A 57671-nucleotide genomic window follows, 5' to 3' on the forward strand; every position below is an offset into this window, starting at 1 on the left:
CTGGCTAGCTGCCTGACTGACAGCTTTGCTAAGTACCGCTGGTGTCCAAACATCATTGGCCCACAGAGCGGTGGTGCAGTCAGCGATCTGCCCGTTCACCTGTATGAAGCAATGGGGCAGATTCAGGCGAAGATCCCAACAGAAGTTTTAGTCACTGACCGTCGTGAATTCGAACTGGCAGAAGAAGGCTTTATTACCCTGACCATGCGTAAGGGTAGCGATAACGCGGCATTCTTCTCGGCAAACTCAGTTCAGAAACCAAAAGTGTTCCCAAATACCCGCGAAGGGAAAATTGCGGAAACCAACTACAAGTTGGGTACCCAGCTTCCATACATGTTCATCATCAACCGTCTGGCTCACTACATCAAAGTGTTGCAGCGCGAACAGATCGGCTCCTGGAAAGAGCGTCAGGATCTGGAACGCGAACTGAACATGTGGCTGAAACAGTACATTGCTGATCAGGAAAACCCACCCACTGACGTTCGTAGCCGTCGTCCTCTGCGTGCTGCTGAGATCAAGGTTCTGGATGTTGAAGGCGATCCAGGCTGGTATCAGGTGGCGATGCAAGTTCGCCCGCACTTCAAATACATGGGTGCAAGCTTCGAACTGTCTCTGGTTGGACGTTTGGATAAGGAATAATCATGGCTGCGCTGTACAGTTGGAACAGAGGCAGCTCTGCCAGTCTGTTCGAGCGCATTCAAGGGAAGAGCTCCGGCTCTTCCCGTCAATCAAGGATGCGTGCACTACTTGATTCTATCAAGAAGCATTTGAATGAAGTGCTGAATTCCCGTCCAGGTGCTTGCCAAAGTACCGTTGATTTAGGTGTCATTGACCTCAATGACGCGACCGCGACATCGGTGGATTTCAAGCGAAGTATCGAATGGGCGATTGAAGAGTGCATCAGAAATTATGAGCCAAGAATATCAGCGGTTTCTGTCAGTGCCATCAATGATGATTCAGATCCGTTGCTGTTGAGCTTTCATATTAGCGCTGAAATCTCTCTGGATGATATCAACGACCTTGTGGAATTTAGCATCCAGTTGGATAACAACCGACGCTATTGCCTGGAGCGAACTCAATAAATGTCATTTGAAAAATATTTCAGAGATGAGTTGAACTATCTGCGACAACTGGGGAAAGAAGCCGCAGTTGAGCGTCCTCATCTTGCCGCATTTCTATCAGAACAGGGTTCTGACCCCGATGTTGAGCGTTTGCTTGAAGGTTTTGCCTTCCTGACGGGCAACCTGCGGGCAAAGATTGATGATCAATTCCCTGAATTGACCCACGGCCTGCTTAATATGCTGTGGCCAAACTATCTGCGTCCAACGCCCAGTATGACCATCATTGAGTATACTCCGGATGAGAGCGTGGTAACGAAAGCGACACAGGTCAAGCGTGGCACGCAGATTATGAGCCATTCGTTGTCAACTCAAGATGATATTTATTCGAACGAAAAATCGGACGACAAAAAAGACGATCATGATCGCTGTACGTTTACGCTCTGCCGTGATGTCTGGCTTTTTCCGCTTTCTATCCGTGACATTACTGTCAATAACAGTAATGAAACCGGAATTATTGGTCTGGATTTTACATCGAAAACAGAACTGAATCTGCATGAGTTGGAGCTGGACAAACTGCGTTTTTATTTGAGCGGTGATAACTATACCACCTCCCAGCTCTATTTCTGGCTTTGTTACTATTTCAAAAAAGCAGAGTTAGTGGCAGGCGATACCGTGATCCCTCTGCCAAGTTTTGATTTTGTGCCGGTGGGATTTGAGCGAGAAGATGCGTTACTGCCTTACCCGAAAAACGCCTATATGGGATATCGCATCTTGCAGGAATATTTCTGTTTCGCGGAAAGTTTTCTGTTTTTTGATGTGAAAGGCTTCCCGAAACTGCCGGAAGATCTCAAGACCAAAGATTTCAAACTGAATTTACATTTTTCTCAGGCATTGCCACCTGAAGTCAAGATTCGCCATGACACCTTTCGTTTGCACTGCACACCGGCAATCAACCTGTTCCCTATGGACAGTGAAGCAATTGAACTTAATGGTAGCCAGACTGAATACCCATTGAAAGCCAGTTACAGTTTTCCAGATAACTACGACATTTTCTCTGTTGATGGCGTAGAAAGCTGGCTGACAGGGGAAAATGGTGAACGCAGTCGTGCCCGTATTGGTGAGCGAGTGTATACCCCGTTTGAAAGTTTCAATCACCAAATTGATAACGAAGATGAACGCTCGATGCGTTATTACCGTATTCGGGTAAAAGAGTCTCCTTTCCGTCGGGGGTTGGAACATTTTATCTCATTGGTACGGGGAGATGAGGCCGACTTGCTCAGGCTCAAGCTGAAAGAAAATGTTTCTGTTAGTTTGACCTGTACCAACCGTGAATTGCCTTTAGAGTTGCGGGTTGGCGACATTAATTACCCTTCAATCGGTAGTCCGTCATTTGCGACATTCCGCAATATTACGCGGCCATCAGTGCCTCTCTATCCCTTGTTGGATGGGGGCTTGCACTGGTCACTACTGTCAAATATGTCGCTCAACTATATGTCATTGTTGGATAAGGACGCACTGAAGCAGGTGCTGCGTACCTACGATTTCCCAAGTATTCATAACCGACAGTCCAAGCGTTCATCGCAAAAACGGCTTGATGCTATTGAAAAAATTGAAACAGAGCCGACAGATCGTCTGTTCCGTGGTCAGCCTGTCCGTGGATTGCGCTCAACGCTGTATATCCGGCAACAGGCATTCAGCTCAGAAGGCGAGCTTTATCTGTTCAGTACGATTCTGTCACGGTTTTTCTCACTGTATGCCAGCGTCAATGCGTTTCATATGTTGAAGGTAATCAATTTAGATAATCAGGAATGTTATGAATGGCCGGTACAGATAGGTCAACACTCGTTGATGTAATCACTGAACAGGATCCTGCCACGCCACTGGCATTGGATATCTCACAGTACAATTTTTACCAGCTGGTTGAACTGCTTAACCAGCTGGCGATAGCGTGGGATAAAACCGGAGAGACAGATCGTCCCGATCTGGAATCTATCCGTTTCCGTTCCAGCGCCAGTCTGGCATTTCCGACTCGGGATGTAATCTCGCTTAAGCAAGCCAAAAAGGGATACTTCGAACTGGAAGTTTCCTTTATGGGATTGCATGGCAGCCAGTCCCCGATGCCAGGCTATTATCTGGATTCACTGGCATGGGAAGATGCTCACGGGGAAAACCGTCTGACGGATTTTCTCAACATTTTCAACCACCGTTTAATTACGATCCTGCATCAGATTTGGCGGAAATACCGTTATTACATCTGTTTCAAGAAGGGCGGGGAAGATTATTTTTCTCAACGTATGTTCTCACTCGTTGGGTTAGGCAGTGATGTCAACCGTCGGATGCTGAACATCAACCACAGCAAAATGCTGGCGTATGCAGGATTGCTGGCAAGCCCCGGACGCTCGCCAGAAGTCATATGCAGCCTTGTTTCCCACTGTTTTGATTTGCAGGACGTCACGCTGCACGGCTGGCAATTCAGAAAAGTCATCATCCCGAAGTATCAGCAGAACCGTTTGGGGGGGATCAATAAGGGCCTGAAAACGATTGATAACGAGTTATCGGTATTGGGAAAAAACTTCACCATTGGTTCTTGGGTTGGGGATTACAGCGGTAAATTTTTACTGAGTATCAATAACTTGCCTCGTGATCGGTTCCTCTCATTCTTGCCTGATGGCAAAAACTATCTGCCGTTGGTGATGTTCATCTCTTTTATCATGCGCAGCCAGTTTGCTTGGGAACTGCGTCTTAGTCTGGCTGAAAATCAGGTCAGAGGCATGGTATTGGGGGCAAAACAGAATAACCACTTGGGGTGGACCAGTTTTCTCGGCGAACCGGAAAAGAAACCCTCTGTCATCATTTCAGTTATGGAATAACGACCATGGAAAAATATCAACCAATCCTTTCATTGCGGGTTCTTAACAGTGAACAGCTAGAAAGTGGTAAAGCCGCCAACTGCCAGTTCTCGACACAGGGTGGTACGGTCGGTAGTAGTGAAAGCCACCTTTGGTCTGTGCAGGATCAGCAGGGCAATGTCTGCCCGTCACAATTTGCCATTAAATGGCAAGATGGGGCATTTTGCCTGCAAGTCTTTGCTGAATCAGTACAAATCAACGATGCGACTTTGACGCCTGAGTCGGGTTTGATTCTGCTACAACAAGGCGATCAAATCAAAGTAGGTAATTTGTCGATCAAGAGCCATATCAGTTTTTCTGAAGCGGATCGTGTTGATCCTTCAATGATATCCCCTGAATCGTTGGTTTCCAGCTATAGCAATCCGCTGGATGCCATGATGGAAGGTGCACCCCTACAAAAATCTGCGTTTGCCTACGATGAAGGTATTGCTCCAACGGTTATGCATCGTTTCAGTGATGATCCGCTGCGGGTGCTTGATAGCGAGAGCTTGACCACATTGAAACCCAAGGTTGAGGCTGATGATACGGAACAACTTTTGCCGCCGGATCATTACCAAAATCCCCCATTTGCTAACCCTATTTCTGATAACCGAGGCAGTGTTATGGATCAGGAGTTCCTTGATTTACCGGACATCGATTCCGACAGACAGTACGAAAGTATGGATGTTGATCATGTCGCCATTACTCCGCTTATGCGTGGGCTGGAAGCTCGTTTGCCTTTGCATGACAGCCAGCAGGCGAATGATTTTCTGCAAGAGATGGGCAAGACCATGAAAGCGGCCATTGAGGGGTTATTGGCCCTCCAGCGTGAACAACATGGGTTGCGTGATAAACAGCTCCGGCCTATCGAAGATAACCCGCTGCGCCTGAATATGGATTATGACACGACCATGCAGGTGATGTTCTCTGATCAGAAAAGTCCGGTTCATCTCTCCGCACCGGCCGCAGTAGCGGAAAGCCTGCAAAACCTGCAATTACACTATCAGGCTAACCGAATTGCCATCTCGGCTGCACTGGACACCATGCTGGAAGCTTTTGCTCCAGAGCAATTGCTTCGTCGTTTCTCACACTATCGTCGTAGCAACGAAGTCAGGAATAAAGACGCATCCTGGGCTTGGGAAATGTACACCAACTATTACCGCGAACTATCTTCCAGTCGCCAGCAAGGATTCGAAAAATTATTCCGCGAGGTATATGAGCAGGCTTATGACCGCGCATTGCGTCAGGGCTTGGAGGAATCCAGCAATGACACATTCCGCTAGTCGCCGTGTATGGGCTGTAGGGATTTTATTGCTGTCAGTGATGTTGCTAAACGGCTGTAGCAGTGCATGGAACGCAACAAAAAAAGTGGGCCAGGTCATTTGGGACCCTTCCACACCGGTAGGTAAACCTGATGAGCAGGCTTCTGTTGCCAATATTACATTGCTGGCCGAACCCGACATCAACCCCAATGAAAGTGGTGAAGCGGCCCCTGTTGAAATGAATTTGGTTTATCTCAGTGAAGATTCGCGCTTTCTGGCTGCCGACTATGACCAGCTTGATAGCGACAAGCTCGAAAAAGCACTGGGGAAAAACTACATCGATCATCAGGATTACACCTTGTTGCCAGGGCAATACAAGCCTCTGGAACAAATCGCATTGGAAAAGAAAAACCGTTACATCGGTGTCATCGTTCACTATGCAGATGCAAATCAATCTGAATGGAAAAAGATCATCCGGGTAAAAGACATCGGCCGCCATTACCACATCTTGGTGCATGTCAGAAATAACGACGTCGAACTTAGAAAAGAGGAGGAGTAATCATGCCAGGCAAAAATCGGGTGATTTGGCACGAAGGGTTATTCATCAGACCACAACATTTTCAGCAACAACAAAAACATATTGATTATCTGGCACATAGCCTTGTTTCAGTATTGACACCATATGCTCACGGTTTTAGCGCCCTGAGTATTAATGATGATTTGCTCAAACTGGGACGTATCGGCATTACCGAAGCCAGTGGCATTATGCCTGATGGCACCGTTTTTTCTGCGCCTAGCCAAGACTTACTGCCAAAACCGTTGGATATCGAAAATGTCAATGACCTGAAAAGCAAGGAAGTGTATCTGGCCTTGCCTATGTCCAGCGATACCATTCGGGAAGTGGCTGATCAGGGAGCAGAAACACAAAGTGCGGTACGTTATCGGGAACTTCCTACGGATGTCCGTGACCTCCATACCAAAGGCGGTGATTCCTTTTCTCTTAACCTTGCTCAACTGACACCCGTTCTGATGCAAGGTTCTGAGGATATGAGTGCTTACACTGCTATTCCACTATGCCGCATCAAAGAAAAGCAAAAAGATGGCAACATTGTTCTGGATAACGATTTTATCCCGACCTGTTTGTCGATCTTCGTGGCGGACAAACTCAGGCGTTTCATGGTGGAAATTGATGGCTTGCTGACCGAGCGCTCAAGAACACTGGCTAAACGCATTGGTTCGCCAGGTCAGCAAGGGGTAGCGGATGTCGCAGAATTTATGATGTTGCAATTGCTCAACCGCGTTCAGCCGTTGTTCAGCCATTATGCTAAACAAACCGTTTTGCACCCACTGCATTTATATACCGAGTTACTCCAGACTTGTGGCGAGTTGAGGACATTCACCGATTCTAGCCGCCTGCCAGGGAATATAATGGGGTATGACCATAATAACCTGACCGATACCTTCCAGTCTGTGATGGTCGCGATCCGTGATGCGTTGAATGTGGTTCTGACTCCACGTGCAACTTCGATTGCGCTGAAACAAAACGAAGGTGGCATTCGTGTGGCAACGCTTCACGACAACGATCTGTTGCGCAAGGCCGAATTCGTACTGGCAATCAGCGCCAGCACACCGCAAGAGCAGTTGCGTCGCCAGTTCGTCCAGCAAACCAAAGTCACATCGATGGAAAAGATCCGCGATCTGGTCAGCGTCCAGTTGCCGGGCGTGCCATTGATTGCCCTGTCTGCTGCACCTCGTCAATTACCGTATCACTCTGGATATACCTACTTCCGTCTGGATCAGAAAAGTCCGTCTTGGAAAGAGATCCAGCAAGGAAATTCCATCGCGTTCCACGTATCAGGGGATTTCCCTGACTTAGATATGCAGCTCTGGGCTATCAGGGGCGGTAAGGAATAATCATGAGTGATATCAATGTTGACAGTCCGTCACTGGAAAAGTCTGAAACGTTGCAAACGTTTCAGCGCCAGTACCAGCTACCGTTGCGTGGTGAAAGCCTCAACCCAATGATCGATGCCGCCACCCCTTTATTGGGGATGGTCTTGCGTTTGCAGGATATGACTGATCAGGCACTGCCAGACAAGCTTTACCAACAAGTTGTTACTGACATTCGCGCCATTGAGCAGTATCTGCAAACCAAGGGTTATGAGCCTGGCGCGATTGTTTCATTCCGTTACGTACTGTGCACCTTCATTGATGAAACTGCGTTGGGGCACGGCTGGAACAGCCAAAATGGCTGGTTGAAGCAATCACTGTTGGTGCACTTCCACAATGAAACTTGGGGAGGGGAGAAGGTTTTCGTATTGCTTGAGCGTTTGATGGGAGAGGCACAGCGCTACCAGCATCTGCTGGAGTTCATTTACCTCTGTCTCTGTCTGGGGTATCGCGGGCGCTACAAAGTCAGCACACAGAAAAACGATGACTTTGAGCGCTTGTTCCGTCGGTTGCAGCAACAGCTTCACTCACTGCGCGGGGATACTCCGCCGACCACGTTGTATGTCAACGTCAACGAGAGTAATGCGCGTTATCGCTTAAGCAGACGATGGACTATCAAGCACCTGTTTGTGATTAGCGTGGGCGTACTGGTGGCTGTTTACAGCTTTTATGCCATTCGCCTCGGTGATCAGACCCAAGACATATTAAAGCAGCTAAGTAACTTATTAAGATAGGAAGTCGCCATGATCCAGATTGATCTGCCTACCCTTGTAAATCGTTTAAACCCGATGACCCGCCATGCACTGGAAGCTGCGGCGGCATCCTGCGTCAGCCAGCAACAACCTGAAATTACGGTTGCGCAGCTGCTGCTCCAAATGATCGATACGCCACTCAGTGATGTGCGACTCATCCTCAGTAAAGCCGACATCGATAAAGATCTGCTGAAAGAACAGCTCGATCAGGTAATGACGCACCATCAATCGCTTGTGCAGACCTACCCCAATTTTTCCCCAATGTTGGTGGAGTGGTTACAGGATAGCTGGCTGTTGGCTTCCACAGAGATGCAACACGGCGAACTGCGCAGCGGCGTTATGCTGATTGCGTTGCTATTTAGCCCGCTGCGTTACTTGGCACCACAAACTGCGCGTTTGCTGGCCGGTATCAACCGTGAATTATTGCGCCAAAACTTTGCAGAATGGACGAATGGTTCGGCTGAGCAGCCTTTTGCGGACAACAGCAATCAAGATGGGCAGGGCGTACATCCGGCAAACAGTGACAGTTTGCTGGTACGCTTTACCCAGAACATGACCGAACAGGCACGTCAGGGCAAGCTTGATCCGGTTTTATGCCGTGATAACGAGATCGATCTGATGATCGACATCCTTTGTCGCCGCCGCAAAAACAACCCTATCGTAGTAGGTGAAGCGGGAGTCGGCAAAAGTGCCCTGATTGAAGGTTTGGCATTGCGCATTATTAACGATCGCGTACCGGAAAAATTGCGCAACAGTGAACTGATGACATTGGATCTGGGGGCATTGCAGGCAGGGGCAGCGGTTAAGGGTGAATTTGAAAAACGCTTCAAAGGCATCATGGCTGAAATTAGCCAATCGGCAAAACCCATCATCCTGTTTATTGATGAAGCTCATACCCTGATCGGTGCGGGCAATCAAGCGGGGGGATTGGATATCTCCAACCTGCTGAAACCGGCTTTGGCACGTGGTGAGCTGAAAACTATCGCAGCCACCACATGGAGCGAATACAAGAAATATTTTGAAAAAGATGCCGCGTTGTCCCGTCGTTTCCAACTGGTGAAAGTTTCTGAGCCAACAGCGGATGAAGCAACCGTCATCATGCGCGGCTTGCGTGCTATTTACGAACAGGCGCATGGCGTGCTGATTGATGATGAAGCCCTGAAAGCCTCTGCGGTATTGAGTGACCGTTATCTTTCCGGTCGCCAATTGCCGGACAAAGCCATTGACGTGCTGGATACGGCCTGTGCCCGTGTTGCTATAAATCTGACTTCACCACCGCGTCAGATCTCCTCGCTGACGACTGAACTGCACCAGATGCAAATGGAAATCGATGTGCTGGAGAGGGAGCAACGCATGGGATTGAACATCCACGCTGAGCGGCTGGAAGCGTTGCAAAATCAGCAGAAAGACGTTCAGCAGAAACTCACCGCGTTAGAAATTAGCTGGCAACAGCAGCAAGAGTTGGTGAAACAAATCATCGAACTGCGCCACCAGTTACTGGCTAATGATACTTTCGTTGAAAATGCGGTTGAAGAAATTGCCGGCGATGAGGATACACATGAAGCAACTAAACCAGGCGAAACCGCAGAAGAAGCCGAGGTAGTAGAGGTAGTAATAGAAGAAGTTGCCGACGAACAATCCTTGATCGAAAAACTGGCGACGCTCAACACCCGATTGGCAGAACTACAGCAGAAGCAAACACTGGTTTCCCCACATGTGGATAAAACCCAGATTGCGGCAGTGATTGCCGAGTGGACGGGCGTGCCATTGAACCGCTTGTCACAAAGCGAACTGTCCATCGTCACTGAATTGCCTGTTCACTTGGGACAAAGCATCAAGGGGCAGGAAATTGCGATCCAGTGCTTGCACAAACACTTGCTGACTGCCAGGGCAGATTTGCGTCGTCCGGGGCGTCCTCTTGGGGCATTCCTGTTGGTAGGACCAAGTGGTGTCGGTAAGACAGAAACCGTCTTGCAAATTGCGGAACTGATGTTTGGTGGCCGTCAATACCTCACCACCATCAACATGTCCGAGTTTCAGGAGAAACATACGGTTTCCCGTCTGATCGGTTCACCTCCGGGTTACGTAGGATATGGCGAAGGTGGTGTACTGACCGAAGCCATTCGCCAGAAACCGTATTCAGTTGTCTTGTTGGATGAAGTGGAAAAAGCCCACCCTGACGTATTGAACCTGTTCTATCAGGCTTTCGACAAAGGGGAACTGGCGGATGGAGAAGGACGCATTATCGATTGTAAAAACGTCGTGTTCTTCCTGACATCAAACCTGGGCTATCAAACCATCGTAGACAATGCCGAACAGCCAGCGCAGATCAACGACCTGCTTTACCCTGAATTAGCGGCATTCTTCAAACCCGCCTTGTTGGCGCGTATGGAAGTGATCCCATACTTGCCGTTGGGCCATGAGACGCTGAAAACCATTATTCAGGGCAAACTGGCTCGACTGGATACCCTGCTGACTCAACGTTTCAACGCTGAAGTCACCATCAGCGATGAGGTGTCTGAAGAGATCCTGCAACGTGCTACCCGCGCGGAAAACGGTGCCCGTATGCTGGAGTCCATCATTGATGGCGCACTGCTACCGCCAGTGTCACTACTGCTGTTGCAGAAAATGGCAGCGGGTACACCAATCAAGGCGATTCACTTAACCGTGGTTGAACACGAATTCCGTGCAGAGGTTGAGGAGGCAGAATAATGAAACAGCGGCTGAAAAGCGCGTTAGCGTTATTGGAAAATGACACTGTAGAACAATTGGTTGACCATTTTTTGCAGGTCAGCCATAGCTCGCGTTTTGATGCCCTGTTGGTTTTCCTGCTCAACATCAACGAAAACAGGTTGGAATGCTACAACCTGCCGGAGACTCAGCAAACCAGTTCGCGTCGATTACAGGTGGACATTGATGACGTCAATAACCCGTTGATACAGGTACTACGCAAGGGAACCCCGACTATTTGGGATTCCCTTAATCACGGGGTACGCATTGACGAGTCTTATTTCCGCACGTTTATTGCAGAACTCCCGCATAACTGTGGGTTGTACGGCATTCCCCTGTTTGACTGCAACGGGCAGGCTTGTGGTGTGATCGCTATCTTTGCCGAAAATGTCCGCCATTTCACCAACAATGAAAACATGTTCGGCATCTATTGCCATGTCATGCAACATCGCCTGAAAAAATTGCAGGAACTCGAACAACTGCGCGGACAGTTACGCCAAATCCGCCAGGTATTTCAGGTTCAACGCCAAAAAGAAAAACAATTGGATGAATTGCTTGCTTCCCTGAGTGAATCGAAAAACCCGGCGGCAGTTAGCAGTATCTCCGTGGATTACAGTCACATCGATAATCTGCCAAAGGCCATAGAAGAATTTGAAAGTGCCGTGTTGATTCAACGTCAGCGTCAGTTTGGTAACGACACCAGATTGATCGCACAAAGCCTGGGACTTGCCCAGCGGACGTTGGTTTACAAACTGGCTAAGTACGGGTGTAGATTATGAATATTGTTTTAATTATCAGTTCATTGCTCGCTTCATTGACAGGGAACCCCAAGCTTGCAGAGGTGGCAGAACCAAAGGAAGTGGTTGCGGTAAAGGAAGAGCAAAATTTAGATGAGTTGCATAAATGCCGCTTTGAGCCGTCTCCTCTTATTCGGCTGGCATGTTATGACAAAGCGTTAAATAACCTCAAGTTCAAAACGGTGCAAATCCCTATCGAAAATATGGGACCTCTATGGCGGCAAGCGATGGAACAGGAGATGAAACGTACCGATTACTCGACCAGCTTCATTGTGACGCAGGGAGAGAATGGTGCGACACCGATTATCTTGACCACGCCCGCGATTGGGGTACCGCCCCCACGTCCTGTATTAATGCTGAGTTGCATTGACAGTATCACCCGCTTGCAGGTGGCACTGCCTAAGCCCGTAGAGTCAGGGGTTGTCACGGTGGCAACAGACAGAACCGAATACCGTACTGAATGGTTCGTGCGGGAACAGGGTTACTTATGGGAATCCAGTCGTGGCTTACCGGGTATTGAAGAAATCAAGCGCCTGATGAACAGCGATCGGATGAGTATTACAGGCAGTAATGGTAGCCAGATAACCTTTAACATTTCTCAGTTGGAGCAGGCAGCGAAGCCATTACGTGCTGCTTGCCGTTGGTAATCGACATGGACATCAGAACACAATTCGATTGGTTCGGCTCCCTGCTGGCCCCCCTGTCCGACGAACAGATTGGTAAGGCACTGGGAGATAACGAACCCGCATGGGAATACATTGACGGCGAAATGATCAAATTTGGTTCGCTGTCACATGGCTCGTTGGATGTTGAAGAGATTCAGCGTCAGGCACTGCAATTATTGAGTGAAAACAGCAAAGATTTTCGGTTGATGGTTCATCTGCTACGTACCCTGCAACATGCTGGCAACGCAGCAGAACTGATCCTCGCAATGGAGCTGCTGACCGAATATGTCAAAAACTACTGGGAAAAAGCCTGGCCAACCAAGCCACAGTTAAAACGTCGGCTGGCACAGCAAGTTCTCAAGCGTTTCGACTCCGCCCAGGGCAGTTTTATTGAACAAGCAAGCAAAAGTGAACGGGATGATGCGCAAGGCGCGTTAGCACATCTCGCGCAATGCTGGCATACCTATGAACCTGAGCTTGCTAAAGACATCGATCAACTGCGCGTTCGTTATAACCGTCAGCCAGAAGCCGTCCCTGTGGAGACAAAGCCTGCACCTGCTGTGGTGCCAGCGTCCTCTTTTGCTGAACCCATGGCGCAAACGCCACCGATGCCAGACGTTGACGTTAACAGTTCGAGCGAAAAAGCGTGGAAGCAGACTTTGATGACCGTCGCAGATCTGCTGTGCGAACGGCATCCCGAATTACCTGTTGGTTATTCCCTGCGTCGTCACGCGGTATGGCACACCATCACCACGGCACCGATGGCGAATGCAACAGGCAAAACCCCTTTGGCACCCACTTCCGCCGATCGTACAGCTGATTATTTGGCGAGATTACCGCAGGCGGACAACAAATTGCTCCAGCAAATTGAGCAAAGTTTGACGCTTGCTCCTTACTGGCTGGATGGTCATGTCATTGCCGCACAAGCCGCATTGCAATTGGGGTACGGGAATGTCGCTCAGGCTATTCGTGATGAGCTGAATGCCTTTCTGGAACGGTTGCCCGTGCTGAAAACCTTAAGTTTTTCTGACATGAGCCCGTTTATTTCCCCTGAAACCCTCGACTGGCTCACGCCTGAGCCTGTGGCTACGGGTAAGGGTTCCGTTTCTGCTGATCAGGAAGCTATCTGGCAATGTTTCCAGCAACAGGGATTGGAAGCAGCCTTGAAAAGGCTGGAAGAACATCAGCAACAGTTAACGGAGCCACGGGATCAATTCTATGGTCAATGGCTCAACGCCCAATTGCTTGAAGAAGCCGGCATGACCGCACTGGCTCAACAGCATTACCGGAATTTGTTACACACGGGACAACACATGCAACTTACTCAATGGGAACCCAGCCTGCTGGCTTTATTGGCTGAAAAACTCCCTTCTCCTCTCAAGGATACGGCTTCAAACAGGAGTGTTAACCCATGAAATGGCCCTCTTTGTCATCTTTGGCTCCATTGAAATCCGCCTTGCCAACATTGGCAAAGTTCAAATCTCTGCCACGCCTCAAGGCATTGATGGCACTGATTCTGGCGCTTATCCCCTGCTTGCTGTTAATTGCGGTCTGGTGGTGGGGGCCGGAATGGAAACTGCGCAACGATTATCCACTGGAAAGCCTCGCGGCACGCTGGCTGGCAACAATTATCATTGTCATGATGGTCGTGTTCTGGGTTGGTATAAAAGCTTGGCGTCGCTTGCGGACACTGGAAAAACTGAATCTTGACGTTGAACTGAAAGTGGTTGATCCGGTACGGGTGGATATTGAACATCAGGATCGCTATCTCGATCACTGGAAATCCCAGCTACAACGCCATCTGGACTCGTACAATTACCTGTATGAACGGCCGTGGTACATCATCATCGGGAGTCAAAAAAGTGGTAAATCCTCGCTGATCAAGGAGGGTTATAAACTCTCCGAAATCGCAGCACCGGAATATTTGCGTCAGGATGGCGAGGTGCCTCTGATGCTGCGTTGCTGGTTAGGGGAAAAAGCGGTCATCATCGATCCGAAAGGCCAGTTAATTGACCAGCCCGTCCCGCTTAACAGCGACAAACCGCAAATCAATAGCCGTCTGTGGGAAGCCTTGCTGAATTGGTTGGCTGAAAACCGTCAGCGCCAGCCCCTCAACGGCATTATCCTGACCGTGGATACTTTGCGTCTGATGTCTGATAGCCGTGAACAGCGCGAACGCTATGTGAGGGAGATCCACCAGCGCCTGCAAGATATTCGCCTGACCTTCCACAGTCAGTTACCGCTTTATCTGGTGATGACCAAAATTGATTTATTGCACGGCTTTGAGGCGATGTACCAGTCCCTGGATCGCAAACTGCGTGACCAGATTTTGGGGGTGACCTTCAGCCTGAATAACCGCGATGAAAAAGCGTGGCGCAGTGAACTGGAAGCATTCTGGAAACAGTGGATGAACAACCTGAATGTGGCAATGCCGGACATGATGCTGAACAATGTGGACGCCAACCAGCGCCGCGCCCTGTTCAGTTTTACCCGTCAGATTCAGGGGCTGTACAGCTATATCACTCAGATGCTGGAAGATATTCTGTATAACGATGAACACCATCGCCCCACTTTGCGTGGTGTCTATTTGACATCAGCTCATCAGCGGGGACAGATGGATGACCTGTTCACCCAGTCCGCTTCGGCCCAGTATCACCTGGGATCGCAGGCGTACCCGACCTGGCCGGCGGGCGATACCCTGCCGTACTTCACCCATTCGCTGTTCGACAATGTCTTGCTGGCCGAGCCGAACCTGGCGGCGGAAAACCGCATCTGGCTGAGCCGCAATCGGCGCCAGTTGTATACCTTCTCCGTGATTAGTGCAGCGGTCATTCTGGCGATGTGGGGAGGCTGGCATTACTTCTACCAGAAAAATTACCGGGCCGGTGAAGAAGTGTTAGCGCAGGCGAAAAATTTCTTGTCCGTCCCGCCACCGAAAGGGGATGACCGCTACGGTAACCTCCAGTTGCCGCTGCTTAACCCCATTCGGGATGCTACCTTGGCTTACGGTAACTATCACGACAACAAATCCTTCCTGACTGACATGGCGTTATACCAGGGGGACGGAGTCGGGCCGTATGTGGAAGGCACCTACCTGAAACTGCTGGAGCAGCGTTTCCTGCCGGCACTGATGCTGGGATTACTGGATGATTTAAATCAGGCTCCGGCTGGCAGTGAAGCGAAGCTTGAGATCTTGCGTGTGATGCGCATGATGGAAGACGCCAGCAAGCGTAACAGTGGCCTGGTGGCGCAATACATGCGTGAACGCTGGAGCAAGGCGTTCCACGGTCAGCGTGATGTGCAGGACGCATTGCTGACTCACCTGAACTACGCGCTGGAGCGGACGGATTGGAAGGAAAAACGGGATAACGGTGAACAGGATGCAATAGATCGCTTCGCCCCGTTTGTCAAACCGATCCGGCAGGCGCAACAGGAGTTGAAAGCGCTTTCCGTCAACCAGCGGGTGTACCAGAACCTGCGTATCAAGGCTCAGGACGCTTTGCCTGCGCCGATCAACTTGCGCGACCAGATTGGTCCGAGCTTTGACAGTGTGTTTGTAGCCAGCAACGAAAAACGGCTGGTGGTGCCGCAATTCCTGACTCGCCACGGCTTGATGGATTATTTCGTCCAGCAGGGCAATGAGCTGGTGGAGCTGACGGCAATGGATAGCTGGGTGCTGAACATCAAGAATAACAGCTCGGAAAAATACGGCGAACAGACGCCGTCACCGGTGAATGATAAGTACAGTGACACCGATCAGTCGCGGATCCAGCGTGAAATCACCGAACTGTACGTGGCTGAATACACCGCGACCTGGCGGGCCGCGATGAACAACCTGGAAGTGCGTGACTTTGATGACCTGCCGCAAGCCATCAGTGCCATCGAACAGGTGATCAGTGGTGAGCAGCCCCTCAAGCGGGCGCTGCAAATCCTGAGCGACAACACCACGCCGCCGTTGATAAACAACTCGCTGAGTGACAAGGAAAAACAGGCGTTGACGTTAAAAGAAGACTACCGCCTGTTAAACCGCATTAGCCGCGACTTTGCCCCGGAAACGGGGGTGCTGGTGGAGCAGGGGGATAAGGGCAGCACGTTGCACAGTGTTTACCAAAAACTGATGGCCCTGCACCGTTACCTGCTGGCGATCCAGAACTCACCGGTCCCGGGTAAGGCCGCCTTGCAGGCCGTTCAGATGCGTCTGGACAAGAACAACAGTGACGCCATTTTTGAAGTGCAGCAGATGGCGAAAAACCTGCCGGAGCCGCTGAACCGCTGGGTGGGCGAACTGGCTGAACAGGCGTGGCGCGTGGTGATGATGGAAGCGGTCCGCTCGCTGGAAGTGGAATGGAACGACACGGTGGTCAGGCAGTACAAGACCTATCTGGCGGGGCGCTATCCGTTCAACCCGCATGCCCGTGAAGAAGTGCCGTTGAGCGAGTTTGACCGTTTCTTCCGGCCGGGCGGGACGCTGGACGCGTTCTATCAGCAAAGCCTGAAACCGTTTGTGGAAAACAACCTGACCACGGGCACCGACGGCAAGATGCTGATCCGTCCCGATGTCATGAAACAGCTGGCGGTGGCGAACCGGATCCGCACCACCTTCTTTACCCCTCAAAACGGCCTCGGTACTCAGTTTGCCGTGGAGCCGATAAGCCTGAGTGGCAACAAACGCCGGGCCTTGCTGAATCTGGACGGCCAGCTGGTGGATTATGCCCATGGGCGCAGCAATGTGGCCCGTCTGGTCTGGCCCAACTCGATGCGCGCCGGCACGGAAAGCCAGCTGACGTTGATGCCGGCGAAAAGTAATCAGGCGCCGCGCGCGGTCAGCTTTAGCGGCCCGTGGGCCCAGCTGCGGCTGATTAACAGCGGCAAGCTGACTAACGTCCAGCCCGGTTTCTTTGATGTGCGCTTCAGTGTCGATAATGGCGAGATGACCTACCGCATCTATGTGGATGAATCGGATAACCCGTTTGCCGGCGGGCTATTCAGCCAGTTCACACTGCCGGACACCCTGTATTAGGGGCAGGCCGCGCATCAGTTTTAAGAGCCACCCCGCCCCCTGCCTTCGGGCAGGGGTTTTTGTAAGGAGAAAAGCGAGAAGATGAGCGAACAGCCTGAAAACCTTATCATCCGGGCCGGCGGCAGTCCGCTGAATTTGCCGGAATTTGCCGTTATCCGTGATGAAATCAATAAAACCAGTCATCCGGCGCAGCCAGAAGTGAACTGGCCGTTGGTGGAATCCCTGTCCCTGACGCTGTTTAAAACCAACGGGGTCGATTTACAGACCGCGATTTACTACACCCTGGCGCGGATGCAACTCAACGGGCTGTCGGGGTTCACCGAGGGCTGTGAACTGCTGGCGGGGGTTATCGTCAGTGAATGGGACACCCTGTGGCCGGCCCAGCCGCAGGTGCGCACCGACCTGCTGGAGTGGTTCCATGCCCGTAGCAGCAGTGTGCTGCGCCAACTGGATTTTGCCGCCAGCGACCTGCGGATGATTTACCGCGCCGAACGGGCCCTTCAGCTGATTATCGACCGGTTGCAGCAGTCCGACCTGAAACGCCTGCCGCGGGTGGAAAACCTGTTGTGGTTCTTCCAGAACGCGGCGAAAAAACTGGAAAAACCCCGGCAGGCGGCGAAACCGGTGTCACCGCCGGTGCAGATGCCGCCGCTGGTCTACCTGTCCCCGTCGGACGCCGAGCCGGAAACGCCCCCGCCGCCCCGGCGCCATGAGCCGCAGCCTGTCCCCGATAATCAACCGCGGGTGCGGGTTCAGTTTCCCGAACACCCGCCGCAGGGACTCACGGCGTGGCAGGGCTTTGGTCTGGGCGCCCTGTTGGGGTTATTGGTCCTGGTGGGCGGCGGGTTGCTGTGCTACAAGCCCCTGCAACACCAACTCCAGGCCATCACCGAGCACCCCGCGGGGGCCCGACTGGCGTGGCTGTATCAGCCGGAACTGACAAGCTATGCCCGCCAGCTGGAGCAGTTGGCAGAAACCTCGCCCCGGGCGACCTGGGAGGCGGCCCGCCGCCTGACGGCGACCGCGGAACAGCAGTGGCCGCAATCCCCCGTCCAGCAGCAGGCGACGCGCCAGTGGCAGCAGCAGATGGCGGCCCAAATTGACAGCGTACCGCTCACCGGCAGCTGGCATACCACCCGCGACCAGCTTCAGCAACTGGCGGACAAAATCCTGTTGCAGGAGCGTACCCGCGGCAGCTTCACCCTGTCCTACCTGAAAACCGCTATCTATGACATCCAGCGCAGCCACGGCAGTGACGTGCCGCTGGAAGAACAGTTGCGCCAGCTGAGCGTCTATGCGGCCAAAGGGGAACGGGCGCCACCGGTTCTGCTGAAAGGCATTGATGACCGTTTTAACGCCCTGCTCGGCCGCTATGACCGGCTGCGTCAGGCGACCGAGCAACGGGAAAGTCATCACACTCAGGCGGCCGACCATCCGGCCAAAGACCAGACGCCTGCCGTAACACGGGACGGCGGGCATTAATCCGGGAGACCTCTGATGTCATTGAAAAAGCACATAACGAAACTACAGCCAGGGCAGTCACGGCTTCAGCAGGGCGCGTCCGCCGCCCGCGTGGTCTTGCCGACGACGGGGATTGCGGGGCCGGTCGGGGCCGCGACCAGCGGTGGGCCGGGACTGGCCGAACGGGCGGCCAGCGGCCAGCCTGCCGCTATCAGCGCGCTGCAAAAAGCCAGCCAGGGGCGGCTTGGCGGGGGGGACAGTAATCCGAGCGGCCTGCAATTTACCCTGACGGCGGGCGGCTTGCCGCCGGAAACCTTTGTTGTCACCGATTTTACCCTGAATGAACATTTTTCCCAGCCGTTCACGCTGGACGTGGGATTGGCGAGTGCCGATCCGGCCATCGACTTTCCGGCGGTACTCGACCGCGCCGCCACCCTGACCATCAGCCAGGAGGGGGTAGAAATCCGCAGTATCACCGGGATGGTCGCCCACTTTGAACAGGGGAATACCGGGTTGCACCAGACCACCTACCAGATGGGTATTCGGCCTGACCTGTGGCGCACCACGCTGCGGCAAAACTCGCGCATCTTCCAGCAGCTGAACATTGTGACAATTATCACCACGCTGTTGAAAGAGCACGGTATCCGCGATGTCGTGTTCAGTCTGCGCCACGCCCACCCGGCGCGGGAATTCTGTGTGCAATATCAGGAAAGTGATTTTGCCTTCCTGCAACGGCTGACGGCGGAAGAGGGGATTTTCTACTTCTTTGAATGTGGCAACGGGCGTAACACCCTGGTGTTTGCCGATGATGCCGGCTCGGTGCCGCCGGGCCCGGTGTTTCCTTATCAGCCGGGGGACGCAAGTACCGTGGGGGAACCCGCCATCAGCAGCCTGACCTGTCGCGCCCAGGTGCGGCCGGCCCAGGTGCAACTGAAAGATTACACCTTCAAAAACCCGGCCTGGCCGGCTGAGTTCCGGGCGCAGATGAAAGAAGAAACATGGCAGGAAAGCTACTACGAGCACTACGACTACCCGGGGCGTTTTAAGGATGAGGCACACGGGAAAGATTTTACCCGTTACCGGCTGGAAGCCCTGCGTAACAACGCCCTGACCGGTCAAGGCAGCGGTCACGCCATGGCCATTCAGCCGGGCAAATTATTCACCCTGAGCAACCACCCGCGCGCCGAGCTGAATCAGCCGTGGCAGGTGGTGAGCGCCCATCATGCCGGCAGCCAGCCCCAGGCGCTGGAAACCGCCAATAGCGGTACGGGCACTACCCTGCACAGCCACTTCCACTTTATCCGCCATAACCAGCACTGGCGCCCGACGCCCCTGCCCAAACCGGTCATAGACGGCCCGCAAATCGCCAAGGTAGTGGGGCCGGCCGGCGAAGAGATTTTCTGCGACGCGTACGGGCGGGTGCGCCTGCAGTTCCCGTGGGATCGCTACGGCAAGAGTGATGACCAGAGTTCCTGCTGGATACGCGTCACCCAACCGTGGGCCGGTCAGGGCTGGGGGATGCTGGCGATCCCGCGTATCGGTCAGGAAGTGGTGGTGGATTTTCTGCACGGTGATCCGGATCAACCGATTGTTACTGGCCGCACCTACCATGCCAGCAATATCCCGCCGGGCGGGCTGCCGGGCAGCAAAACCCAGATGGCCTTCCGCTCCAAAACCCACAAAGGCGAGGGCTATAACGAGTTGCTGTTCGAAGACGCGAAAGGCAGCGAGCGGCTGGCATTGCATGCGCAGCGGGACATGGAGACCACCGTACTGAATGACCGCAGTACCCGCGTGATGCACGACCATACCGAAAGTGTCGGACACAATCAGGTGCTCAGCGTGCGGGCTGACCGGCATAAAGAAGTCGTTGGCCTGGAAGTGAGCAGCATCGGGACCCGGCAGGTCACCGTGGAAAAAACCAGTGTGCTCAGTGCCAAAGGGGCCATCACGCTTCAGTCTACCGAAGACGGTATCTATATCGGCAATGGCAAAGGCAGCATTTCGATCGACAAGGACGGCAATATCCACATTACCGGCGACACCGTGATTATCAACGGCCAGAAAGTGATCACCCTGAACTGATGCCGGGCTGGCCAATAACAGACTGAAACCCGCTCCGCCCGATTTTTGCAGCGGATTGAATAGCAAATTAGGTAAAAAAAGTAAAAAGGACAATCATGAGCACACCCCTCTACCAAATGAACGAAGGCACCCTGACTCTTCCTGCCGGCTGGCGTGATGAATCGATGCACGTGTTTGTGCTACCGGATGACAGCGGTGTCAATCTGGTGATTAACCGCACTCCGGTGCCGGCAGGCGCCGACAGTCAGGCGTATTATGAACAGACACTGGCACAGTTTGTCACCCACCTGCCGGGGTATCAGGAGCATCAGCGGCAGCAAATAGAACTCAGCGGTGACACCGCGTGGCGGCTGGATTACCAGTGGCAAAGCCCGGAGGGGGAAATGCACCAGACGGTGGTGCTGCAAATCCGGGGCAGCCAGTTGCTGGCGTTTAACCTGACGTCACCGCAACCGTTTGAGGACGGGCAGCGAACCGCGTTACTGGCGGTTATCACCAGTTTTCAGGCGGCGTGACAGGAGGTCATCATGGGACTGGGTGACGATATTGTCACACGGATTGCCCGTGTGGGGGCCACCCACGCGACAGGCAGGGTCATGCCACCGTCACCGCCCCGCGGCCCGGCGGCGGCGCGTGAGGGCGATATTATTCAGCATTCGAGTTTTCTGGGGGCGCTGGCGGGGGTTGTCGTCGGGGCCTTGATTGGGGCGGCCGTGTTTGCCGCCGCGTCTGCCGTGATTGTCGGGACTGGCGGGCTGGCTACCGCGGCGGTACTGGCACTCGGCACGGCGGGGACGATGGCACTGGGCGGGTTTATCAGCGATGTCAGTGCGGCGGTCACCAATATGATAGACAGCATCGGGCCACCGGATGGCGCAATCAGCCAGGGTTCACCGAATGTTATCATTGAGGGTCAGCCGGCGGCCCGGACCACCGTGGATTTAGCCGCCTGCAGCAAACATCCGCCCCCGCTGATCGCCCAGGGCAGTGAATCCGTCTTTATCAATGGTCAGCCGGCGGCTCGTCAGGGTGACAAGCTGGCCTGTGGCGCGACCATCAAGAGTGGCGCCAGTAAAGTCTTTATCGGCAGCGGTCAGGGCACCTATCTGGACATCGCGGAAGAATTTTCTGGCTGGCAACGGGCGTTACTGGTGGCGGTGGAATTTTTAGTGCCGCCAACGCGGGGCATGGGCAAAGGGCTGGGTAAGCTGCTGACCCAAACTGGCCGGCAGGCGGTGCTGACGGGCGCAAAACTGGGGGCTAAAAAAGTGGGCCCTGCCCTGAAGGGCCGGCTGATTTGTGTCAAAACCGCGTTTACCACCCATAAAGGGGTTAAACGTTTCACGCAGGCCGCCAAAAAATTCTTCACAGGCGACCCGATAGACGTGACCACCGGCAGCCTGTTTGACCAGCGCACCGAGTTTGAACTGGGGCAAACGCTACCGCTGCACTTTACCCGCAGCTGGTCGCCGGGGCAGTGGGGCCTGCTGGGGGAGAACTGGTTCGATAATTTCTCGGAATGCGTGCTGGTGACAGGCGACCGGATAGAAATCCTGACCCCCGAAGGGGCTGCCCTGCATTTTGCGCTGCCCGCCAGCGTGGACCACAGTATCAATCCGGAGCACCCGGAATTTACGCTGAGCCGGCAAAAACAGGGCTTTGTCCTGAGCGAGCGCAATCATCCGGTGCGTAAATACTTCACCCGGTTAGCCCGCACCGAAGCGAAGACGGAACAACGCTGGTTACTCACGGAACACCGTGATCGCAATGGCAATGCCGTGCGTTTTCACTATAACGACACCCATCAACTGGAAACAGTCACCCACAGCGATGGGCCGGCACTGCGGTTGTACTACCGTGAAGATGGCCGGCTAACCGATATTCGCCGCACGGATAACGGTCTGGATGCCGTGATGGCGCATTATGATTATCACGCCGATTGCCGGCTGGCTGAGGCCGACAGTACCCAGCATTTTCATCTGTTTTATGAATACAACGATCAGGGACTGATCAGTCGCTGGTCGGATGGCGACCAGACGGCGGTCGATTATACCTATGATACGCAGGGCCGTTGTATTCACAGTGTGGGCAGCGGCGGGTTCTATCCGGTGCAACTGACCTATGAGCCGGGCATCACCCGTTCCACCACGCCACAAGGTCACACCACCACCTGGCATTACACTGACCAACAACAGGTCACCCAGGTCGAAACTCCGTGTGGTCATGTCACGCGTTATCAATACGATGAATGGGGCAACCTGCGCCAGCAGATTTTACCGGAAGGACACACCCTGACGTTAGATTATCTGGCGGATAGCGGGCTGGTCACCGCCTTGACGGATGCGACCGGCGCAACCTGGCAATACCACTACGATGAGGCTGACCGGCTGATCAGCATGACCGATCCGCTTGGGCGGGTCTGGTGGCAGCAATACGATGACAGGGGCAATGCGGTCTGCTTTATTGCCCCCGATGGCCGCAAAACCACGCTGACGCGTAATGAATTTGGCCTGGTTATCGCGGCGGAAGAGGATGAAGGGCATAAACGCACCTGGGAATATGACCGCCATCATCGCCTGAGCAGACTGTTTGATGAAGAGCACCGCAGCCTGCGATTGGGTTACGACAGCCATGACCGGTTGCAGCGGCTGGCCTCGGGAGGCGGGGCCTTATGGCGGTGGGAATACGATCGCCATCATCGGGTGGCGCTCAGCGATCGGCCGAACAACAGCCTGGAGCGTTTTCGTCATGACCGGCACGGTAACCTGACCGAATGGACGGATGCGCGCGGCGTGTCATGGCATATCGAATACGGGCCGTTTGACTTACCGGTGGCGCGGGTGGATGGGGAAGGCCATCGCTGGCAGTATCGTTATGACCCGGACAGCCTGCAACTGCTTGAGGTCATCAATCCGCAAGGGGAAAGTTACCGCTATACGCTGGATGCGGACGGGCGGGTGGTTACCGAAACCGACTATGCCGGCACGCAATGGCGCTATGCCTATGACGGTAACGGCAACTGCAGGGAAAAACGGGATGCGCTGGGGAATATCACGCGCTTTGAGTACGATGCGGCCGGCCGCCTGACGGCGATGCACACCCCGGAAGGCACCACGGCCTACCAATACGATATACTGGGGCGTTTACTGGCTGTCACGGCACCTGACAGCGCACCGCTGACGTTTGAATACGATGAGAAAGACCGCATCGTGAAAGAAACGCAGCCCCACGGTGAAATCCGGCGTGCTTACCCGGACAGTGCGCGCGTCGAAAGCACCTATCATCCGGTGGACGGGCCGCACTGGTCGGTCACCGTTGAAACGAATGCGGTCGGGGAACTGAAACAGGTCCGCCTGAAGGGGGAACATGTTCTCCGTATAGAACGGGATGAAGACGGGCACGAGTGGCATCGCCAGTCGGATAAAGGGTTTATCCTGCGTCAGGAACATGCCCTGATGGGGCAACTGACCGCGCAGCGTGCCGGGCGCAATACGGCGTTTTTTGAGGCCCACGAGGTAGCTGATATTCCGTCGCCCACGTTGGCGGGGCTGGACAGGGAATACCGTTACGATGCGGCGCTCAATCTGGTGGCGGCCAATGATGAGCGGCAGTGGCTGCGCTATGTGGTGAACGGTAACGGGCAGGTCACCTCAGTCAGTGACGGCGAGCGGTTGCGGGAACATTATCAGTACGATGCCTGCGGTTACCCTGCCCGCCGTTTTGATGGTTTGCACGACATTGACGGGGAGCGGCTCTACCAACAAGGCCACCGGCTACGCCAAGTCGGTCAACACCTGTTTGAATATGATGAAGCTGGTCGGATGACGGCCATGCAGCTTTGGCAGGAAGGCCACCGCCCGCAACTGACCAAGTTCCGCTGGAACAGCCAGAACCAGTTGATTGGGGTGCAGACCCCGGGCGGCCAGCAGTGGGCCTATCGCTACGATGCTTTCGGGCGACGCACCGAAAAAGTGTGTGACTCATCGGGCGAGCGCACGACTTATCTGTGGGATGGGGATGTGCCGACGGAAATTCGGGAGTACCGGCATAACCGGTTGCACTGTATCCGCCATCTGGTGTTCGACGGCTGGCAGTTACTGGCGCAGCAGGTGCAGTTTTTCACCCCGAATCCGGAAAACCGCCATGAATTGCTGGCCGGAAAAATCCAGACGCAGTATGCGGTGTGTGCCCCAACAGGGGAACCGCTGGCCTTGTTCGATGAAGCCGGTCATCGGGTTTGGCGCCAGCCAAAGCAAAGTCTGTATGGGCTACAGCTTGATTTTTCCGGTGAAAATGCGGCACTGAATCCGGGCTTACAATTTGCCGGTCAGTGGCTGGATGACGAGAGCGGGTTAGTCTACAATCGGTTCAGGTATTACTCGCCGGTGGCAGGGCAGTATCTGACACCCGACCCTATCGGTTTAGCCGGAGGGGAGAATCCGTATGCTTACGTTGGAAATCCGACGATTTGGATCGATCCACTAGGGCTGGCTGGATGTTGGACGGCTAAAAATGTCGTTGGAAGAAAAGTTTATCAGCGAAATGATTTATTTGACCCGCATCATATTGATGAATATGGAAGAACAAATATTCAACGAATGAAGAAAGGGCAGGCGCCCATCGGTAAAGACGGATTAGAAGTAAACCTCCATCACGTCACTCAAGATGAACCCGGTCCAATGGCTGAAATTTTGAGTAGTACTCATAGTAAGCATGATCGTAAGTTGCATATGTTCTCTAATCAGTGGGATAAAACGTGGGTTGGCCCTGATGGCGTAAGGCGTAGATATAATAGTGCACCACCATCAATGAACAGGCGTCCATTTAACCGCTGGAAGAAAAAATATTGGAAAGCAAGAGCGTTGGACTTTTTAATTCCTTAAGAGGAAGGAAGCGATGAGTTATATAGATTTAATTGAAAAGGAAATGATAGCAAGCGGGGAAGAAATTCTTTCTAGTGGCGGAGCTGATATAGATACCATTAGTAAGTTTGAGTCATTACTTGGTGTTACCTTTCCTGAGTCATATAAAATTTTCTTACAGAAATATGGAACGCTTGCTTTTGGCGGGGATAATTATTACGGAGTAACTAAAAAAGGTATAAATGGAGATCAAGCCCCATGTGTTCTGTATGTTACAAAGCAGGCTAGAGATGCAGGTGATATAGATGAAGGGATGATTAAAATAAAATCATCAGGATATGGACCTTCTTATTCTATTGATACTAATACTATAGGAAAGACAGGAGAGGCTGTTATTGTCGAAACTGAATTATCTTTCAAAAGAGATGGTGTCAAAAATATCATTGCAGATAGCTATGCTGAGTTTCTTTTAACAGAAATAAGAGAAGCTATAGAGGATTTATAATCGCTATTTATATTAATAAGCAACAAGCCAGAAAAATCTGGCTTGTTTTTTTGAAATAAAATCTTTTATTCCGCCTGATAATCCCCAATTAGCTCCCGCATCCGTAGCTTAATCTCACTGAGCTGGTCTTGCTGGTACTGTTGCTTAATGGTGCGGGTGTCGTCGCTGTCAGGAATAAGCACCAGACAGCCGTCCATAATCTTGACGGTGAGAGTGCCACCAATCTCAAACCCAACCTGCTTAAGCCATTGGCCTTTCAGGTGGATCGCAGGCGGGGCATTGGCCTTGTCATTTTGCGGCACGTATCCCACGGTGTAATAACGTTCTGTTTTGGCGGCTTTATTTACCGCGCGGTTTTGCTTAGAATACCTACCAAAACCCCGCCAAACCAAAACACCGTGTGCCCCCGTTCGGCTAAGACCGAGTCTTCTTTAGCTGCCTTGTGTTGCTCAGGCCAACAACCCTGTAGGCAGGTCGGCCTGCGGCCTCCGCTAAGTGACCTCCCCCGCCCCAACCCCGCTGCACTGGCTGCGCCCGGCTCGCAGTCGCTGCGCTCCTCGCTCGTTACCGTGCTCGCCATCTTCGCCCCATGCAGCCCCCCGCAGGGGGCTTCCCTTGAATAAAGCGGTCATGCAAAGCCGTGCTCAATTTGAAACGCCGGTGATCCAGAGCGTCGCAGGGCGCCGCTTGCGGGCTCTGTGCCGCCCGCCCCCGCAGAACGGCCGCCCGCCGCCCGGCAAGCCGGGCAGCGTTCGCCCGTTGCCGAAAATGAAAAACCGCACAAAATCAGGTTGCTCAGCGCATCAAAAGGCAAACCGGAAGCTATACTGCACAACAGCTTGCGGCGGTAGCGTGGCAAACAATCCCAAAAGGTGCGTCGGGGGTAAAAAAGTGATCGGGGCAAAACCGACTCAATCGGCTGCTTCGGAAGCCTTGCCCTGCGCGGGCTGGCGCTGCCCTACGGGTATGACTGCCTCGGAGATGATGGCTCTTTGCCGGCCAGTGGCTGGATGACGAGAGCGGGTTAGTCTACAATCGGTTCAGGTATTATTTGCCGGTGGCGGGACAGTATCTGACGCCGGATCCGATTGGGTTAGCTGGAGGCGTAAATTCGTATGCTTACGTGCCTAATCCTACAAATTGGATCGATCCACTAGGTCTAAATTCTAAAAAATGTCAGTATGTTTACCGAGAATTAAGCGTTGAAGATCGAATTAGATTCGATGCAGGATTAAGCATACAGCCTAAAGGAACAGGGGGATCAATCGCCGCTCATGTTGATGGAAAACCTACAGGGTTTGTTTCGGTTGCTGAAGTGCGGGACGCAACTGAAAGATTTTCTTCTGGCAGTGGATTAGTGCGTATTGATGTTAAAAAAGCGACCCAAAATGGAGCAACATATATTCCTCATAAAAATGTTATGCAAACAGTTAATTCACAAGGTTCACTACAAAATAGAAAAGATGCCAAAAGAGCAGTGGAAGGTTTATTTAAAGGTGAAATCCCCCATAAGGCTATTGAACTTATAAAGTAGGAGAAAATATGCCAGCATTATCAGAGTATTCCAGTGTAACAAATACCGTATTTAATATTTTAGATAAGAAAGGATATAATATATGGTATAACAAGAAACTAGATATGTATTGTGCCGAGAAAGATGGTTGGGATTTCATGGCAGATTCTCCTTGCGGCTTGCTTGGTGTTATATCTATATATGAATTTAAAAAACCAGAAAAATATCAAGAATATTGGTGGCGAGACGAAGAGAAAGACTTATTAGAGAATTTAAGCGATACATCACCAGAATATACATCTGTTATACATAATAAATAATGTTTAATTAAATTATAATTGTCCGGCTAATTAACTGGCCGGACAATTAATTACCCTATTTTATCCTGCCTGATAATCCTCTATCAACTCCCGCATCCTAAGCTTAATTTCACTGAGCTGATCCTGCTGGCGCTGGTACTGTTGCCTGATGGTGCGGGTGTCGTCGCTGTCAGGGATCAGCACAATGCAGCCATCCATAATTTTAACGGTGAGTGTGCCGCCAATATCAAATCCGGCCTGCTTAAGCCACTGCCCCTTGAGATGGATCGCAGGCGGGGCGTTGGCCTTATCATCGGGCGCAATACGGCGTTTTTTGAGGCCCACGAGGTAGCTGATATTCCGCCGCTCACGTTGGCGGGGCTGGACAGGGAATACCGTTACGATGCGGCGCTCAATCTGGTGGCGGCCAATGATGAGCGGCAGTGGCTGCGCTATGTGGTGAACGGTAACGGGCAGGTCACCTCAGTCAGTGACGGAGAGCGGTTGCGGGAACATTATCAGTACGATGCCTGCGGTTACCCCGCCCGCCGTTTTGATGGTTTGCACGACATTGACGGAGAGCGGCTTTACCAGCAAGGCCATCGGTTACGCCAAGTCGGTCAACACCTGTTTGAATATGATGAAGCTGGTCGGATGACCGCCATGCAGCTCTGGCAGGAAGGCCACCGCCCGCAACTGACCAAGTTCCGCTGGAACAGCCAGAACCAGTTGATTGGCGTGCAGACCCCGGGCGGCCAGCAGTGGGCCTATCGCTACGATGCTTTCGGGCGACGCACCGAAAAAGTGTGTGACTCATCGGGCGAGCGCACGACTTATCTGTGGGATGGGGATGTGCCGACGGAAATTCGGGAGTACCGGCATAACCGGTTGCACTGTATCCGCCATCTGGTGTTCGACGGCTGGCAGTTACTGGCGCAGCAGGTACAGTTTTTTACTCCGAATCCGGAAAACCGCCATGAATTGCTGGCCGGAAAAATCCAGACGCAGTATGCGGTGTGTGCCCCAACAGGGGAACCGCTGGCCTTGTTCGATGAAGCCGGTCATCGGGTTTGGCGCCAGCCAAAGCAAAGTCTGTATGGGCTACAGCTTGATTTTTCCGGTGAAAATGCGGCACTGAATCCGGGGCTAAAATTTGCCGGTCAGTGGCTGGATGAGGAGAGCGGGCTGGTCTACAATCGGTTCAGGTATTTTTCGCCTGTTGCAAGTATGTACCTGACGCCCGATCCTCTGGGATTAAATGGTGGTCTTAATCCTTATTCTTATGTTAAAAACCCAACAAGCTGGGTTGATCCATTTGGCTTATCAAGCTTTAATGCATTTGAATTAGCTCAAAGAAAAGCCAAAGAAGTCAGGGAATACAGTAAAGCTAATGGAATTAGGAGACCAACAGCTACAACGGTTGTTAAAAATACCAGAACAGGTGATGTATTCTATGGTTTTAGTGGCATTAAACCTCAAAAAATCTCAGCAAGACTTGGTGTTGAAATGCCTTCTAAAAGTTTAGAACCTTGGTCAGTAAATAACTGTGGTGAAATTGATGCAGTTAATAAGGCCATAAAAGGTGGTTCTTCTCTTCATGACTTAGAAATGGCAACAGTGCGAACTGGTGATGGAAGTGCATTTCCAAAATGTAAAAACTGCCAATATACATTCAACCGTTTGGGTATCAAAGTATTAACAGGATAAAATATGTGTTATTCATTTAATAATGCAATAAAGGAAACATTACTTATAAATGGGTGGTTTCCTAATAGGTCAATAAATATTGATAAATATTTATCTGTGCTAAAGGAAAAAGGTTATTACGTTCATAATAATGCTCTGAAATTTTTTCATAATTTGGGAGGGATAAAGGTTGAACATGAAGCTTATGCGGATCCAACAGATATAGATGTAAGTGATTTTACTCCGACGAAGCCAGCAAATTGGCTAGATCCATTATGGGTAGAACACTATGAAAGCATAATTAAAAATAGATTATGTCCAATAGGTATAGGCTTTTCTGAACATATGACATTTTTCCTATCTGAATCAGGTGGTATTTATGGTGGATATGATGATTATTTTTGCTTAATAGGAAATGATATAGAATTGGCACTGCAAAATTTATTTTTTGATCATGACTTTACTCAATTAGAATAATAGATTGCTCTGATATGGCTTAATTTTAAAATTAAAGTTATTCATGTTTATATTATTAAAAGGCTGGAAAGATCCCATGCTCTTCCGGCTTTCTTCTGTTTTTAAGAGCTGCTTAATCCCTGCCCTTAGTTGCTTTTATAGTCCCCAAGTAGTTCCCGCATTTTCAGTTTGATCTCACTGAGCTGATCTTGCTGGCGCTGGTACTGTTGTTTAATGGTACGGGTGTCGTCAGTATCAGGAATCAGCACCAGACAGCCGTCCATGATCTTGAAGATGAAAGAGAGACGACTTTATCATTTTGGTGTAATTATGTTGATGGCAATGATGGAATTAGAAAATTTAAAGATAAGCCACTTTTAATAGCGCGATTAGCTATCTGCTTTTTGCCACAGGGTATGTAAGGTATGTGAATGTAAAAGCATACTGATATGTATAAGTTGCCAGTATTTCCTTTCTTTTTCTGATTATTTCTTAATGTAACAAATCAGACACACGTGATCGTCCTAAAACTATCATAAAATCACGTTAGCAACTATTTGTCTGGTTTATTATTTGCTTACCATGTTTTTCTATTTGAAATCAAAAAAAACGCGGGTACAATTACATTACTTTTTAGTCATCCAGAGTGTCCCTGTATAGCTCTCTTGATGCTAAATATTCGGAGTAAGCATCTATTTTTATCTTGTAAACCATACTCAAGATACCAAATAGCAATTGTATAACAATCGCTTGTAAGTAATAAGTGATGTTGAATTGTCTCCACAATTCAAGATTTATCCTCATAATTCTAAAAATATCAGACTGTTGTTGGAAAGGCAGAATGGCGTGTTTTTGCCTGGATTTATCAGTGCCGTGATGCACGATGTTGCGATAAAAATGAAGTTGTAAAGTTCAGAAGGAATAATATCAATTACTTGATTTTAAAGGTTAATATTCCAAGACCGTTTTCTCATATCAAATTTGATTATGAAGGGGGGAATGATGTTTTTCCGTGGTGTCAACAAAAGTAATATGATTATTTTTTCGTTAATCCTGGGAATTGCTATTTTATTTTTGTCTTTCGAAAACAGCAGATTAGGGATTATTGCTTACGCCGATAAGCATTGCCAGAGAAATACAACCTGTTTGATTGATATGAATAAAATTATTCCTTTTGACTGGGATAAAATGTATATCATCGACAAAGGTATCGCACCGGAGGATATTGAAAAAATTATCGGGGCAAAGTTTAATGATGAAACCAGCCTTTTTTATAAAATTATTTTTGTCAGAGATCAGAAGGTGGTTTATTCAGATGAATATCATCCACCACATGAGTCTTATATGAAAAAATTCATTAAGCCTAATTTTCACTATCCTTATGAAAGAAAAGGAAATTATTTTAGTCATTACGCTATTTCTAAAGATAATTCCATTCTTTCAGTGAAAATTGAAAATGAACCACTGATGAGTGATAAAATTTATTACAATATCTTCCCTTCTAATGCCCAGCAAGTTAAAGGGAGAGAGCTATAAATCCATTAGATGAAAAAATAAATACAGGCCATGTTTTGTACATGGCCTGCACTTTTTTATGTCTATTTTTTGCTTTTAGAAGGGGGGCGAGATTGATTTTTGCGACTTGGCTGTTTCAATGGCGGTGAACGGTTCTTGTTAGCTGAATCCCTGGTTGTACTATTTTTCGCGTTGTCTTTCCCTGTTTCTGGCTGATCGTTTTGTTTTTGCAAAAGTTCTTCCAGAGCACATGCCGTCTTTATGTTTTCTAACGTGCGAGTTAATCCTTTTATCAGACGCTTATCGTTATCTGCTTGAGCATACTGGAGCTGTTTTTCCAACGTTTTTTTCTTAATTTCACATCCCGTTTTCCCTCGGTTTGCATAGGCAACACTCATATTGAAAACGATCAATACAGATAAGATCACTGTTTTCGATATCATGAATTATTCCTAAGATTTTGAGGTTACTTATCTGAAATTTTATATGCTGATCTTGCTTTGATCCTGAAAACTTCCTCCCTAAATAGCGTTTCAAAATGATAGGAGTATTCCTTACCCCCTCGGCGCACGGAGTAGTGATTGAGGTTTTTAAATAGGCCATTGGAAAGATTTCCTATAATTTAAAGAGTTTTTATCTTAATTTTAAAATAAGATAATTTGATGCAGGTGATGAGCTTACAATCTGCGAGGTGATAGTTTGAAAATATAAAAGTTAAAATGCTAATAGGTAACATAAATATCAAAAAAACAATCACAATATAATATAATGCATCAGGGTGTTGTATTATGGTTGCTATAAAAACAATCAACATACAGATTAACATTGCTCTTAATGATGAAAAAGAATCATCGGAGGTTTTTATTATCCAAGCAAGAAAATCAGCTCTTTTCGACTACATTGACTCTTTTTAAGATGCGATGACAGCACTTACTTTGTTACTATGCTTCGTCGTGTTTTAGTGCCTGTGCAATGACTTGTGGGGTAATTCGTGGGGTAATAAAATGATTTATTCGCCTTATGTGAAACTAAAACTTATTAAAAATCAATAGGAAATAAATTAATGTTAAGTTATCGCCACAGCTTCCATGCCGGCAACCACGCTGACGTGTTAAAGCACGTAGTACAAAGCCTGATCATTGAGTCGCTTAAAATAAAAGAAAAACCTTTCCTGTATCTGGATACTCACTCTGGTGCAGGTCGCTATCATTTGAGTGGAGAACATGCCGAACGTACGGGAGAGTATCTGGAAGGTATTGCCCGTATTTGGCAGCGTGATGATATCCCCGAAGAATTGGCGGCGTATATGGATGCTGTGAAAGCGCTGAATCCACAAGGCACTTTACGTTATTATCCAGGTTCTCCGCTGATTGCCAGCCACTTATTGCGGGAGCATGATGAGCTTAATCTGAGTGAATTGCATCCCAGCGATTTTCCTCTGTTACGTACGGAATTTTCCCGCGACAGACGTGCTCGTGTCCTGCGGGAAGATGGTTTCCAGCAGTTGAAATCAAAACTACCACCAAAAAGCCGTCGTGGGTTTGTACTGATTGATCCGCCTTATGAATTGAAATCGGATTATCTGAATGTCGTCCAGGGTATTCAGGAAGGGTATAAGCGCTTTGCTACTGGTACTTATGCTCTGTGGTATCCCGTTGTTCTGCGTCAGCAGATTAAACGTTTGGTGAAGGGATTGGAAGCCACGGGTATTCGTAAGATTTTACAAATTGAACTTGGTGTGCGTCCTGACAGTGATCAACGGGGTATGACGGCATCAGGTATGATCGTCATTAATCCACCGTGGAAATTAGAACAGCAGATGAAGGTCGTGTTACCGTGGCTGCATCAGGTATTGGTTCCTGAAGGCACAGGACATACATCAGTAGAGTGGATTGTCCCTGAATAAGGTAAAGGTTCAGTGTGGCGTCGTTATTAAGAGTTTGATGACCTCTGAATAAACTGTGACACGATATCATTTGATAGCCGTGGCCTATGGCAATAAGAGTTAGAATCGTCCACTGTGAGTGATAATTTTTTGTAACAATGACGTCAAGCTGAACTTTAGCAGTAACTTAATTGATTAGACGGAAGTGACCTAAGATGAGTAAACATTACGATTATATTGCAATTGGTGGTGGCAGTGGCGGGATTGCTTCTATTAACCGTGCAGCCATGTATGGGCAAAAATGTGCCCTGGTTGAAGCAAAAGCATTAGGTGGAACATGTGTTAATGTGGGCTGTGTACCAAAGAAAGTGATGTGGCACGCTGCTCAAATTGCGGAATCTATTCATCAATATGGTCCCGATTATGGTTTTGATACTACCGTCAATCATTTTGACTGGAAAAAACTCATTGCTAGCCGTACTGCTTATATTGATCGTATTCATCAGTCATATGAACGCGTATTGAATAACAATAAGGTCGATGTTATTCAAGGATTCGCCCGTTTTGTTGATGCACATACTGTTGAGGTTAATGGCGAAAAAATCACGGCTGACCATATCCTGATCGCGACAGGTGGTCGCCCTGTACGTCCAGATATTCCCGGTGCTGAATATGGTATTGATTCAGATGGTTTCTTCGAACTAAATGAAATGCCGAAGCGTGTTGCTGTGGTTGGTGCGGGCTATATTGCTGTTGAAATCGCGGGTGTTTTGAATGCACTGGGTAGCGAAACTCATCTGTTTGTCCGTAAGCACGCACCTCTGCGTTCTTTTGATCCCATGATTGTGGAAACACTGTTAGAAGTCATCAAAACTGAAGGGCCGATACTGCATACAGAAGCAATATTACAGTCTGTGATGAAAAATAGTGATGGCAGTCTGACTGTTAAATTGCAGGATGGTCGGGAGCAAGTTGTTGATACGCTGATCTGGGCTATTGGGCGTGAGCCAATGACAGATAAGCTGAATCTGGCCGTAACAGGTGTTGAACTGAATGAAAAAGGCTATATCCAGGTCGATAAGTATCAGAATACCAATGTTAACGGTATTTATGCAGTGGGTGATAACACGGGCGCGGTGGAATTGACACCCGTTGCGGTAGCAGCAGGGCGTCGTTTGTCAGAGCGTCTGTTTAATAACAAACCTGATGAACATCTGGATTACACCAATATACCTACAGTGGTATTTAGCCATCCGCCAATTGGCACGGTAGGTTTGACGGAACCACAGGCAAAGGCTCAGTATGGCGAAGATCAGATTAAGGTTTATACATCGTCATTCACCGCAATGTACACCGCAGTGACGCAGCACCGTCAGCCATGCCGTATGAAGTTGGTTTGTGTAGGAGCCAATGAGAAGATAGTTGGTATTCACGGTATTGGCTTTGGAATGGATGAAATACTGCAAGGTTTTGCGGTTGCGCTGAAAATGGGAGCAACGAAGAAGGATTTTGATAATACGGTTGCTATCCATCCGACGGCGGCGGAAGAGTTTGTGACTATGAGGTGAGAGATTTGATTGGCCTCACAATTCGAGGCCAATCAAAAATTACAGCCCCGGTGCCTTCCACAATGACGTCGTCAGCCCATCATCCACCAGATGCAGTTGGTCTGCATATACCGCCTGCCAGTCTTTTTTCGCTTTTTGGTAAATTTCACGGTGGCTTAAATTCGGTTGATATTCCCGCTCCCAACGTACCAATCTTTCTCCTGTTGCGGGCATGGAATCATACAATCCAACACCAACCCCTGCCGCAATAGCACAACCCAATGCTGTTGCTTCTTTTACCACAGGCACGCGGACAGGCAGTCCCGTAACGTCAGACAGAATTTGGCTCCAGAGTTTGCCTTTTGAGCCACCGCCTGCGAAGACCAGCGATTCTGCCTGGACACCAGAGAAGGTCGAAACCATATCGAGATTACACGCCGAGACGATAGCGGCGTTTTCTTCCAATGCCCGGAATAGTGTTGCTTTGTTGCATTTTTCCGGATCAATCGAGAGATTAAGGAAAGATGGGGCAGCGTGATACCACGATTTAAAGCGCATAACATCGGAGAAAATTGGCATGACACCATAGGCACCGGCAGGAACTCGTGCCGCCATATCTTCCAGCAGATTGTAGGCATCAACGCCCAGTCGTTCCGCCAGCAGTTTTTCTTCTGCGCAAAAAGCGTCGCGGAACCAACGCATGGTGAGGCCGGTGAAGAAACTGATGGATTCTGCCTGTGCCATGCCGGGGATAACGTGCGGATTGATGCGGATATTCATGTTTGGATCGGTGATGGGTTCAGGCAGGTTGACGACTTGCTGCCAGAATGTTCCGCCGAGTACCGCAGTTTGGGCGGGTTTGACGACACCAATGCCAAGACAGCCGAGTTGCACATCGCCACCGCCCATAATCACGGGAGTGCCACTGTTCAGGCCGCATTCTGCTGCGGCTTTTTCCGTAATATAGCCGAGCAAGGTGCCTGTTTCTTTGACAGGAGAGAGGATATCAGCACGCAATCCTGCCATTTTCAACAGGCTTGGGCGCCAATCGCGGCTGGCTAAATCCAGCATTCCCGTTGTGCCCGCGTTAGAAGGATCAACCGCCAGTTCGCCACTTAGCATATAAGCCAGCCAATCGCTGATCATGGTTAAGGTACTGGCTTGTTGATAGATATCAGGGCGGTGATGAGCAAGCCAAAGCAGGCGTGGCATGGCTCCTAATGCCAATGTTTGGCCGGAATAGCGGTAGACGTCATATTCAAAGGTATTATTGTAAAGCGCTTTCAGTTCGCTGACTTCATGACTGGAGCGGGCATCTACGTTGGCACACGCCCAGATAGGATCGCCGTCACGATTATAAAGGACAATACCTTCCCGCATTGAACAGGCAGCAACGCCTTGAATCGCATTGGCAGGCAGTTCCGCCTTTTGCAGCGCCTGTTGAATACATTGGCAGGCCAGTTGCCAGTTATTTTTCAGATCAAATTCCATTGAACCCGCAACATTCGGTACGGGATGGTGTATCCATTCAGCTTGTCCAACGGCAACCTGATTCCCTTCGAGATCAAATATAACTGCACGGATACTGCCAGTTCCTGCATCAAGCGCCATCAAATACTTCCTTGATGGGTGAGCATGAGCGCGTTGATTCATGATACTATCCTCGTCTGTTGTTATCTTCTTTTTATTCGATATGGCACAGGGGATGGATAGAGATTATTCGTCGATCAAATTAACATAGCTTGTGCGGTCTGTTCTTCTGTCACCAGTGAATTAATGTAACCCCCTTTCAGTGCAGCAACGATAGCATCTGCTTTTTCGATGCCGCCTGCTACACCAATGACATTAGGAATGGTTTTCATTTCTGGCAATGAAATACCGATCAGTTCCTGATGGATATCAATGTCGCTGATCAGCTCACCTTCCATATTGAAGAAGTAACCAAGAATGTCACCGATAGCACCTTTGCGGCCAAACATCAATTGTTCACCATCGCTGATGTAGCCGGAACGCATGATAGTTGCATGTTGCTTCTGTTTGATGGCGCCGATACCGACGATGGCAGTATCGGCCGCACAAGCTGCCAAAATCACGTCCCGTACACTGCGCTCTTCGCGAAATGTCGCCGCGACTTGATGGGTAGAGGCTCGCAGTGGTGCCGGAATAATGCTGACAGGACAGGCTGCATCAAGCTGGCCGATACCCGTCATATAAGGGCCAACACCGCCTGACAGCGTCACCAACCGAATTTGCTGTGATGAGATAAAACCGCTCAGGTGCTGCAAAGTACACATCGGCGTTTCACCAAATCCAATTGCTAATAGCTGGTGAGGTTCAATCAGCGCCATTAACAGGTGAGCGGCTCCGATACCAAGACGGGCATTCAGATTCATGCCATCAAGGGTAGGTAATACGCGAACCTGTTTGAGATTAAAGCGTTTTTGCAAAGCATTTTCCAACTCCAAACACCCTTCATAGCGTGAATTGATCTGAACGCGGATCACGCCAGATTGCCGTCCTTTCTCTAACAGACGGGAGACTTTCAGGCGATTGAGGCCGAGTAATTCACCGATGTCTCCTTGCGTCAGACCATCGTGATAGTAAAACCAGGCAATGCGGGCCATTAGTTCTTCTTCACTCATGCTATTTCCTGGGTAGCTGTAGCTTGAATAGTCAATTTCCTCGGATAATACGCTTTTCCCTGAGACGGATTGTTTCTGATTTAATTTGGTCGACATAATAACTTCTTTATCCACGAGGAAAGAATAAGCATAAATATCTCTAATGTACTAGAGGCTTATCGCAAAATTTGAACATATTTTAATGTGGATCTAAATTTTTCACAAAATGTGATCTAATTATTGAAAAAATCTTAAGTTTTACATTAGAGTCTTGAACAAAAATGTTTTTAGTAAATAAATGTTCAATTTCGCATCGGTGTCAGAAACGCAAACCCAAAATGCCATGAGGTACGTGATGTCACAGAGCAATATTGCCACTCATTCCCATGATCCGTTTTGCCTGAGCCCGACTAACAGTGCTCCGCTTTTAGTTGCCCGTGGGATCAGTAAGCAGTTTTCTGGTTTGATGGTGTTGAAGCAGATTGATTTCTTTCTGATGCCAGGGCAGGTTCATGCATTATTAGGTGGCAATGGTGCGGGTAAATCAACTTTGATGAAAATCATTGCAGGCATTGAACAGCCGGATGCCGGAACGTTGGTTGTGGAGGGTGCTACTGTCAGCTATTTGACACCGACGAAGGCGCATCAACTGGGTATTTATCTGGTTCCACAAGAACCTTTGCTATTTCCCAATCTTTCCGTTCAGGAAAATATCCTGTTTCGTTTGCCAAAACATCAAGCCAGTACAAGCCGAATGCACGAATTACTGCTTCAGCTTGATTGCCAAATTGACTTGAAGATGCCAGCCGGCGCTTTGAATGTAGCAGATCAGCAGTTGGTGGAGATTATGCGTGGCTTGATGCGTAATTCTCGCATTTTGATTCTGGATGAGCCAACTGCTGCATTGACGCCCGCAGAAACTGAACGTTTGTTTGCACGAATAAGGGAATTACGGCAGCAACAGGTGGGGATTATTTTCATTTCCCACAAGTTACCTGAAATTCGTGAGATTGCAGATTATGTCAGTGTGATACGAGATGGGGGCATCGCTCTTAGCGGCGAGATTGAGCGTTTTACAACGGAAGCAATAATTCAGGCGATTACACCTACGGTAAAATCAATTGCGTTGGCTGATAATCAAAAATTGAGCTTGAAAGCTAGCAGTAATGTATCGGATAACCTATCAGCAACTCCCGTTTTGGAAGTGACTTCTCTGTGTGGGGAGGGATTTCGTGACATCTCTTTGACGCTACGGGCGGGGGAAATTGTTGGTTTGTCTGGTGTTGTGGGAGCAGGTCGTACGGAACTGGCAGAGACACTATATGGATTGCGCCCGATAGCGAGTGGTGAAATTCGTTTCCGACAACAAGTCATCAATAAACTCGATACCGCAGAACGTTTGCAACATGGATTGGTTTATCTGCCTGAAGATCGGCAAGTTTTTGGCTTATTTCTTGACGCCTTTTTGAGTTGGAATGTTTGTTCGCTGACGCACAGCCGAAGCACTTTCTGGACACGTTCCACCCACGATGTCGGAGTATTGGAACGATATCGTCAAGCACTCAATATTCGATTCCACAATGTAGATCAATCTGTACGTACGCTGTCTGGCGGTAATCAGCAAAAGATCCTGATTGCTAAATGCCTGGAAGCCAAGCCTACTGTCTTGATTATTGATGAACCAACGCGGGGTGTTGATGTTGGAGCGCGTAATGATATCTATCAGCTTATTCACAAAATCGCCAGTCAACAGGTGGCGATTCTCCTGATTTCTTCTGATCTTGATGAAATTGTTCAGTTGGCTGATCGCGTGCTGGTCATGCATCACGGCGAGCTTTGTGGACAGCTTGATAAAGACCACATGAATGTGGACGAGATTATGCATCTTTCTTTTGGGGAACGTCATATTGAAATTCATCCAGAATAACCGAGAGGCCACAGTATTGATCGCCATTTTGGGACTGTTTGCTTTGCTAGGAAGTCTCGATAGCCATGCTTTCAGCCTCCAAACGGTCACTATGATCTTCGGTAATGCCCAAATTCTTATTTTATTAGCAATGGGTGCCACGCTGGTCATGTTAACCCGCAATATTGATGTGTCTGTTGGTTCGACTACCGGACTATGTGCGGTAGTGTTGGGCATGTCGCTTAATGCAGGGCTTCCACTGGCGATTGCCTGTTTAATTACGTTGCTGGTTGGCATCATGGCGGGGTTTATTAATGGTGTGTTGGTGGCATGGTTAAAAATTCCAGCGATTGTTGCCACGTTGGGCACACTCTGTTTATACCGTGGATTAATGCTGTTGTTAACCGGTGGTAAATGGATCGAAGGTTTGCCCGCTGAGGTTAAAGAACTCGCCAGACCAATACTATTGGGTGTTTCACCAATTGGCTGGTTGTTGATGTTATTGATTCTGTCGATAGCGTGGATGTTAAAGAAAACTGAGTTTGGCCGCGGGTTTTATGCCACGGGTGATAACCTGCAAGGCGCTCGTCAGCTTGGTGCTCCCGTCAATGGCATTCGCATCACGGCATTCACCGTAAATGGCGTGATGGCAACATTGGCAGGTATTGTGTTTGTGGCTCAGATTGGCTTTATTCCGAACCAAACGGGGAATGGGCTGGAGATGAAAGCCATCGCTGCCTGTGTATTAGGTGGTATAAGTTTGTTGGGGGGCGTGGGAACTGTCTTTGGGGCGATCTGCGGAGCATATTTTTTGACACAAATTGACAGTGTGTTGGTACTCCTCAAGTTATCGGCATGGTGGAATGATTTTATTGCTGGTCTTGTCCTGTTGGTTGTGTTAGTGCTGGATGGGCGTTTGCGTAATGTCGTTGGCAATAATTTACGCCAGCAACGTTACGCCCGTTTCCTTGAACCAATAAACAAACACACCGCAAGAAACGGGAGGCCATAATGAATAGGGTACAACGTTATGGGCAACGTTATGGTTGGGAAACGGCGCTTTTGATGTTGTTGGTGGCGGAAATTTTACTGTTTGGCATAGTTAATCCAAGGATGCTGGATATTAACGTGCTGTTGTTCAGTACCAGTGATTTTATCTGCATCGGCATTATCGCGTTGCCGTTAACGATGGTGATTGTCAGTGGTGGTATTGATATCTCTTTTGGTTCGATTATCGGCCTATGTGCTATCGCATTAGGTGTGATGTATCAAGCTGGTTTGCCGATGATTGTAGCAATTCCTTTTACTTTACTTGTCGGGGGGCTGTGCGGCTTGATTAATGCGGCCCTGATTTTCTATACGGGTGTAAATCCGTTAGTCATTACGCTTGGCACGATGTACCTGTTTGGCGGTAGCGCCTTATTGCTGTCGGGACTGTCTGGCACGACGGGATATGAAGGCATTGGTGGTTTTCCTGATACATTTACTGATTTTGCCAATCTGACGCTGCTCAACCTGCCTGTTCCTTTGGTCATCTTTATCCTTTTTGCATTGGTGTTCTGGCTATTTATGCATCGTACCCACCGTGGCCGTAATGTTTTTCTTATCGGGCAGAGTAGCTGTGTTGCTCGTTACAGTGCTATCCCCGTAAATCGAATTTTATGTTTGTTATACGCTTTGACCGGACTGGCTTCAGCAGTGGCGGCGATTATTTTGGTTTCTTATTTTGGTTCGGCGCGTTCCGATTTGGGAAGTTCGTTCCTGATGCCCGCGATTACGGCTGTCGTGCTGGGAGGGGCTAATATTTATGGTGGATCTGGTTCGATTATAGGAACGGCACTGGCAGTTTTGCTGGTGGGTTATTTGCAGCAAGGATTGCAGATGGTGGGAATTACTAACCAGATATCCAGCGCGTTGTCTGGTGCCTTGCTGATTGTAGCGGTGATAGGACGGTCTGTTTCGTTGCATCGCCATCAAATTTGTGATTGGTGGCAACGTCGAAGAGCTTCTGTTTCGCAATAACATTTTCTGAAACATATACCAATCGCCTTTCAAGATGCGTCTTATATCTCCCCACGTAGCGGGAGATATAAACAACACATTGATTTGCAAGCTGAAACTTGAAGTTGGATTGGTATAAAAGATGATCTTGAAATAAAAACAAATGGAGATAGGCATGAAAGCACCAACAATGAAAAAGCTGGCTTTGGCTGCTGCATTAAGTCTGGGATGTGTTTCCTGGGCTCAGGCGGCAGAAAAGATTGCATTTATCCCTAAATTGGTCGGCGTTGGGTTCTTTACCAGTGGCGGGCAAGGTGCGGTGGAAGCAGGCAAGGCGCTGGGTATTGAAGTCACTTACGATGGTCCGACAGAGCCGAGTGTTGCAGGACAGGTTCAGCTTATTAATAGTTTTGTTAACCAAGGCTATGATGCGATTGTGGTTTCAGCCGTGTCACCGGATGGATTGTGCCCAGCTTTGAAACGTGCTATGAAGCGTGGTGTCAAAGTATTGACGTGGGATTCCGATACGGCGCCAGAATGCCGCTCTATCTATATCAATCAAGGAACACCAACGCAGTTGGGTGGCATTTTGGTGGATATGGACGCAAATCAGGTGAAGAAAGAAAAAGCGAAAGTAGCCTTTTTCTATTCCAGCCCGACAGTGACAGATCAGAACCAATGGGTAAAAGAAGCTAAGGCCAAGATTGCAGAGGAACATCCGAATTGGGAAATTGTCACCACCCGATTTGGCTATAACGATGCCACTAAATCTTTGCAAACCGCGGAAGGCATTTTAAAAGCGTGGGGGGACTTGGATGCGATTATTGCTCCAGATGCTAACGCTTTGCCTGCGGCGGCTCAGGCTGCAGAAAACCTGAAGCGTCAAGATGTCGCGATTGTTGGGTTCAGTACCCCGAATGTCATGCGTCCTTATGTTGAAAATGGTACGGTCAAACAGTTCGCTTTGTGGGATGTGGTCAAGCAGGGCAAGCTAGCCATTCATGTTACCAATGAGATATTGCAAAAAGGCGAACTGAATGTGGGAGATAAATTGAATATTCCTGATATTGACCGTGTTGAAATCTCACCCAACAGTGTACAAGGATACCGTTATGAGGCGAAAGGCAATGGCATTGTTGTCATGCCGGAGCGGGTAATTTTCACCAAAGACAATATCAATCAGTACGATTTCTAATGCATGGGGCTGGTATGCAGTCCTGACACCTTTCTGGAGGGAGAAATGGCAGATTTAGATGATATCAAAGATGGTAAAGATTTTGGCATTAATACACCGCAACAGAACACGCTATTTGAACTGAAAGGCTGTGGTGCACTGGATTGGGGGATGCAGTCCCGTTTGTCACGGATTTTCAATCCCGTTACCAATAAAACGGTGATGCTAGCATTTGACCACGGTTATTTTCAGGGCCCAACGACAGGTTTGGAGCGTATTGATATCAATATCGCCCCGTTGTTTGAATACACCGATGTGTTGATGTGTACCCGCGGTATCCTGCGCAGTCAGGTTCCCCCGGCAACCAATAAACCTGTAGTCCTGCGTGCGTCTGGGGCTAACTCTATTCTGACTGAACTCTCCAATGAAGCTGTTGCGGTGGCGATGGAAGATGCACTGCGCCTCAACGTCTGTGCGGTTGCGGCACAGGTCTATATCGGTTCAGAATATGAACATCAATCTATCAAGAACATTATCAAGCTGGTGGATCAGGGAACACGTTATGGTATGCCAACAATGGCGGTGACCGGTGTTGGTAAAGATATGGCGCGTGACCAACGTTACTTTTCGTTAGCGACTCGCATTGCAGCCGAAATGGGGGCAAACATCATCAAAACCTATTATGTTGATAGCGGTTTTGAGCGGGTTGTGGCGGGCTGTCCTGTGCCGATTGTGATTGCAGGTGGTAAGAAACTGCCGGAACTGGACGCGTTAAATATGTGCTATCAGGCGATTGATCAGGGGGCATCGGGTGTGGATATGGGACGTAATATCTTCCAGTCGGAAGCCCCTGTTGCGATGCTGAAAGCTGTGCAGGCCGTGGTGCATCACAATGAGAAACCTGCTCAGGCTTATGAGTTTTTCCTGAGTGAAAAAGCCAAGGGAGAATAATATGCACGTTACATTAGTGGAAATTAATGTTAAAGCCGACAAGATAGACGAATTTATTGAAGTATTTCGGGATAATCACCTTGGCTCTGTTAAAGAGCCAGGTAATTTACGGTTCGATGTATTGCGTGATGAGAATATCCCAACCCGCTTTTATATCTATGAAGCTTACGCTGACGAAGCGGCAGTTGCGGCACATAAGAAAATGCCTCATTACCTGCGCTGTGTCGAAAAGTTGGAAGCATTGATGACTGAACCTCGCAAAAAAACGACTTTTATTGGTTTGATGCCGGAAAGGAACTAAGGCAAAAGCGAATAACAGATCGAGTGACAGGAAATATTTCTTATTGTTATAACCACTGTTATTGATGTAACCACTTAGTAATAAATGCCGCCACTTGTTCCGGTTGATTGATATCAAGCTGTGGAAGGGGAGTTGCCAGCGCAATATCGCTGGCAATTGCTATTACATAGGGATCGAGAAGCTCATCAACGGTGTGGTTGAGGCCATCTCGATAAAGAGCGATTTTGGGGATGGGTTCATGTTTGAATCCTTCAACCAAAATCAGATCCGACAAATTTGCATCAAATCGGCTGGCAAGATAGTCAAGATCCAGTTCCGGCAATTCTGGCGTTTCAGTCATCAAAGCCCAGAGTTGCTGGCTGGCAACCAACGTTTGTGCAGCCCCCGCTTTGCGTAGCTCGTAACTATCCTTGCCTGGCTTATCGACATCCATATTGTGGTGAGTATGCTTAATCAGCCCAACGCGGATATGTTGCTGGCGTAACAGTGGAATGACTTGCTTCAATAGCGTCGTTTTTCCGGTTCCACTATAAGCCGTGATACCCAAAATCGGCAGTTTTATGTCGTTGATGTTGTGGTTCATGCCGTCTCCTGAAGGTGTTCCCAATGATGGTATTCCCAGTGATGGCATTCTTCAGGGGTATTTAAGTTGGTGAATGCATTGGGATTGGGAAAATAGACCGCCTTTGCCTTAATCATTTGCATAAAGAACATCAGCTTTCTGTCCCCCAAAGCGAGATAGCTTTCCAGACGAGGGATGAGATTGCGGTGCATTAATACCAAGGTCGGGTGTGCGCGTTCGCAATCATGTGCATAAGCAGCCCAAGCGTCTTGTTTGTAGTGCCACAGTTTTTCGACCAGGTTTTCAGGAAAATTGGGGACATCGCAAGGGACAAATACCACCCACTCGTGGATAGCGTTTTTTAAAACCGCCAACATACCTGCCAATGGCCCGGAAAAATCGGCAATGATATCCGGTATGATGGGATAGCCACTTTGATGATAAATCTCCAGATTGCGATTGGCATTAATCAACAATTCATGAACCTGTGGCTGCAATCTTGTGGCAATGTGCTGGTATAGTGGTGCATTGTTAAATTGCAGCAATCCTTTGTCGTTTCCCCCCATGCGGGTGGATAATCCCCCAGCCAGAATTGCGCCACTGATTTTTAGATGCGTCATGTTAAACCACCTGATATTGGGCAATGAAATATTTAATGTTTGGTATACCCTTTGTCTTTCAATTGTGAATCAATATCTAACCATGCTGCTTGAGGTGGCAGTATAACTTTACGCTGATTGACAGACCAATGCTTTCTCAAAGTCATTAACCCTGCTAATTTGTATCGTGATTTATAAGGAACTAAAAATGAAGCATTACCGCCTCAATGAAGTCATCGAACTTTTACATCCAGTATGGAAGAATGAGCCGGATTTAAATCTGCTGGCGCTTTTGCAAAAACTGGCTGATGAAGCGGGATTCACAGGACAGTTGTCTGAATTAACGGATGATATTTTGATTTATCACCTGAAAATGCGCGGCATGGATAGCCATGCAGAAATCCCTGGCGTGAAAAAAGATTATGAAGAAGATTTTAAAACGGCGTTGTTGCGTGCCCGGGGCATTATTAAAGATTGATGAAGAGAGAACTGTGTTGTGATGGAATCGAAGGCTTTTAATTTTCAAAATATTACACCAGATTTAATCATGGATGCATTGGGGCAATCTGGCCTGTACCTTGATTCAGGTCTAACCGAACTGAATAGCTATGAAAATCGGGTGTATCAGTTCATGGATGAAAACCGTAAACGCTATGTTGTGAAATTTTATCGTCCCCTGCGCTGGAGTCAGCAGCAAATTCAGGAGGAACATGATCTTGCACATGAATTGCAGCAGGCCGATTTGCCCGTGGCCGCACCGTTGATATTTGATGGGCAGACGGTGCTGAATTATGGTGGTTTCTTTTTTGCCATTTTTCCCAGTGTGGGAGGGCGTCAGTATGAGTCAGATAGTTTTGACCAACTAGAAGATGTTGGGCGATTACTGGGAAGAATGCATCAAATTGGGGCAAAAAAAACATTTTCTGCTCGTCCTACACTTAACTTGAATGAATATTTATATCAGCCGTATCAATGTTTGGCTGAATGTGAACTCATTCCCACGAGTCATAAACAGGATTTTTTGGTTGCATTAAATGAATTGAATCAGGCAGTCGCAAGCCAATGGCATGATAACTGGCAAGTATTGCGGCTGCATGGGGATTGCCATGCTGGTAATATCTTGTGGCGTGATGAAGCGTGGTTTGTGGATCTTGATGATGCTCGCAATGGCCCTGCTATTCAGGATTTGTGGATGTTGCTGAGTGGATCACGGCAAGAACGGTTGATCCAGTTGGATATCTTGCTTGAGTCATATGGTCAATTTATGGCATTTGATCCCAAGACCTTGGCATTAATAGAGCCTCTGCGTGCGATGCGAATAGTCTATTATTTAGCTTGGGTTGCTCGTCGCTGGCAAGATCCGGCTTTTCCAAAAGCGTTTCCGTGGATGGCTGATAGTGATTTTTGGCATAAGCAAGTGAGTCTTTTTTCTGAACAAATCCGGCTGTTACAAGAGCCACCTTTACAGCTCAACCCGATGTATTAATTTTTTTGGAGACCATTATGAAGAAATTTTGGCTAGCACTGGTGGGAGCGTTTATGGCATTTAATGCATCTGCTTCTGGTTTTTCCGAAGGCAAACAGTATACCGAGTTAAAAAATCCGGTTGCGAATCAGCCCCAGGTGGTGGAGTTTTTCTCTTTTTATTGTCCTCACTGCTATCAGTTTGAACATATTTATCATGTTCCTACTACTGTTGAGAAAAATTTGCCAGCAGGTGTGACCCATGAACGTTACCATGTGGATTTTCTTGGGCCTTTGGGAAAAGCATTGACTGATGCCTGGGCTGTCGCCATTGTGATGAAGATTGAAGATAAAGTCACCCCTATTTTGTTTGATGGCATTCAGAAAAGCCAAACCATCATTAGCAAGGAAGATATCCGCAATGCTTTCATCAAAGCGGGAGTGTCTGGTGAAGAATACGATGCAGCCCTGAACAGCTTTATTGTGCAGTCGGTGGCCGCTAAAGAGCGTCAGGCGGCCCAGGATTTCAATTTGCGCGGTGTTCCGGCGATCTTTGTTAATGGCAAGTACTTGATTAACAATGGTGGAATTGATACTCGTTCAGCTTTGGATTACTCACAGAAATTCTCTGATGTTGTGAACTATCTGGTGAACAAAAAATAAGTTGCCAGAGGGTGGCGTAACGAAACAAAAACGCTAGTATTAATATAAAATGATATAGGTATTGTGTCGGCTATGAGAAAGTTGGCACAATACTTGCCAAAAAACACCTTTCATAACATAAATTCCGGTAATATCCACAAGTCAGTGATTTTAAAGCGGTTGTAATATTTATTTAATGTTCCGTGTAATTCATTGATTTTTCATCTTCTGTTTTCCACTCTTTGTGATAATAAACATCAATCTGTTTTATATGTCATTTTTTTGTGCACAAAGTTATCCACAGAGTACTTATCAGAATATTTGTCATAAAATGCAAGTTAGTACGAGAAAATTCCCGCAAAATTCGTCTATAACGGCACAATATGGCATTCTATTCTTTATTCATCAATCCATCCCACAGAACGACAAAGAAAATTTTATGGCACAGATAGCAGACAATCCCCTGATTTTGGTTGATGGTTCTTCATACCTTTATCGTGCATACCATGCGTTTCCTCCACTGACAAACAGTTCGGGAGAGCCGACTGGCGCCATGTATGGCGTTCTGAATATGCTGCGAAGTTTGATCATGCAGTACAAACCCAGTCATGTGGCGGTTGTGTTTGATGCCAAAGGCAAAACGTTCCGTGATGAGCTATTTGCTGAATACAAATCCCATCGGCCGCCTATGCCAGATGATTTGCGCTTGCAGATTGAACCGCTGCACAAAATGGTCAAGGCTATGGGACTGCCAATTCTGGTTGTGACAGGCGTTGAAGCTGATGATGTCATCGGTACATTAGCGTTGCAGGCTGCAAAAGAGAGCCGTTCGGTGCTCATTAGTACTGGTGATAAGGATATGGCTCAATTGGTGACGCCAAATATCACACTGATTAACACGATGACCAATACAATTTTGGGGCCAGAAGAGGTTAAGGAAAAATATGGCATTCCCCCTGAACTGATGATCGATTTTCTCGCCTTAATGGGGGATTCTTCCGATAATATTCCGGGGGTGCCGGGAGTGGGTGAAAAAACCGCTCTGGGACTATTGCAGGGTATTGGCGGATTGGATGAGATCTATGCCCGGCTTGATGAGATTGCCACACTTGGTTTCCGTGGAGCCAAAACTCTGGGTGGTAAAATGGAACAATATAAAGAAGTGGCTTATCTTTCCTACCAATTGGCGACAATCAAAACTGACGTTGAGCTGGATAAGACCTGTTTAGAGCTTTCTGTTATGCCACCGGATACGGAGGCGTTACTGGCACTGTTTAGTCATTATGAATTCAAACGGTGGATCAGTGACGTGCAGAATGGCAGTTGGCTGGAAGGCAATGGAAAAAAACCTGCCTCAGCCAACGCTAAGTCAGAACCAGTGGCTGTTGCACCAGCTGGCGCTAAAATTTCACCGGAAAACTATCAAACTATCCTTGAACGCCAATCCCTTGATCAGTGGATTGAAAAGCTGAAACAGGCTCCGGCGTTCTCTTTTGATACTGAAACCGACAGTCTTGATACCTTAACAGCTAACCTGGTGGGGATGTCCTTTGCCATTGCCGTGGGGGAATCAGAAGTTGAAGCCGCTTATCTGCCATTGGGACACGATTATCTGGATGCGCCACAGCAATTGGAGCTGCATGAAGTGCTCGCCACCTTAAAACCGCTGCTGGAGGATGTTAATCTGCCTAAAATTGGTCAAAACCTGAAATTTGATCGTGGGGTTTTGGCACGTTATGACATTGCTTTAAATGGCATTGTTTTCGATACCATGCTGGAATCGTATGTTTTGAACAGCGTAGCAGGGCGGCATGATATGGATAGCCTTGCTGATCGTCATCTGGGTTATAAGACCACCACATTTGAAGAAATTGCCGGCAAGGGTAAAAAGCAACTCACCTTCAATCAAATCCCATTGGAGGAGGCCGCAAAATATGCAGCGGAAGATGCGGATGTGACTCTTAGGCTACATCAGGTCATGTATCCCCAGTTAGAAAATGTTCCAACTCTGCAAAAAGTTTTCCAGAAGATCGAAATGCCGCTGGTGCCGGTGCTATCCCGTATGGAAAGAACAGGGGTGTTGATCAACGCCCAAACATTGGCAGAACATTCAAGGGAAATCACGGCGCGTTTGGATGAGTTGGAAAAATCCGCTTATGAATTAGCAGGGGAAGAATTCAATCTGTCGTCACCAAAGCAGCTACAAGTCATCTTATTTGAAAAAATGAACTTGCCTGTCTTGAAAAAAACGCCAACTGGTGCGCCATCAACGAATGAAGAAGTGTTGGAAGAGTTGGCAGAACACCATGAATTGGCAAGGGTGATTTTGGAACATCGTGGCCTGGCAAAATTGAAAACCACTTATACTGATAAATTGCCTCAGATGGTGCACCCACTGACGAATCGCGTTCATACCTCTTATCATCAGGCGGTAACGGCGACGGGACGTCTCTCTTCCCGTGATCCAAATTTGCAAAACATCCCTGTTCGCAATGGTGAAGGGCGTCGCATCCGTCAGGCATTTGTTGCACCAGAAGGTTATCGCATTATGGCGGCGGACTATTCACAGATTGAATTGCGCATTATGGCGCATTTGTCACAGGACAAAGGCCTGTTGGAAGCATTTGCCCAAGGTAAGGACATCCACCGTGCGACGGCTGCGGAAGTGTTTGGTGTTCCATTGGAGCAAGTGACTAGCGAGCAGCGTCGCAGTGCTAAAGCGATTAACTTTGGCCTGATTTACGGCATGAGTTCGTTTGGTCTGTCCCGCCAGTTAGGCATTCCGCGTGGTGAAGCACAGCGCTATATGGATCTCTATTTTGAACGTTATCCAGGGGTGTTGGCTTATATGGAACGTACACGGGCGCAGGCGGCTGATCATGGATTTGTCGAAACGCTGGAAGGCCGTCGGTTATACCTGCCGGATATCAAATCGCGTAATGCCATGCGCCGCAAGGCGTCAGAGCGTGAAGCTATCAATGCACCGATGCAGGGAACGGCAGCGGATATCATCAAATTGGCTATGATTGCGGTAGATAACTGGATTGTCAGTGAACAGCCAAATGTGCGCATGATCATGCAGGTTCACGATGAATTGGTATTTGAAGTCCATGAATCAGAGCTGGAAACCGCAGGACAGAAAATCAGGGAGCTGATGGAACAAAGTATGCAGCTTGCTGTGCCGTTAAAAGTGGATGTTGGGATTGGTGATAATTGGGATCAGGCACATTGATGTACCGTTTATTTTAGAAGCTGAAAAAGAGCCGCAAAAATGCGGTTCTTTTTTATTGAATGATTTTTATGAAAATGCAGCTCATTTAATGAACTAAAATGATTTCAATTACGCCGTGAAGGGGCGTGTGGCAAGAATTTCAGTTAGGTTTTAGATTAGATCTAGATCTCACAATTATGTAATTAAACTACATTAATGGTGTCATAATAACCTGATTTGCTTAAATGTTAACAGCTGAATCGAGGTAATTGGTGAAAATTAATTACAAAAAAGTCTTTTTTTGATTAAAAGAATAGGTTAAAGTTATCGGCGTAGGGTACAGAGGTAAGATGTTCTATCTTTCAGACCTTTTACTTCACGTAATCGGATTTAGCTGAATATTAGCTGCCCCAGTCATCTCTTTTGACTGGGGCGTTTTTTTATACCCGATTTATGGCAGGGCAGGGTTCGGAGTTATTCCGCTTCAAGGGCAGGTTGATTGAACCAAAGGTTGAGTTTTTGCTCTAGTTTATCGATGCCGATTTTTTTCAAGGCGGAGAAGTATTCAATCTGAATATCACCACCCAAAGAGGTCAATTCCTGACGAACTTTTGCCAATTGGCTTTTACGGGCACCGGAAGCCAGTTTGTCGGCTTTAGTTAGCAATACCATGACGGGGACTTGCGTCACGACCGCCCATTCAATCATTTGCCTATCCAGATCTTTCAGCGGATGGCGGATATCCATCAAAACCACCAGCCCTAACAGGCATTCGCGCTTCTGGAGATACTCTCCCAACGCCTTCTGCCATTTACGTTTCATCTCTTCCGGGACTTCAGCGTAACCATAGCCCGGCAAGTCGACCAGACGGATCCCTTCTTCAACTTCGAACAGGTTAATTAATTGGGTACGGCCAGGGGTTTTACTGGTTCGTGCAAGGCTTTTTTGGCGGGTCAGCGCATTCAGGGCGCTGGATTTACCCGCATTTGACCTACCGGCAAACGCGACCTCAATGCCCACATCTTGAGGCAGGTGGCGAATGTCAGGTGCACTCGTAATAAAGTGGGTCATATGATAGTTGTAGTTTTTGATGGTCAAAATGGTTATCTCCCTGAGGAATACACAAAAATAGCCCGGTGATTATACCGAGAGCAACCGCTTGTGGACAGGCGTAACTTTATGCCGACATTTTACCGACATTTATACCGACATTTATACCGACATTTCTTCCGACAACGAATGGCGCAGGTAGTCGGCAAATAATGTGTATAACTCACCTTGGGCCGTCACATGTAAAACCAGCTGAATGGCAGGAACATTAGGGACACCATGTTCGGAAGATAATACACATAGAGCATCGGTTAATGAGTGGCGTGGCAATAACCCAATGCCCAAACCGTGTGCTATGGCACTTTTCACATTTTCAAATGAAGCACTGACATACGCGAGAAAATAAGGTTTACCCACATGTTCCAGTGCGTTTATGGCACATTGGCGAATGACGCAGCCATCAGGAAAAATAACCAGTGGAATTTCTTGTAGGTTATTGAAGTGCTTGTTTTCTACAGCAACCCAATGTAGTGGTTCAATTCTCAAGATGCTTTTATGATTGGCATTGATGGGTTGTCCCGCTATTTCTTTAGTGATGGCCATGTCTAATTGCTGTTTTTCTAATAAGGCAGAAAGTACCGGTGATGAAGCGGCGGTAATTTCTATTTTTAATTCAGGATGTTCCTCCAGACAGCAGGAGATCGCTTTATGCAGGTTTCTAATGCTGAAATCATCAGGGACACCAAGTGCAATTTTGCCTCTCAACTGGAATTTTCTTACCGATTGTAGCGCTTGGGTCATGCGGAAAAGAATATCTTTGGCAGCGGGTAATAGCTGTTTACCTTCATTGGTTAATCCAATAATAGTGCCTTGGCGTCGATCAATTAAACGACATCCGATATCTTCTTCAAGTCGTTTAATACTTAGGCTAAGCGTTGGTTGTGTACGGCCCAACTCTTCCCCAGCTTTAGCAAATCCACCATGTGTCGCTACGAATACAAACGCGCGTAGTTGCTCAAGCGTTATACCACGCCCATCAAAACGATCGGTACGAATATCCAGTTTCATAGTATCGCCTTTGTTGTCATCATTAATAAATTTAATGATAAGAAAGGAATTATTTATTTAACAGAATTAAATGATTACAGCAATATCATCAAAAAATAGCCAATATTTATTCTGAATAATGACAGCAAGTCTAATACACCAGGGAAATTTTCGGGATGTTTTATCAACACTCATGTGGAATTAATCTAAATGTTTATGATAGTTGCCCCCATATTTCTGGTTATTTTTATCGGATATTGTTTTGGTCGTTTGCGTCCTGATAGCGGACATTCCGATAAATTAATCAACGATTATGTGCTTTATATTGCACTCCCTGCCTTATTGTTTCTGGCTATTGCACGTGCAGATGTGAGTGAACTTCAACAATGGGGATTTATTGCTGCTAGTTTGGCCGGCATTGGGGTCGTGTATGTTTTAGGTGTGTTAGTAGCCAAAATTATGGGAATTGGTTTGCCTCAATCTTCTCTTTTAGGCATGGGAGCATGTTATGGCACTACCGGATATATGGGAGTTCCAATCCTAATCTCTGTCTATGGTGAATCTGCTGCGCTTCCTGCCGCTATAGCTACGATCCTGCATAATATCCCAGCCATTATAGCTGTCATTATTACCTACGATGTTCTTTCTACTTGTCAATCGGGTAGCAACATATCCATCAGCCGGAGTCTGGTTAGGTCATTAAAGGTGACATTGAGTAACCCCCTGACTATTTCAGTCATCGCAGGTTTAATCTTCGTCTATTTCGAGATTCCCGTACCAAAATTTTTGCAATCATTGGCGGCATTTCTTGGTAATGCCGCAGGCCCAACGGCATTATTTGCTTTAGGACTGGGATTATCGCGGCTTAAGGTTAAAGAGCATATTAATGCGGAAGCATTAAAATTGATTGTACCGATGTTGTTACTCAAATTAGGGATACAACCGTTGGTTACGTTTATCTGCGCTTATTATCTGTTTGGTATGCAGCAAGCTGACAATATTTGGTTGATTGCCGCAATTATTATGGCTGCTCAGCCTATCGGTGCAGGCGTGTATGTTTTTGCTAATAAGTATGGTTTCAAACAGGAAACCATTTCCCTTTCTATTATTATTTCTCTATTTATCGCACTGGTGACAATACCAATCGTTCTGCAATTGTTGTCCAGCTGAATTTGGATGGAAAGTTTAATTTCCTGTATTCAATGCTGGATGAATATACGCATTAAACTTCAAGTTGCAATTTACAACATGATATGAAACCTGATTTCTTTCCGCGATGCGGGGAAAAATCACCCGCATCTTGAAGTTAGATTGGTATAGATGCTTATGCGCTTTGACATGGAAAGCGTATTAATATGGGGGTTATTCTCAAAATAGCGCCTGTTTAAATATGCGAATATAAAAGTCATATGACTCGTAAATGTAGGTAAATCTTTGGAACTTCACTCCATAGGGAATTACACTTAATGGGTTTTGTTGTTATGAGTTTTATTGTTGACCTCAAAAATAAAGGAATCATCAATGTTTAAACGTATTTTTGTGTCGCTTATGACTGCATGTGCTATCAGCGCGATAGCTGTCCCAGCATTAGCCGCTGAAACTCACGTGAAGCTGGTAACATCGGCTGGAGAAATCGAACTTGAGTTAGATAGCAATAAGGCACCAATGACTACCAAGAATTTCGTTGAGTATGTCAATGAGGGATTTTATAACAACACTATTTTTCATCGTGTTATCCCAGGCTTTATGATCCAGGGCGGTGGCTTTACAAAGGATATGAAGCAAAAAGCGACCAAAGAGCCAATCAAAAATGAAGCAGATAACGGCTTGCGGAATTTGCGGGGAACTATTGCTATGGCGCGTACCGCCGATAAGGACAGCGCAACCAGCCAATTTTTTATTAACGTGACCGATAATGCTTTCCTTGACCATGGGCAGCGTGACTTCGGTTATGCAGTCTTTGGTAAAGTCGTCAAGGGCATGGATGTGGTGGATAAAATTTCTCAAGTCAAAACAGAAAATGTTGGCCCTTACCAAAATGTACCGGTAAAACCTATTGTGATCTTGTCTGCCAAGGTTGAACCTTAACAGCCCGGACCGACATATTACGCGTTATCTTTCAAGTTGCTCATTATAAGACAACATAACTCATTGTTTCTCCCCGCGAAGCGGGGAGAAACAATGAGTATCTTGAAAGGTGATTGGTATAATACGGTATTCGGATAATCATAACTGGTTGTTTGAGTACCGTTTACATTCCCCTTCTTTCTACCATTTCTGCATTGTTACATCATGTTGCATTATAGTAATGCGCTCGCCGTACCACTATTTTAAAAGTGCTTCTGTGGTATGATTAGCCCCCCATTGCTGTTAATACTGCTTTACCTGATTTTACTATTATACAGAATGCATAATACCCCAATGGGGTAGGGCAACTTATAAGACTATAATAATCAGTAGGATATACTCCTATGTTACTAATAATAGATAACTACGATTCTTTTACATTCAATTTATACCAATATTTTTGTGAGTTAGGGGCAGAGGTTTTAGTTAAGCGTAATGATGAGATTCAGCTTAAAGATATCGAAGATTTGGCGCCTACTCATTTAGTCATTTCTCCGGGGCCTTGCACGCCAAATGAAGCAGGGATCTCGTTGGAAGCGATTTCACATTTTGCAGGGAAATTACCCATCCTCGGTGTGTGTCTGGGGCATCAGGCAATAGGTCAGGCTTTTGGTGCCAAGGTTGTTAAAGCGCGTGAAGTAATGCATGGAAAAACCAGTCTGATTCACCATAGCCAGCAAGGGGTATTCAAAGGATTAGATCGTCCATTGACGGTCACGCGTTATCACTCTCTGGTCATTGCCGCAGAAACGCTTCCTGCTTCATTTGAAGTGACGGCCTGGAGTCAGCGTAATGGCGACGTAGATGAAATCATGGGAATACGTCACCGTACTTTGCCACTGGAAGGGGTGCAGTTTCATCCAGAAAGCATTCTTAGTGAGCAGGGACATGAATTGTTGAATAATTTCCTCAGATATTAGTCAGATACCTCTATACTCCCTCATTCTGTTGTTTTTTTATTTGCCCTTAATTGATTTTTTATTCATATTTTATGACTATTATTTCACTTCGAAATGGCAAGTATAAAAATAAGGTGAGGGAAATGGTAGAAAATAAAGCAGCAAATAGAAACACCTATGATCAAGTGATGTTGCCTATTTATGCACCGGCGAATTTTATTCCTGTCAGAGGGCAAGGAAGTCGAGTATGGGATCAACAGGGTAAAGAATACATAGATTTTGCCGGAGGTATTGCTGTTCTGGCTTTGGGGCACTGTCATCCGGCTTTGGTGAACGCCCTGAAACAGCAGAGTGAAAAATTGTGGCATATCAGCAACGTTTTTACCAATGAGCCTGCCTTAACCTTAGCGCAAAAGTTGATTGATGCGACTTTTGCCCAAAAGGTCTTTTTCGCTAATTCGGGGGCGGAAGCCAATGAAGCGGCATTTAAATTGGCACGTCGTTATGCGATTACCCGTTATCATCCGAATAAAACCAAAATCATTGCATTCCATCAGGCATTTCATGGTCGTACCTTTTTCACGGTTTCGGTGGGAGGGCAACCGAAGTATGCCGAAGAGTTTGGGCCTAAACCCGCCGATATTGTTCATGTGCCTTTTAACGATCTGGATGCCGTTAGAGCGGAAATCGATGATCACACTTGTGCTGTTGTTTTGGAGCCAATCCAAGGTGAAGGAGGAGTGACTCCTGCGACAATGGCGTTTCTGCATGGGGTGCGGGAATTGTGTGATAAGCATCAGGCTTTGTTGGTCTTTGATGAAGTCCAGAGTGGAATAGGGCGCACGGGGCAGTTATATGCTTACCAGCATTATGGCGTACAGCCGGATATCTTGACGACGGCAAAAGCACTGGGGGGCGGTTTTCCCATCAGTGCAATGTTAACGACAGATAAAATCGCGGCGGCAATGGAAACGGGCGCCCATGGAACGACTTATGGTGGAAACCCATTGGCTTGTCGTATCGGTTGTGTCGTACTGGATATTATCAATACGCCAGAAGTGCTGATGGGCGTGGAAAAACGGCACGATATGCTCATTCATGCTTTGGAAAAGATGAACCAAAAATATGGTATCTTTCGTGAATTTCGCGGAAAAGGCTTGCTTATTGGGGCTGTATTGAAAGCTGAATATCAGGGCAAGGCCAAAGAAATATTGCAGCAGGCGGCAGAACTGGGATTGATGTTATTAAGTGCAGGAGACAGCATCTTGCGCTTTACACCATCACTGATTATTCCTGAGGACGAAATCACAGAGGGTATGGTGCGGCTGGAAATGGCGATATCCCGTTGGTTAAACAAATAACAGTAAAAAAGCCAGTGCGAAGTAATAGATTGCACTGGCTGAGTTTCGGTTTATTGGGAATTAACGCGTCCCATAAACGACGATGGTTTTGCCATGTGCAGAGATCAGGCTTTGATCTTCCAGCATTTTCAAAATACGGCCAACCGTTTCACGGGAGCAACCCACAATCTGCCCAATTTCCTGACGTGTGATTTTGATTTGCATACCATCAGGGTGAGTCATTGCATCAGGCTGTTTGGCCAAATTGAGCAATGTCTGGGCGATACGGCCTGTAACGTCCAGAAAGGCTAAGTTACCTACTTTTTCAGAAGTGGTTTGTAGGCGACTTGCCATCTGAGCAGATAAACGCATCAGAATATCAGGATTGACCTGAATTAACTGGCGAAATTTCTTATAGGAAATTTCAGCCACTTCACAGGCACTTTTGGCTCGTACCCATGCAGTACGTTCTTGCCCCTCTTCAAATAATCCAAGTTCACCAATGAAATCCCCCTGATTTAAATAAGAGAGAATCATTTCCTTACCTTCTTCATCTTTTATTAGAACAGCAACTGAACCTTTAACAATGTAGTAAAGCGTTTCTGCTTTCTCACCTTGATGAATAAGCGTGCTCTTGGATGGATATTTGTGAATATGGCAGTGTGACAAAAACCATTCAAGAGTAGGGTCTGTTTGTGGCTTGCCGAGAACCATTCGCTTTATCCTCTGTTGTTATTTCTGCCTTTATGATGTGAGAAACTGTCGTTCCTCTTCAGGCTGGCTTTATAAAGTCAATAGCTTAACATATTAGCCTGCTGAAAAACTGACAAGCGGGAA

Annotated in this window: 51 protein-coding genes and 1 pseudogene (1 of these 52 running past the window's edge); 41 read left to right on the forward strand and 11 right to left on the reverse strand. The window is 48.1% G+C overall.

The features are described 5' to 3' along the window. The 18 genes from tssC to WDV75_RS01405 form a co-directional block, all read left to right on the forward strand. Window positions 1-639 carry the 3' end of a type VI secretion system contractile sheath large subunit gene (gene tssC, locus WDV75_RS01320; protein ID WP_273557501.1) on the forward strand. Its footprint begins 840 nt before the window's first position, so the window shows 639 of its 1479 coding nt (coding positions 841-1479); its start codon lies off the left edge, out of view; it ends in the stop codon at window positions 637-639. A 2-nt stretch (window positions 640-641) separates the two neighbouring features. Further along, a complete protein-coding gene (tssE, locus tag WDV75_RS01325) occupies window positions 642-1082 on the forward strand; it encodes a type VI secretion system baseplate subunit TssE (RefSeq protein WP_273557502.1) in 441 nt (146 codons plus the stop codon). Further along, entirely contained in the window at window positions 1083-2915 is a 1833-nt protein-coding gene (gene tssF, locus WDV75_RS01330) for a type VI secretion system baseplate subunit TssF (protein ID WP_273557503.1), read from the forward strand. Next, a complete protein-coding gene (gene tssG / locus WDV75_RS01335; RefSeq protein ID WP_273557504.1) occupies window positions 2879-3931 on the forward strand; it encodes a type VI secretion system baseplate subunit TssG in 1053 nt (350 codons plus the stop codon). Before tssF ends, tssG begins: the two co-directional genes overlap by 37 nt. A gap of 5 nt (window positions 3932-3936) precedes the next feature. Next, on the forward strand, window positions 3937-5232 hold the full coding sequence (tagH, locus tag WDV75_RS01340; RefSeq protein ID WP_189759230.1) for a type VI secretion system-associated FHA domain protein TagH: 1296 nt from the start codon (window positions 3937-3939) through the stop codon (window positions 5230-5232). Continuing rightward, window positions 5216-5770, forward strand: a complete 555-nt coding sequence (gene tssJ / locus WDV75_RS01345) for a type VI secretion system lipoprotein TssJ (RefSeq protein WP_074024608.1) — start codon at window positions 5216-5218, stop codon at window positions 5768-5770. The genes tagH and tssJ overlap by 17 nt, the downstream gene beginning before the upstream one ends. A 2-nt stretch (window positions 5771-5772) precedes the next feature. Continuing rightward, window positions 5773-7125: a type VI secretion system baseplate subunit TssK gene (gene tssK / locus WDV75_RS01350; RefSeq protein WP_273557505.1), complete on the forward strand. Its 1353-nt coding sequence runs from the start codon at window positions 5773-5775 to the stop codon at window positions 7123-7125. Window positions 7126-7127: 2 nt separating this feature from the next. After that, a complete protein-coding gene (icmH, locus tag WDV75_RS01355; protein ID WP_273557506.1) occupies window positions 7128-7895 on the forward strand; it encodes a type IVB secretion system protein IcmH/DotU in 768 nt (255 codons plus the stop codon). A 9-nt stretch (window positions 7896-7904) separates the two neighbouring features. Beyond that, complete coding sequence (gene tssH / locus WDV75_RS01360; RefSeq protein ID WP_273557507.1) at window positions 7905-10625, forward strand: type VI secretion system ATPase TssH; 2721 nt, start codon at window positions 7905-7907, stop codon at window positions 10623-10625. After that, window positions 10625-11422 (forward strand): Fis family transcriptional regulator, encoded by a 798-nt coding sequence (locus WDV75_RS01365; protein WP_273557508.1) that lies wholly within the window; start codon window positions 10625-10627, stop codon window positions 11420-11422. The genes tssH and WDV75_RS01365 overlap by 1 nt, the downstream gene beginning before the upstream one ends. Beyond that, complete coding sequence (vasI, locus tag WDV75_RS01370; protein ID WP_273557509.1) at window positions 11419-12087, forward strand: type VI secretion system-associated protein VasI; 669 nt, start codon at window positions 11419-11421, stop codon at window positions 12085-12087. Before WDV75_RS01365 ends, vasI begins: the two co-directional genes overlap by 4 nt. A gap of 5 nt (window positions 12088-12092) precedes the next feature. Continuing rightward, complete coding sequence (gene tssA / locus WDV75_RS01375) at window positions 12093-13520, forward strand: type VI secretion system protein TssA (RefSeq protein ID WP_273557511.1); 1428 nt, start codon at window positions 12093-12095, stop codon at window positions 13518-13520. Beyond that, on the forward strand, window positions 13517-17125 hold the full coding sequence (tssM, locus tag WDV75_RS01380) for a type VI secretion system membrane subunit TssM (RefSeq protein WP_273557512.1): 3609 nt from the start codon (window positions 13517-13519) through the stop codon (window positions 17123-17125). Before tssA ends, tssM begins: the two co-directional genes overlap by 4 nt. Before the next feature lie 81 nt (window positions 17126-17206). Next, the gene (locus WDV75_RS01385) at window positions 17207-18607 is read left to right on the forward strand and encodes a VasL domain-containing protein (RefSeq protein ID WP_273557513.1); all 1401 of its coding nucleotides are present in this window, start codon (window positions 17207-17209) and stop codon (window positions 18605-18607) included. A gap of 15 nt (window positions 18608-18622) precedes the next feature. Continuing rightward, on the forward strand, window positions 18623-20671 hold the full coding sequence (locus tag WDV75_RS01390) for a type VI secretion system tip protein VgrG (RefSeq protein WP_273557514.1): 2049 nt from the start codon (window positions 18623-18625) through the stop codon (window positions 20669-20671). A 95-nt stretch (window positions 20672-20766) separates the two neighbouring features. Beyond that, complete coding sequence (locus WDV75_RS01395; RefSeq protein ID WP_273557515.1) at window positions 20767-21186, forward strand: DUF1795 domain-containing protein; 420 nt, start codon at window positions 20767-20769, stop codon at window positions 21184-21186. Window positions 21187-21198: 12 nt separating this feature from the next. Then, complete coding sequence (locus WDV75_RS01400; protein ID WP_420497488.1) at window positions 21199-25554, forward strand: HNH/ENDO VII family nuclease; 4356 nt, start codon at window positions 21199-21201, stop codon at window positions 25552-25554. A gap of 13 nt (window positions 25555-25567) precedes the next feature. Further along, the gene (locus WDV75_RS01405) at window positions 25568-26038 is read left to right on the forward strand and encodes an SMI1/KNR4 family protein (protein ID WP_273557517.1); all 471 of its coding nucleotides are present in this window, start codon (window positions 25568-25570) and stop codon (window positions 26036-26038) included. Between the two features lie 65 nt (window positions 26039-26103). On the opposite strand, the gene WDV75_RS01410 is transcribed toward WDV75_RS01405, so the two are convergent. Continuing rightward, window positions 26104-26430, reverse strand: coding sequence for a SymE family type I addiction module toxin (locus tag WDV75_RS01410; RefSeq protein ID WP_273557518.1), 327 nt, complete (start codon window positions 26428-26430; stop codon window positions 26104-26106). A gap of 306 nt (window positions 26431-26736) precedes the next feature. Between WDV75_RS01410 and WDV75_RS01415 the strand changes: the two genes are divergently transcribed. The 4 genes and pseudogenes from WDV75_RS01415 (at window position 26737) to WDV75_RS01430 (ending at window position 27871) form a co-directional block, all read left to right on the forward strand. Beyond that, window positions 26737-26889, forward strand: coding sequence for a hypothetical protein (locus WDV75_RS01415; RefSeq protein ID WP_273557519.1), 153 nt, complete (start codon window positions 26737-26739; stop codon window positions 26887-26889). A gap of 1 nt (window position 26890) precedes the next feature. Further along, on the forward strand, window positions 26891-27052 hold the full coding sequence (locus WDV75_RS01420) for a hypothetical protein (RefSeq protein ID WP_273557520.1): 162 nt from the start codon (window positions 26891-26893) through the stop codon (window positions 27050-27052). Further along, window positions 27027-27200: pseudogene (locus WDV75_RS22065) on the forward strand (RHS repeat-associated core domain-containing protein); the annotation flags it as partial. The gene WDV75_RS01420 and the pseudogene WDV75_RS22065, both read left to right, overlap by 26 nt. A 380-nt stretch (window positions 27201-27580) precedes the next feature. Continuing rightward, a complete protein-coding gene (locus WDV75_RS01430; protein WP_273557522.1) occupies window positions 27581-27871 on the forward strand; it encodes a hypothetical protein in 291 nt (96 codons plus the stop codon). Window positions 27872-27931: 60 nt separating this feature from the next. On the opposite strand, the gene WDV75_RS01435 is transcribed toward WDV75_RS01430, so the two are convergent. Beyond that, entirely contained in the window at window positions 27932-28195 is a 264-nt protein-coding gene (locus WDV75_RS01435; protein ID WP_273557523.1) for a SymE family type I addiction module toxin, read from the reverse strand. Between the two features lie 318 nt (window positions 28196-28513). Between WDV75_RS01435 and WDV75_RS01440 the strand changes: the two genes are divergently transcribed. Further along, complete coding sequence (locus tag WDV75_RS01440) at window positions 28514-29557, forward strand: RHS repeat domain-containing protein (protein WP_273557562.1); 1044 nt, start codon at window positions 28514-28516, stop codon at window positions 29555-29557. A gap of 3 nt (window positions 29558-29560) precedes the next feature. Beyond that, on the forward strand, window positions 29561-30013 hold the full coding sequence (locus tag WDV75_RS01445; RefSeq protein ID WP_273557524.1) for an SUKH-3 domain-containing protein: 453 nt from the start codon (window positions 29561-29563) through the stop codon (window positions 30011-30013). 125 nt (window positions 30014-30138) lie between these two features. On the opposite strand, the gene WDV75_RS01450 is transcribed toward WDV75_RS01445, so the two are convergent. Continuing rightward, window positions 30139-30261: a hypothetical protein gene (locus tag WDV75_RS01450; RefSeq protein ID WP_273557525.1), complete on the reverse strand. Its 123-nt coding sequence runs from the start codon at window positions 30259-30261 to the stop codon at window positions 30139-30141. A 730-nt stretch (window positions 30262-30991) separates the two neighbouring features. Between WDV75_RS01450 and WDV75_RS01455 the strand changes: the two genes are divergently transcribed. Then, complete coding sequence (locus WDV75_RS01455; protein ID WP_223281671.1) at window positions 30992-31528, forward strand: hypothetical protein; 537 nt, start codon at window positions 30992-30994, stop codon at window positions 31526-31528. A 62-nt stretch (window positions 31529-31590) separates the two neighbouring features. Here WDV75_RS01455 and WDV75_RS01460 read toward each other — a convergent pair whose 3' ends face one another. Continuing rightward, window positions 31591-31950, reverse strand: a complete 360-nt coding sequence (locus WDV75_RS01460) for a DUF1090 family protein (RefSeq protein ID WP_273557526.1) — start codon at window positions 31948-31950, stop codon at window positions 31591-31593. Window positions 31951-32570: 620 nt separating this feature from the next. On the opposite strand from WDV75_RS01460, the gene WDV75_RS01465 reads away from it, so the two are divergent. Further along, entirely contained in the window at window positions 32571-33413 is an 843-nt protein-coding gene (locus tag WDV75_RS01465; protein ID WP_273557527.1) for a 23S rRNA (adenine(2030)-N(6))-methyltransferase RlmJ, read from the forward strand. Window positions 33414-33607: 194 nt separating this feature from the next. Next, window positions 33608-34960, forward strand: coding sequence for a glutathione-disulfide reductase (gene gorA, locus WDV75_RS01470; RefSeq protein ID WP_273557528.1), 1353 nt, complete (start codon window positions 33608-33610; stop codon window positions 34958-34960). A gap of 39 nt (window positions 34961-34999) precedes the next feature. On the opposite strand, the gene lsrK is transcribed toward gorA, so the two are convergent. Together lsrK and lsrR are read right to left on the reverse strand one after the other, a co-directional pair. Continuing rightward, the gene (lsrK, locus tag WDV75_RS01475) at window positions 35000-36592 is read right to left on the reverse strand and encodes an autoinducer-2 kinase (protein ID WP_273557529.1); all 1593 of its coding nucleotides are present in this window, start codon (window positions 36590-36592) and stop codon (window positions 35000-35002) included. 74 nt (window positions 36593-36666) lie between these two features. Then, a complete protein-coding gene (gene lsrR, locus WDV75_RS01480; RefSeq protein WP_338861179.1) occupies window positions 36667-37581 on the reverse strand; it encodes a transcriptional regulator LsrR in 915 nt (304 codons plus the stop codon). A gap of 334 nt (window positions 37582-37915) precedes the next feature. On the opposite strand from lsrR, the gene lsrA reads away from it, so the two are divergent. The 6 genes from lsrA (at window position 37916) to lsrG (ending at window position 43893) form a co-directional block, all read left to right on the forward strand. Continuing rightward, a complete protein-coding gene (gene lsrA, locus WDV75_RS01485) occupies window positions 37916-39487 on the forward strand; it encodes an autoinducer 2 ABC transporter ATP-binding protein LsrA (protein WP_273557531.1) in 1572 nt (523 codons plus the stop codon). After that, on the forward strand, window positions 39465-40478 hold the full coding sequence (gene lsrC / locus WDV75_RS01490; RefSeq protein WP_273557563.1) for an autoinducer 2 ABC transporter permease LsrC: 1014 nt from the start codon (window positions 39465-39467) through the stop codon (window positions 40476-40478). Before lsrA ends, lsrC begins: the two co-directional genes overlap by 23 nt. Then, a complete protein-coding gene (gene lsrD / locus WDV75_RS01495; RefSeq protein ID WP_273557532.1) occupies window positions 40478-41488 on the forward strand; it encodes an autoinducer 2 ABC transporter permease LsrD in 1011 nt (336 codons plus the stop codon). Before lsrC ends, lsrD begins: the two co-directional genes overlap by 1 nt. Before the next feature lie 154 nt (window positions 41489-41642). Next, window positions 41643-42662, forward strand: a complete 1020-nt coding sequence (gene lsrB / locus WDV75_RS01500) for an autoinducer 2 ABC transporter substrate-binding protein LsrB (RefSeq protein ID WP_273557533.1) — start codon at window positions 41643-41645, stop codon at window positions 42660-42662. Between the two features lie 45 nt (window positions 42663-42707). Then, window positions 42708-43592, forward strand: a complete 885-nt coding sequence (lsrF, locus tag WDV75_RS01505; protein ID WP_273557534.1) for a 3-hydroxy-5-phosphonooxypentane-2,4-dione thiolase — start codon at window positions 42708-42710, stop codon at window positions 43590-43592. A gap of 1 nt (window position 43593) precedes the next feature. Beyond that, window positions 43594-43893, forward strand: coding sequence for a (4S)-4-hydroxy-5-phosphonooxypentane-2,3-dione isomerase (lsrG, locus tag WDV75_RS01510; protein ID WP_273557535.1), 300 nt, complete (start codon window positions 43594-43596; stop codon window positions 43891-43893). A 58-nt stretch (window positions 43894-43951) separates the two neighbouring features. Here lsrG and mobB read toward each other — a convergent pair whose 3' ends face one another. Further along, a complete protein-coding gene (gene mobB / locus WDV75_RS01515) occupies window positions 43952-44476 on the reverse strand; it encodes a molybdopterin-guanine dinucleotide biosynthesis protein MobB (protein WP_273557537.1) in 525 nt (174 codons plus the stop codon). Next, window positions 44473-45075, reverse strand: a complete 603-nt coding sequence (mobA, locus tag WDV75_RS01520; RefSeq protein ID WP_273557538.1) for a molybdenum cofactor guanylyltransferase MobA — start codon at window positions 45073-45075, stop codon at window positions 44473-44475. Before mobA ends, mobB begins: the two co-directional genes overlap by 4 nt. A gap of 187 nt (window positions 45076-45262) precedes the next feature. Here mobA and WDV75_RS01525 point away from each other — a divergent pair, with 187 nt between their 5' ends. From WDV75_RS01525 to polA, 4 genes are all read left to right on the forward strand, one after another. Beyond that, complete coding sequence (locus WDV75_RS01525) at window positions 45263-45532, forward strand: YihD family protein (protein WP_273557540.1); 270 nt, start codon at window positions 45263-45265, stop codon at window positions 45530-45532. 21 nt (window positions 45533-45553) lie between these two features. Further along, the gene (locus WDV75_RS01530; protein ID WP_273557564.1) at window positions 45554-46540 is read left to right on the forward strand and encodes a serine/threonine protein kinase; all 987 of its coding nucleotides are present in this window, start codon (window positions 45554-45556) and stop codon (window positions 46538-46540) included. 17 nt (window positions 46541-46557) lie between these two features. Next, window positions 46558-47181 (forward strand): thiol:disulfide interchange protein DsbA, encoded by a 624-nt coding sequence (gene dsbA, locus WDV75_RS01535; protein WP_273557541.1) that lies wholly within the window; start codon window positions 46558-46560, stop codon window positions 47179-47181. Between the two features lie 418 nt (window positions 47182-47599). Continuing rightward, a complete protein-coding gene (gene polA, locus WDV75_RS01540) occupies window positions 47600-50392 on the forward strand; it encodes a DNA polymerase I (protein WP_273557542.1) in 2793 nt (930 codons plus the stop codon). A gap of 453 nt (window positions 50393-50845) precedes the next feature. On the opposite strand, the gene yihA is transcribed toward polA, so the two are convergent. Both yihA and WDV75_RS01550 read right to left on the reverse strand, forming a co-directional pair. Further along, window positions 50846-51469 carry a ribosome biogenesis GTP-binding protein YihA/YsxC gene (yihA, locus tag WDV75_RS01545; RefSeq protein ID WP_273557543.1) on the reverse strand — a complete coding sequence of 208 codons (624 nt, stop codon included), beginning with the start codon at window positions 51467-51469 and terminating at the stop codon, window positions 50846-50848. Between the two features lie 114 nt (window positions 51470-51583). Further along, complete coding sequence (locus tag WDV75_RS01550) at window positions 51584-52489, reverse strand: LysR family transcriptional regulator (RefSeq protein WP_273557545.1); 906 nt, start codon at window positions 52487-52489, stop codon at window positions 51584-51586. Window positions 52490-52678: 189 nt separating this feature from the next. Here WDV75_RS01550 and WDV75_RS01555 point away from each other — a divergent pair, with 189 nt between their 5' ends. The 4 genes from WDV75_RS01555 (at window position 52679) to WDV75_RS01570 (ending at window position 56855) form a co-directional block, all read left to right on the forward strand. Next, complete coding sequence (locus tag WDV75_RS01555; protein WP_273557546.1) at window positions 52679-53638, forward strand: AEC family transporter; 960 nt, start codon at window positions 52679-52681, stop codon at window positions 53636-53638. Between the two features lie 351 nt (window positions 53639-53989). Beyond that, a complete protein-coding gene (ppiA, locus tag WDV75_RS01560; RefSeq protein ID WP_273557548.1) occupies window positions 53990-54556 on the forward strand; it encodes a peptidylprolyl isomerase A in 567 nt (188 codons plus the stop codon). Window positions 54557-54939: 383 nt separating this feature from the next. Next, window positions 54940-55515 (forward strand): aminodeoxychorismate synthase component II, encoded by a 576-nt coding sequence (locus tag WDV75_RS01565; RefSeq protein ID WP_189759339.1) that lies wholly within the window; start codon window positions 54940-54942, stop codon window positions 55513-55515. 122 nt (window positions 55516-55637) lie between these two features. After that, window positions 55638-56855, forward strand: coding sequence for an aspartate aminotransferase family protein (locus tag WDV75_RS01570; protein ID WP_273557549.1), 1218 nt, complete (start codon window positions 55638-55640; stop codon window positions 56853-56855). A 60-nt stretch (window positions 56856-56915) separates the two neighbouring features. Here the strand turns inward: WDV75_RS01570 and crp are convergent, their stop codons facing one another. Then, window positions 56916-57548, reverse strand: a complete 633-nt coding sequence (gene crp / locus WDV75_RS01575) for a cAMP-activated global transcriptional regulator CRP (RefSeq protein ID WP_086954621.1) — start codon at window positions 57546-57548, stop codon at window positions 56916-56918. Window positions 57549-57671: the final 123 nt, after the last annotated feature.

Origin of the sequence: Xenorhabdus griffiniae (assembly GCF_037265215.1) — a bacterium.
GTDB classification, from domain to species: domain Bacteria; phylum Pseudomonadota; class Gammaproteobacteria; order Enterobacterales; family Enterobacteriaceae; genus Xenorhabdus; species Xenorhabdus griffiniae.

Excerpts from the sequence above, each read along its gene's own strand:
- tssE (WP_273557502.1), top strand. The coding sequence starts at position 642 with ATGGCTGCGCTGTACAGTTGGAACAGAGGCAGCTCTGCCAGTCTGTTC.
- tssF (WP_273557503.1), top strand. The coding sequence starts at position 1,083 with ATGTCATTTGAAAAATATTTCAGAGATGAGTTGAACTATCTGCGACAA.
- tssG (WP_273557504.1), top strand. The coding sequence starts at position 2,879 with ATGGCCGGTACAGATAGGTCAACACTCGTTGATGTAATCACTGAACAG.
- tagH (WP_189759230.1), top strand. The coding sequence starts at position 3,937 with ATGGAAAAATATCAACCAATCCTTTCATTGCGGGTTCTTAACAGTGAA.
- tssJ (WP_074024608.1), top strand. The coding sequence starts at position 5,216 with ATGACACATTCCGCTAGTCGCCGTGTATGGGCTGTAGGGATTTTATTG.
- tssK (WP_273557505.1), top strand. The coding sequence starts at position 5,773 with ATGCCAGGCAAAAATCGGGTGATTTGGCACGAAGGGTTATTCATCAGA.
- icmH (WP_273557506.1), top strand. The coding sequence starts at position 7,128 with ATGAGTGATATCAATGTTGACAGTCCGTCACTGGAAAAGTCTGAAACG.
- tssH (WP_273557507.1), top strand. The coding sequence starts at position 7,905 with ATGATCCAGATTGATCTGCCTACCCTTGTAAATCGTTTAAACCCGATG.
- WDV75_RS01365 (WP_273557508.1), top strand. The coding sequence starts at position 10,625 with ATGAAACAGCGGCTGAAAAGCGCGTTAGCGTTATTGGAAAATGACACT.
- vasI (WP_273557509.1), top strand. The coding sequence starts at position 11,419 with ATGAATATTGTTTTAATTATCAGTTCATTGCTCGCTTCATTGACAGGG.
- tssA (WP_273557511.1), top strand. The coding sequence starts at position 12,093 with ATGGACATCAGAACACAATTCGATTGGTTCGGCTCCCTGCTGGCCCCC.
- tssM (WP_273557512.1), top strand. The coding sequence starts at position 13,517 with ATGAAATGGCCCTCTTTGTCATCTTTGGCTCCATTGAAATCCGCCTTG.
- WDV75_RS01385 (WP_273557513.1), top strand. The coding sequence starts at position 17,207 with ATGAGCGAACAGCCTGAAAACCTTATCATCCGGGCCGGCGGCAGTCCG.
- WDV75_RS01390 (WP_273557514.1), top strand. The coding sequence starts at position 18,623 with ATGTCATTGAAAAAGCACATAACGAAACTACAGCCAGGGCAGTCACGG.
- WDV75_RS01395 (WP_273557515.1), top strand. The coding sequence starts at position 20,767 with ATGAGCACACCCCTCTACCAAATGAACGAAGGCACCCTGACTCTTCCT.
- WDV75_RS01400 (WP_420497488.1), top strand. The coding sequence starts at position 21,199 with ATGGGACTGGGTGACGATATTGTCACACGGATTGCCCGTGTGGGGGCC.
- WDV75_RS01405 (WP_273557517.1), top strand. The coding sequence starts at position 25,568 with ATGAGTTATATAGATTTAATTGAAAAGGAAATGATAGCAAGCGGGGAA.
- WDV75_RS01430 (WP_273557522.1), top strand. The coding sequence starts at position 27,581 with ATGCCAGCATTATCAGAGTATTCCAGTGTAACAAATACCGTATTTAAT.
- WDV75_RS01440 (WP_273557562.1), top strand. The coding sequence starts at position 28,514 with ATGCAGCTCTGGCAGGAAGGCCACCGCCCGCAACTGACCAAGTTCCGC.
- WDV75_RS01445 (WP_273557524.1), top strand. The coding sequence starts at position 29,561 with ATGTGTTATTCATTTAATAATGCAATAAAGGAAACATTACTTATAAAT.
- WDV75_RS01455 (WP_223281671.1), top strand. The coding sequence starts at position 30,992 with ATGATGTTTTTCCGTGGTGTCAACAAAAGTAATATGATTATTTTTTCG.
- WDV75_RS01460 (WP_273557526.1), bottom strand. The coding sequence starts at position 31,950 with ATGATATCGAAAACAGTGATCTTATCTGTATTGATCGTTTTCAATATG.
- WDV75_RS01465 (WP_273557527.1), top strand. The coding sequence starts at position 32,571 with ATGTTAAGTTATCGCCACAGCTTCCATGCCGGCAACCACGCTGACGTG.
- gorA (WP_273557528.1), top strand. The coding sequence starts at position 33,608 with ATGAGTAAACATTACGATTATATTGCAATTGGTGGTGGCAGTGGCGGG.
- lsrK (WP_273557529.1), bottom strand. The coding sequence starts at position 36,592 with ATGAATCAACGCGCTCATGCTCACCCATCAAGGAAGTATTTGATGGCG.
- lsrR (WP_338861179.1), bottom strand. The coding sequence starts at position 37,581 with ATGAGTGAAGAAGAACTAATGGCCCGCATTGCCTGGTTTTACTATCAC.
- lsrA (WP_273557531.1), top strand. The coding sequence starts at position 37,916 with ATGTCACAGAGCAATATTGCCACTCATTCCCATGATCCGTTTTGCCTG.
- lsrD (WP_273557532.1), top strand. The coding sequence starts at position 40,478 with ATGAATAGGGTACAACGTTATGGGCAACGTTATGGTTGGGAAACGGCG.
- lsrB (WP_273557533.1), top strand. The coding sequence starts at position 41,643 with ATGAAAGCACCAACAATGAAAAAGCTGGCTTTGGCTGCTGCATTAAGT.
- lsrF (WP_273557534.1), top strand. The coding sequence starts at position 42,708 with ATGGCAGATTTAGATGATATCAAAGATGGTAAAGATTTTGGCATTAAT.
- lsrG (WP_273557535.1), top strand. The coding sequence starts at position 43,594 with ATGCACGTTACATTAGTGGAAATTAATGTTAAAGCCGACAAGATAGAC.
- mobB (WP_273557537.1), bottom strand. The coding sequence starts at position 44,476 with ATGAACCACAACATCAACGACATAAAACTGCCGATTTTGGGTATCACG.
- mobA (WP_273557538.1), bottom strand. The coding sequence starts at position 45,075 with ATGACGCATCTAAAAATCAGTGGCGCAATTCTGGCTGGGGGATTATCC.
- WDV75_RS01525 (WP_273557540.1), top strand. The coding sequence starts at position 45,263 with ATGAAGCATTACCGCCTCAATGAAGTCATCGAACTTTTACATCCAGTA.
- WDV75_RS01530 (WP_273557564.1), top strand. The coding sequence starts at position 45,554 with ATGGAATCGAAGGCTTTTAATTTTCAAAATATTACACCAGATTTAATC.
- dsbA (WP_273557541.1), top strand. The coding sequence starts at position 46,558 with ATGAAGAAATTTTGGCTAGCACTGGTGGGAGCGTTTATGGCATTTAAT.
- polA (WP_273557542.1), top strand. The coding sequence starts at position 47,600 with ATGGCACAGATAGCAGACAATCCCCTGATTTTGGTTGATGGTTCTTCA.
- WDV75_RS01550 (WP_273557545.1), bottom strand. The coding sequence starts at position 52,489 with ATGAAACTGGATATTCGTACCGATCGTTTTGATGGGCGTGGTATAACG.
- WDV75_RS01555 (WP_273557546.1), top strand. The coding sequence starts at position 52,679 with ATGTTTATGATAGTTGCCCCCATATTTCTGGTTATTTTTATCGGATAT.
- ppiA (WP_273557548.1), top strand. The coding sequence starts at position 53,990 with ATGTTTAAACGTATTTTTGTGTCGCTTATGACTGCATGTGCTATCAGC.
- WDV75_RS01565 (WP_189759339.1), top strand. The coding sequence starts at position 54,940 with ATGTTACTAATAATAGATAACTACGATTCTTTTACATTCAATTTATAC.
- WDV75_RS01570 (WP_273557549.1), top strand. The coding sequence starts at position 55,638 with ATGGTAGAAAATAAAGCAGCAAATAGAAACACCTATGATCAAGTGATG.
- crp (WP_086954621.1), bottom strand. The coding sequence starts at position 57,548 with ATGGTTCTCGGCAAGCCACAAACAGACCCTACTCTTGAATGGTTTTTG.